The sequence below is a fragment of the Spongiibacter marinus genome (assembly GCF_016906995.1).
Classification (GTDB): Bacteria; Pseudomonadota; Gammaproteobacteria; order Pseudomonadales; family Spongiibacteraceae; genus Spongiibacter; species Spongiibacter marinus.
In genome coordinates this window covers 284,516-325,223 of sequence record NZ_JAFBBD010000005.1, presented here as the reverse complement: position 1 = coordinate 325,223, position 40,708 = coordinate 284,516, and the positions used below count along the sequence as shown (strand labels likewise).

The 40,708-nt window shown below is 57.4% G+C and carries 38 protein-coding genes (1 of these 38 only partly in view); 11 read left to right on the top strand and 27 right to left on the bottom strand.

Annotation, left to right across the window (positions count from 1 at the left end):
- Positions 1–125: 125 nt before the first annotated feature.
- Positions 126–1,103, top strand: coding sequence for an integron integrase (locus HNR64_RS09940; protein WP_204996326.1), 978 nt, complete (start codon positions 126–128; stop codon positions 1,101–1,103).
- A 1-nt stretch (position 1,104) separates the two neighbouring features.
- On the opposite strand, the gene lipA is transcribed toward HNR64_RS09940, so the two are convergent.
- The 19 genes from lipA to HNR64_RS09845 all read right to left on the bottom strand — a co-directional run bounded on the left by lipA (position 1,105) and on the right by HNR64_RS09845 (position 22,302).
- On the bottom strand, positions 1,105–2,088 hold the full coding sequence (lipA, locus tag HNR64_RS09935; RefSeq protein ID WP_204996325.1) for a lipoyl synthase: 984 nt from the start codon (positions 2,086–2,088) through the stop codon (positions 1,105–1,107).
- Between the two features lie 25 nt (positions 2,089–2,113).
- Positions 2,114–2,785 (bottom strand): lipoyl(octanoyl) transferase LipB, encoded by a 672-nt coding sequence (gene lipB, locus HNR64_RS09930; RefSeq protein ID WP_286839187.1) that lies wholly within the window; start codon positions 2,783–2,785, stop codon positions 2,114–2,116.
- Positions 2,785–3,054, bottom strand: coding sequence for an HP0495 family protein (locus HNR64_RS09925; RefSeq protein ID WP_027873959.1), 270 nt, complete (start codon positions 3,052–3,054; stop codon positions 2,785–2,787). The genes lipB and HNR64_RS09925 overlap by 1 nt, the downstream gene beginning before the upstream one ends.
- Before the next feature lie 10 nt (positions 3,055–3,064).
- The gene (locus HNR64_RS09920; protein ID WP_204996324.1) at positions 3,065–4,225 is read right to left on the bottom strand and encodes a D-alanyl-D-alanine carboxypeptidase family protein; all 1,161 of its coding nucleotides are present in this window, start codon (positions 4,223–4,225) and stop codon (positions 3,065–3,067) included.
- A 52-nt stretch (positions 4,226–4,277) separates the two neighbouring features.
- Positions 4,278–5,096 (bottom strand): septal ring lytic transglycosylase RlpA family protein, encoded by an 819-nt coding sequence (locus HNR64_RS17370; protein WP_275587336.1) that lies wholly within the window; start codon positions 5,094–5,096, stop codon positions 4,278–4,280.
- Entirely contained in the window at positions 5,093–6,106 is a 1,014-nt protein-coding gene (mltB, locus tag HNR64_RS09910) for a lytic murein transglycosylase B (RefSeq protein WP_420853746.1), read from the bottom strand. The genes HNR64_RS17370 and mltB overlap by 4 nt, the downstream gene beginning before the upstream one ends.
- A 54-nt stretch (positions 6,107–6,160) precedes the next feature.
- A complete protein-coding gene (rodA, locus tag HNR64_RS09905; RefSeq protein ID WP_027873963.1) occupies positions 6,161–7,306 on the bottom strand; it encodes a rod shape-determining protein RodA in 1,146 nt (381 codons plus the stop codon).
- Positions 7,303–9,168 carry a penicillin-binding protein 2 gene (gene mrdA / locus HNR64_RS09900; RefSeq protein WP_204996323.1) on the bottom strand — a complete coding sequence of 622 codons (1,866 nt, stop codon included), beginning with the start codon at positions 9,166–9,168 and terminating at the stop codon, positions 7,303–7,305. Before mrdA ends, rodA begins: the two co-directional genes overlap by 4 nt.
- 3 nt (positions 9,169–9,171) lie before the next feature.
- The gene (rlmH, locus tag HNR64_RS09895) at positions 9,172–9,639 is read right to left on the bottom strand and encodes a 23S rRNA (pseudouridine(1915)-N(3))-methyltransferase RlmH (protein ID WP_204996322.1); all 468 of its coding nucleotides are present in this window, start codon (positions 9,637–9,639) and stop codon (positions 9,172–9,174) included.
- Positions 9,629–9,991: a ribosome silencing factor gene (rsfS, locus tag HNR64_RS09890; RefSeq protein WP_204996321.1), complete on the bottom strand. Its 363-nt coding sequence runs from the start codon at positions 9,989–9,991 to the stop codon at positions 9,629–9,631. The genes rlmH and rsfS overlap by 11 nt, the downstream gene beginning before the upstream one ends.
- Entirely contained in the window at positions 9,991–10,665 is a 675-nt protein-coding gene (nadD, locus tag HNR64_RS09885) for a nicotinate-nucleotide adenylyltransferase (RefSeq protein ID WP_204996320.1), read from the bottom strand. The genes rsfS and nadD overlap by 1 nt, the downstream gene beginning before the upstream one ends.
- Positions 10,666–10,671: 6 nt before the next feature.
- Positions 10,672–11,991, bottom strand: a complete 1,320-nt coding sequence (locus HNR64_RS09880; RefSeq protein WP_204996319.1) for a glutamate-5-semialdehyde dehydrogenase — start codon at positions 11,989–11,991, stop codon at positions 10,672–10,674.
- 51 nt (positions 11,992–12,042) lie between these two features.
- Positions 12,043–12,645, bottom strand: a complete 603-nt coding sequence (locus HNR64_RS09875; RefSeq protein ID WP_204996318.1) for an LON peptidase substrate-binding domain-containing protein — start codon at positions 12,643–12,645, stop codon at positions 12,043–12,045.
- Positions 12,635–15,292 (bottom strand): MMPL family transporter, encoded by a 2,658-nt coding sequence (locus tag HNR64_RS09870; protein WP_204996317.1) that lies wholly within the window; start codon positions 15,290–15,292, stop codon positions 12,635–12,637. Before HNR64_RS09870 ends, HNR64_RS09875 begins: the two co-directional genes overlap by 11 nt.
- 58 nt (positions 15,293–15,350) lie before the next feature.
- Positions 15,351–15,950, bottom strand: coding sequence for a flavin prenyltransferase UbiX (locus HNR64_RS09865; RefSeq protein ID WP_204996316.1), 600 nt, complete (start codon positions 15,948–15,950; stop codon positions 15,351–15,353).
- 2 nt (positions 15,951–15,952) lie between these two features.
- Positions 15,953–17,323, bottom strand: a complete 1,371-nt coding sequence (mpl, locus tag HNR64_RS09860; protein ID WP_204996315.1) for a UDP-N-acetylmuramate:L-alanyl-gamma-D-glutamyl-meso-diaminopimelate ligase — start codon at positions 17,321–17,323, stop codon at positions 15,953–15,955.
- Between the two features lie 154 nt (positions 17,324–17,477).
- The gene (locus HNR64_RS09855; RefSeq protein WP_204996314.1) at positions 17,478–18,677 is read right to left on the bottom strand and encodes an alginate export family protein; all 1,200 of its coding nucleotides are present in this window, start codon (positions 18,675–18,677) and stop codon (positions 17,478–17,480) included.
- Positions 18,678–19,078: 401 nt separating this feature from the next.
- On the bottom strand, positions 19,079–20,773 hold the full coding sequence (locus tag HNR64_RS09850) for a bifunctional protein-serine/threonine kinase/phosphatase (protein ID WP_239547752.1): 1,695 nt from the start codon (positions 20,771–20,773) through the stop codon (positions 19,079–19,081).
- 56 nt (positions 20,774–20,829) lie between these two features.
- On the bottom strand, positions 20,830–22,302 hold the full coding sequence (locus HNR64_RS09845) for a NarK family nitrate/nitrite MFS transporter (RefSeq protein ID WP_204996312.1): 1,473 nt from the start codon (positions 22,300–22,302) through the stop codon (positions 20,830–20,832).
- Positions 22,303–22,714: 412 nt separating this feature from the next.
- On the opposite strand from HNR64_RS09845, the gene nirB reads away from it, so the two are divergent.
- The 5 genes from nirB (at position 22,715) to HNR64_RS09820 (ending at position 28,042) form a co-directional block, all read left to right on the top strand.
- Positions 22,715–25,264 carry a nitrite reductase large subunit NirB gene (gene nirB / locus HNR64_RS09840; RefSeq protein ID WP_204996311.1) on the top strand — a complete coding sequence of 850 codons (2,550 nt, stop codon included), beginning with the start codon at positions 22,715–22,717 and terminating at the stop codon, positions 25,262–25,264.
- Between the two features lie 68 nt (positions 25,265–25,332).
- Positions 25,333–25,650 carry a nitrite reductase small subunit NirD gene (nirD, locus tag HNR64_RS09835; RefSeq protein WP_204996310.1) on the top strand — a complete coding sequence of 106 codons (318 nt, stop codon included), beginning with the start codon at positions 25,333–25,335 and terminating at the stop codon, positions 25,648–25,650.
- A gap of 255 nt (positions 25,651–25,905) precedes the next feature.
- A complete protein-coding gene (gene ppa / locus HNR64_RS09830; RefSeq protein ID WP_027873978.1) occupies positions 25,906–26,433 on the top strand; it encodes an inorganic diphosphatase in 528 nt (175 codons plus the stop codon).
- A gap of 158 nt (positions 26,434–26,591) precedes the next feature.
- Positions 26,592–27,026, top strand: a complete 435-nt coding sequence (zntR, locus tag HNR64_RS09825) for a Zn(2+)-responsive transcriptional regulator (RefSeq protein WP_204996309.1) — start codon at positions 26,592–26,594, stop codon at positions 27,024–27,026.
- Entirely contained in the window at positions 27,023–28,042 is a 1,020-nt protein-coding gene (locus tag HNR64_RS09820) for an SO_0444 family Cu/Zn efflux transporter (protein WP_204996308.1), read from the top strand. Before zntR ends, HNR64_RS09820 begins: the two co-directional genes overlap by 4 nt.
- On the opposite strand, the gene HNR64_RS09815 is transcribed toward HNR64_RS09820, so the two are convergent.
- The 3 genes from HNR64_RS09815 to HNR64_RS09805 all read right to left on the bottom strand — a co-directional run bounded on the left by HNR64_RS09815 (position 28,039) and on the right by HNR64_RS09805 (position 30,261).
- Positions 28,039–28,518 carry a hypothetical protein gene (locus HNR64_RS09815; RefSeq protein WP_027873981.1) on the bottom strand — a complete coding sequence of 160 codons (480 nt, stop codon included), beginning with the start codon at positions 28,516–28,518 and terminating at the stop codon, positions 28,039–28,041. The genes HNR64_RS09820 and HNR64_RS09815 overlap by 4 nt on opposite strands.
- Positions 28,519–28,708: 190 nt before the next feature.
- Positions 28,709–29,467: a serine O-acetyltransferase gene (cysE, locus tag HNR64_RS09810; protein WP_204996345.1), complete on the bottom strand. Its 759-nt coding sequence runs from the start codon at positions 29,465–29,467 to the stop codon at positions 28,709–28,711.
- Between the two features lie 29 nt (positions 29,468–29,496).
- On the bottom strand, positions 29,497–30,261 hold the full coding sequence (locus HNR64_RS09805; protein ID WP_288363432.1) for a M15 family metallopeptidase: 765 nt from the start codon (positions 30,259–30,261) through the stop codon (positions 29,497–29,499).
- A gap of 64 nt (positions 30,262–30,325) precedes the next feature.
- On the opposite strand from HNR64_RS09805, the gene HNR64_RS09800 reads away from it, so the two are divergent.
- Positions 30,326–31,396 carry a patatin-like phospholipase family protein gene (locus HNR64_RS09800; protein WP_204996307.1) on the top strand — a complete coding sequence of 357 codons (1,071 nt, stop codon included), beginning with the start codon at positions 30,326–30,328 and terminating at the stop codon, positions 31,394–31,396.
- Positions 31,393–31,731 carry a Rieske (2Fe-2S) protein gene (locus tag HNR64_RS09795; protein WP_204996306.1) on the top strand — a complete coding sequence of 113 codons (339 nt, stop codon included), beginning with the start codon at positions 31,393–31,395 and terminating at the stop codon, positions 31,729–31,731. Before HNR64_RS09800 ends, HNR64_RS09795 begins: the two co-directional genes overlap by 4 nt.
- On the opposite strand, the gene sfsA is transcribed toward HNR64_RS09795, so the two are convergent.
- Entirely contained in the window at positions 31,728–32,426 is a 699-nt protein-coding gene (gene sfsA, locus HNR64_RS09790) for a DNA/RNA nuclease SfsA (protein WP_204996305.1), read from the bottom strand. The two genes, HNR64_RS09795 and sfsA, sit on opposite strands and share 4 nt — an antisense overlap.
- 114 nt (positions 32,427–32,540) lie before the next feature.
- Here sfsA and HNR64_RS09785 point away from each other — a divergent pair, with 114 nt between their 5' ends.
- Positions 32,541–35,198, top strand: coding sequence for an AsmA family protein (locus tag HNR64_RS09785; protein WP_204996304.1), 2,658 nt, complete (start codon positions 32,541–32,543; stop codon positions 35,196–35,198).
- Between the two features lie 22 nt (positions 35,199–35,220).
- On the opposite strand, the gene HNR64_RS09780 is transcribed toward HNR64_RS09785, so the two are convergent.
- The 3 genes from HNR64_RS09780 to HNR64_RS09770 all read right to left on the bottom strand — a co-directional run bounded on the left by HNR64_RS09780 (position 35,221) and on the right by HNR64_RS09770 (position 37,540).
- Positions 35,221–36,264 (bottom strand): class I SAM-dependent methyltransferase, encoded by a 1,044-nt coding sequence (locus HNR64_RS09780; RefSeq protein WP_204996303.1) that lies wholly within the window; start codon positions 36,262–36,264, stop codon positions 35,221–35,223.
- Positions 36,257–36,979: a 16S rRNA pseudouridine(516) synthase RsuA gene (gene rsuA / locus HNR64_RS09775; protein ID WP_288363435.1), complete on the bottom strand. Its 723-nt coding sequence runs from the start codon at positions 36,977–36,979 to the stop codon at positions 36,257–36,259. Before rsuA ends, HNR64_RS09780 begins: the two co-directional genes overlap by 8 nt.
- Positions 36,980–37,081: 102 nt before the next feature.
- The gene (locus HNR64_RS09770) at positions 37,082–37,540 is read right to left on the bottom strand and encodes a hypothetical protein (protein ID WP_204996302.1); all 459 of its coding nucleotides are present in this window, start codon (positions 37,538–37,540) and stop codon (positions 37,082–37,084) included.
- Between the two features lie 376 nt (positions 37,541–37,916).
- Here HNR64_RS09770 and HNR64_RS09765 point away from each other — a divergent pair, with 376 nt between their 5' ends.
- On the top strand, positions 37,917–38,231 hold the full coding sequence (locus HNR64_RS09765; RefSeq protein ID WP_204996301.1) for a hypothetical protein: 315 nt from the start codon (positions 37,917–37,919) through the stop codon (positions 38,229–38,231).
- Here HNR64_RS09765 and HNR64_RS09760 read toward each other — a convergent pair.
- Positions 38,228–39,814, bottom strand: a complete 1,587-nt coding sequence (locus HNR64_RS09760; RefSeq protein ID WP_204996300.1) for a peptide chain release factor 3 — start codon at positions 39,812–39,814, stop codon at positions 38,228–38,230. The genes HNR64_RS09765 and HNR64_RS09760 overlap by 4 nt on opposite strands.
- A 247-nt stretch (positions 39,815–40,061) precedes the next feature.
- Here HNR64_RS09760 and HNR64_RS09755 point away from each other — a divergent pair, with 247 nt between their 5' ends.
- Positions 40,062–40,708, top strand: partial view of a DEAD/DEAH box helicase gene (locus HNR64_RS09755; protein ID WP_204996299.1) — the 5' portion only. 664 nt of this gene lie beyond the right edge of the window; 647 of the gene's 1,311 nt are visible here — the first part of the coding sequence; the start codon lies at positions 40,062–40,064; the stop codon falls past the right edge of the window.

Below are 40,708 nucleotides of genomic sequence, written 5' to 3'. Positions count from 1 at the left end.
TTTTGGGGGTAGTCTTTGCCGGCAATCGGGGATAAAGTATGGATATCCATCCAGTAGTTATACGCTATGTGGAGCTAAATGGATACCCCTTATATACATACAGATTAAAGACAGGGATTGTCATTATGAGCGCTTCACCATTCCTTCGGTCATTGCGGGAGCACATGCTAGTGCGTCGCTACAGCCTACGTACGATAAAGTCGTATAGCTACTGGATCAAGTCTTTCATTATTTTTAATGGCAAGGTCCACCCGGCAGAGTTGGCTGGCGCAGAAGTGGAGGCTTTTCTTAATTATCTCGCCTGTGAACGTCGCGTTTCCGGGGCAACGCAAGCCATTGCGCTCAACGCCTTGGCGTTTCTCTATAACCAATACCTCGAACAACCCTTAGGGAGTATTGGCCAATTTCGACGCGCTCAGCCACAACGCAAACTGCCGGTGGTATTGACCAGAAAGGAGGTCGCCTGCCTGCTCAATACACTGGAGGGCACACCGAAACTGATGGTGTCTATGCTGTACGCTTCTGGCCTTCGCCGTATGGAGCTATTGCGCCTACGCGTTAAGGATATCGACTTCGATAATTTGCAACTGCAGATATGGCAGGGCAAAGGGGGCAAGCATCGTCTGGTGACGTTAGCGCCTGAACTCATACCCGCGCTACGCCGACAGATAATCGTTGTTGAGCGCTACTTAATAGCGGATATAGCCGACACGCGTTTTGCTGGCGTATGGATGCCAGATGCCTTGGCAAGAAAGTACCCCAACGCCAACAAGAGCCTTGCGTGGCAGTATCTCTTCCCCGCCAGCAGACTCAGCATCGACCCCTATGAAAAACTGATTCGGCGCCATCATTTCGACGAATCGGCCCTTAACAAATATATTCGCGCCGCCGCGTTGCGAGCCAAACTGCGTAAGAATGTGACGTCGCACACTCTGCGCCACTGTTTCGCCACCCATTTACTGCAGGCAGGCGCGGATATTCGCACGGTTCAGCAGCAACTAGGCCACAGCGATGTTAAGACAACGGAGATTTATACCCACGTACTCAAGCAGGGCGCGCACGGCGTGCGCAGCCCCCTGAGCGGTTTGCTTGCTGAGGGCTGAGTTACTTCAGCAGACTAAGATCGACTTGTTTGTCGGCGTGGTAAGAGGAGCGCACCATCGGGCCGCTGGCAACGCTTTTAAAGCCGAGTTCTTCGGCGATGCGGCCGAATTCGTCGAATTCTTCGGGGGTAACAAAGCGGTCTACGGGGAGGTGGTCACGGCTGGGTTGCAGGTACTGCCCGAGGGTGATCATGTCGATGTTGTGGGCGCGCATGTCTTTCATTACCTGAATCAGCTCGTCGGCGGTTTCACCGAGGCCAAGCATCAGGCCGGACTTGGTAAGCACGTCGGGGCGGCGCTCTTTGTATTTTTTGAGCAGGTCGAGCGACCATTGGTAGTCGGAACCCGGACGGATTTTTTTGTAGAGGCTGGGTACCGATTCCAGGTTGTGGTTGAACACGTCGGGGGCTTCTTGCTCGAGTATATCCAGCGCCACATCCATGCGGCCACGGAAGTCGGGTACGAGCACTTCAATGCGAATGCCTTCGCTGCGCTGACGGGTTTCACGAATGCAGTCGGCAAAGTGCTGGGCACCGCCGTCGCGCAGATCGTCGCGGTCCACCGAGGTGATAACCACGTACTTAAGCTGCATTTCAGCAATGGCTTCAGCCAGCTCGCGAGGCTCGTTTTCGTCCAGGGCATTGGGGCGGCCGTGGGCAACGTCGCAGAAGGGGCAGCGACGGGTACAGATTTCGCCCATGATCATAAAGGTGGCGGTGCCGCCACTGAAGCACTCGCCCAGGTTGGGGCAAGCGGCCTCTTCACATACCGAGGCGAGTTTGTGCTTACGCAGAATTTGCTTAATACGGCTGATTTCCGGGCTGGCGGGCAGCTTGGCGCGAATCCAGCTCGGTTTAACCGGCAGTTCGACCGAGGGAATGACCTTGACCGGAATACGGGCGACTTTTTCGGCGCCGCGCAATTTTTCGCCCTGCACCACTTTTTTGGCGGCGGGGCGTTTTTGGCCTTGGCTTGTCTCGCTCATTGCTATTACCTCTGCCGGGCTGTGACTACAGCTCGGGTAGTTGATTGTCGTCCAGCACGGGGCTACTGCTGTAGCCCAGACGCGTGGCTAGTTGACGCGACAGGCTGTCCATCAGCCTTGCCATGTCTCTGTTTTGCTGCGGTGCCTGGCGAAGAATGTCGGTAACTTCCATACCGACATGGCCGCAGGGGTTGATGCGCTGAAACACCGACAGGTCCATATCGACATTCAGGCTCAAGCCGTGAAAGCTACAACCGCGCCGTACGCGCAGGCCCAATTGGGCAATTTTAGCGCCGCTCTGCACATAAACGCCGGGGGCGTCGGCACGCGGGTGAGCGGCAATGGACAGCTCGGCAAGGGCGTCGACAATGCTCTGCTCAATGGCGGTAACCAGGTCGCGTACGCCAATGCCGAGTCGCCGCAGATCAATGAGTACGTAGCCCACCAACTGGCCGGGGCCGTGGTAGGTAACCTGGCCGCCGCGATCCACTTGCACCACGGGAATGTCGCCGGGCATTAAAATATGTTCGGCCTTGCCAGCCTGCCCCTGTGTAAATACCGCCTGGTGTTCTAAAAACCACAGTTCATCGGGACTGTCGGCATCGCGCTGATCGGTATAGGCCTGCATGGCCTGCCACACTGGCTGGTAGTCTTGCAGCCCGGCCAAGCGGCGCTGATAGAGGATTTTCTCGCTCACTACATTACCATTTTAACGACGCCGGTCGCCTTCAGGTCTACGTGGATGCGCTCAAGCTGGTCTTTGCCGGTGGCCACAATGGTCACGGTGAGCGACATAAAGCGCCCTTCGCGGCTCAGCCGCTCGGTAACACAGCCTTCGGCCAGTGGCGCGGCATGTTGTTCCATCACCGCCAGTACCTTGCCCCGCGCTTCCTCGTGATTGTCGGCAATCACCTTGATGGGATAGTCGCAGGGGAATTCAATTTTCGGTGGTTCTTGCTGCGTCATGCTTTTACCCTCACGACACCAGGCTCAGGAAGAACAGCACGATGCTGTCCCACAGGCGTTTGAAGATACTGCCCTCTTCCACCGACTCCAGTGCCACCAGCGGTACGCTCACTTCCAACTTGCCGTCCAGGCTCACTTGCAGCTCACCGTATTCACTGTCGGCAGCGATGGGCGCAGTAAGCACTTCGTTAACAATTAACTGCGCATCCAGGTCGTCGGCCTTGCCGCGGGGAATGGTCAGGTAGACATCGTCTTGCACGCCCAGCGCCACATCGGCACTGCCGCCCTTCCACACCTTGGCCTTGGTCAGCTCAGTGCCGGCAGAATACAGGTGGTGGGTTTCAAAATAACGGAAGCCGTAAGACAGCAGCTTTTGCGTTTCGCGCTCGCGAACCCGCTCACTGGAGGCGCCCATTACCACGGAGATCAGGCGCATGCCTTCGCGCTTGGCGGAGGTCACCAAGCAGTAACCCGCTTCATTGGTATGGCCGGTTTTTAGGCCGTCGACGCTGGGGTCCGTCCACAACAGGCCGTTGCGATTGTTCTGGCGGATGTTGTTGTAGACAAACTCTTTTTCGCTGTACAGCGCGTACTCATTGGGGAAGTCGATGATCGCCCGCGCCAGAATGGCCAGGTCACGCGCCGAAGTGTAGTGCTCGGGGTGGGGCAAGCCGTGGGAGTTCACAAAGTGGGTGTTTTCCAAACCCAGCATTTGCGCGTGTTGATTCATAATGCCTGCGAAGGCATCTTCGCTGCCGGCGAGGTATTCGGCCACAGCAACACTGGCGTCGTTACCCGAACTGATCACCACACCTTTATGCAGATCGCCAAGGGTGACTTGCTTGCCAACTTCTATCCACATCAGCGACGAGCCAGTGAAGATGGGGTTTTGCGCCCAGGCATTTTTGCTGATGGTAACCAGGTCGCTGTTGCTCACCTGGCCTTGCTCCAGCTCGTATGACAGCACATAGCTGGTCATCAGTTTGGTGAGGCTGGCGGGCGGCAGGCGCTCATCGGCATTGTGTTCAATCAATACCTCTCCGCTGTCGGCGTCCATTAGCAAGTAGCCAGACGCGGAGATAGCCGGTGGCGCTGGCACCAGGCTTTGCTGGGCGGCAGCGTGACTGGCAAAGACCAGGGCGGAGACAATCAACAACACTAAGCGTTTCAAAACAAAACCTTTTTCGATGAGTTTTCGTTAGCTAATTTATCGCGACGGCGCCCTATTGACGCTCGTCGACCAGTAACTGCGGTTCACCAGACCAGCGACTGCGCAACGCTTTGCGCGCCGCCTGTGCCGTTGCGTAGTCCGGTAGCGGGCCAATGCGCACGCGGTGAATCACCGGCTCCGACGATGCCTGGCTCGCGATGGATACCGGGTAGGCCAACCCGGCGCCGAGTGCATCTTTCAGGGCCTGGGCGGAGTCCAGTTGCGAGAAAGCGGCCACCTGCAAATAGTAATCGGCAGCGGCTTTTTCTGCGCCGTCGATATTATCCGTGTCAATCACCTCAATTTCCACTGCGGCCGTGCCTTTGCGCGCAAAGCCGAGCTTAACCGCGGCAGCATAGGAGAGGTCGATAATGCGGTCTGAATGGAATGGCCCGCGATCATTCACGCGAACAATTGTTGCGCGGCCATTTTCCAAATTTTTCACCCGCACATACACCGGAATGGGCAGTGTTTTATGCGCCGCCGACATTTGGTAGAGGCTGTAGGTCTCGCCATTGGCGGTGGCTTTGCCGTGAAACTTGGTGCCGTACCACGAGGCGATGCCGCGCTGTTTGAAGCCGCGGTGGTCATCCACCAAGTGGTAGGTTTTTCCCAGCACTTTGTAGGGGTTGCTGTTGCCGGCCATACGAATGATTTCCGGGCGCGGCGTGGCATCGGCGAGGCTATTTGGGTCGACGTCGTGCAGCGGGGCGCCGTCGTTCTCGGTGGGTGTTACCGGTGGTTCAACGGGCCCGCTTTGACGAATTGCCGGCTGGCTACAGGCCTGCAGCAGCAGTAACAACAACAGGCCATAAGATAAGCGTCGCGTCATTTCTGCGCGACTTCACTGCGGTAGGCCTCGGCCACTTTTTGGCTGAGCTGGTGCGCAGCCAATGCGTACATAGAGCTGTGGTTGTAGCGCGTAATCACGTAGAAGTTTTTCAGCCCTACCCAGTACTCGTCGCCCTTGGCACCGTCGAACTTCATTGCCGTGGCCTTCATGCTTTCGTCCAGCGCTTGGTTGCTGCTGATACCGCCCAGCTTCAATTCGGCAAGGGTTTTTACCGGCTTCAGGCCCGCATTAAACAGGGTTTCATCTACCGGCTCACTCAATACCGCTGGCGTGACCACGGTTTCACCTTTGCGCCAGCCGTGTTCGGCAAAGTAGTTGGCAACGCTGCCGATGGCATCAACGGGGTTGTTCACAATATCTGCCTGGCCGTCGTCGTCAAAGTCGACGGCGTAGGCGCGATAGCTGCTGGGAATAAACTGACCATAACCCATTGCACCGGCGTAGCTGCCTTTGAAGCTAAGCGGATCAAAGTCCTGCTCGCGTACCATTAACAGGTACTGCTCCAGCTGACCGAGGAAGAAGGTGCTGCGGCGGGGGAAGTCAAAACCCAGAGTCGCCAGCGCATCCACCACGCGGTAGCTGCCTTTATTGCGGCCGTAGCGGGTTTCCACACCGATAATGCCGACGATCATTTCAGCGGGAACACCAAATTCTTTTTCCGCCCGCGCCAGCGTGTCGGCGTGTTCCTGCCAGAATTTCACGCCCTGTTTGATGCGCGAGTCCTGAATAAAAATTTTGCGGTAGCGCGCCCAGGTCATTACCGACTCGGCCGGCCGCTCCATGGCGTCGATAATGGACTGTTTCTTTTCTGCCTGCTGCAGAATATTGACCACCCAGTCGCGGTCAAAGCTGTGTTTTTCGACCACTTTGTCGACAAATTCAGCGGCCTTGTCGTGCTGGCTGTAATCGGCCGACGCCAGCAGCGGCGTCGACATAGCCACGGCGGCAGCAAGGCAGCGCAGCGGCGAAGAAATCAATTTGCGTAAAATCACTGTGTATTCTCTCTTTTATTGAAGGCCCGTGAACAGCGGCCGATAGCGCGTTTACTGATGCACCAATCGCTCGTCGGCATAAATCCCCATCAAGATGCCAAAACCCACCAGCAATGTCACCAATGATGTACCGCCCTGACTGACCAGCGGCAGGGGCACACCCACCACTGGCAGCAGCCCGGAGACCATGCCCATATTTACAAATACGTAGACAAAGAAAGTTAGGATAATACTCCCGCCTAATAAGCGACCGAAGCAATGTTTTGCCTGGGTGGAGATCCAGATGCCGCGACCGATGATCAAGGCGTACAACAGCAACAGCAGCAACACCCCGCGCAGGCCGTATTCTTCGGCGAGTACCGCGATAATAAAGTCGGTGTGACTCTCCGGCAGGAAGTCCAGATGAGACTGGGTGCCCATCAGCCAGCCCTTGCCCTCGAAGCCGCCGGAACCGATGGCGGTTTTGGACTGAATAATATTCCAACCCGCGCCCAGTTTGTCGCTCTCTGGGTTTAGCAGCGTCAGGATTCGGCGGCGCTGGTAGTCGTGCAGCACAAACTCCCACATCGGCCACGCGGCGGCCAACAGCAGGCCAAAGGCGGAGAAGATAAAGGTCCAGCTAATGCCCCCCAAAAACAGCACGAACATGCCCGAGGCGGCGATCAGGATGGAGGTTCCCAGGTCGGGCTGGGTGGCAACCAGCACGGTGGGCACAAAAATAATCACCAAACTCGCCGCCGTATAGCGCCAGCTCGGCGGCAGTGGATGCGACGACAAGTACCAGGCCACGGTCATCGGCATAATCAGTTTTGCCAACTCCGAGGGCTGAAAGCGAAAGCCGCCAAGCGACAACCAGCGCTGCGCGCCCTTCGCGCCAACCCCCATAAAATGCACGGCAATCAGCAGTAAAATGCAGCCGATAAAGGCAAACGGCGCCCAGCGCTGCAACTGCTCCGGGTGAAGCTGGGCCACCAGCACCATCACTACAAAAGCAACGGAGAGGAAGCGCCCCTGCCGCAACACCACCGCAGCATTTTCATCGCTGGCGCTGTACAGCACCATTAAACCCACGCCGCTTAACAACAACAGCAGAAACAACATTACCGGGTCGATACGCAGGCGCTGGGACAGTGTGCGCTGGCTGTACATAGGGCCTGCACCACTGGGCAACTGGCGCAGAAAATCGGACTGGCTCATTGCTGCTCTCCGCTCGCCACATCCGGCGAGTTCAATAAATACGCGTCCATCACCGCGCGCGCAACCGGCCCGGCCACACCGCCGCCACTCTCGCCGTTTTCAATAATCACGGCGACGGCAATTTGCGGGTCTTCCGACGGGGCGTAGGCAACAAACAAGGCGTGGTCACGCTTGCGCTTTTCCAGGGATTCCGAGTCGTACTCTTCCCCAGCGGCAATACTAATCACCTGAGCGGTACCGGTTTTACCCGCCATGCGATATTGCAGACCTTTGCGCAGCGAGCGACCGGTGCCGCGCACGTCGTAAATCACTTCTTCCATGGAATGCTGGATCGCATCCCACTGACTTTCGGGGACATCTTCCATTTTGCCAAGCAGCGGCGCCTCAACCGGCTCGCCACCGACGGCGGCTAACAGCCGCGGTGCACGCAGTTCGCCGCGCGACGCCAGCACCGAGGTGGCCACGGCGATCTGCAGCGGCGTTGCCAACATAAAGCCCTGCCCAATGCCCACGTTGATGGTTTCGCCGGGGTACCAGTGGCTGCCGCGGGTGTCGCGCTTCCACTGCCGCGACGGCAACAGCCCACCGCGCTCGTTGGTGTTATCGATGCCAGTGACATCCCCCAAGCCAAAGCGCGTGCCAAAGTCATGCAGGCGATCAATACCCAGCTTGTAGGCCAGCTCGTAGAAGTACACATCGCAGCTTTCGGCAATGGCCTGACCCATATTCACCGAGGCGCCGTGACCGCCGCGCTTCCAGTCGCGGTAGCGCCGAGTGTCGTTGGGCAGACTGAAGAACCCGGGGTCAGCGTAGCGCGTGGCCGGCGTTACCACGCCGTAATACATGCCCGCCAGCGCCCACAGGGGTTTTACGGTAGAGGCCGGCGGGTACTGGCCCTGTAAGGCGCGGTTGTACAGCGGCAGGTCGTTGTCGTTTTGCAGGGCGCGGTAGTCTTTGCCGCTAATGCCGCCAACAAATAAATTGGCGTCGTAGCTCGGCGTGCTGAGCATGGCGATCACGCCCCCGGTTTTGGGGTCGATGGCCACCACGGCGCCGCGTCGTCCGGCCATGGCGTCGTAGGCAACTTTCTGCACCTGCGCATCAATATGCAGCTGAATATCGCCGCCCGGCAGCGGGTCGTGGCGCTCTAACACGCGCAGAATTCGGCCGTGGGCATTGCTCTCCACATTTTGGTAGCCGACCGTGCCGTGCAGCAGGTCTTCGTAGTATTTTTCCAGACCAATTTTGCCGATGTGGTGGGTGCCGCTGTAGTTAACAGGGTCGATGGTATCTTGCTCGCGCTCACTGATTCGGCCAACGTAGCCCAGCACATGGGCAAATAATTCACCCTGAGGATAGTGGCGCACCAGCTGGGCGTCGACATCGACACCGGGAATGCGGTGCCGGTTGACGGCAATAATGGCGATCTCTTTTTCACTGAGGCGGAACTTAAGCGGCACTTCCTCGTAGGGCCGACGCCGACGCAGGCGTTTTTTAAATTGCTCGATATCGTCGTCGCTGAGTTCGATAAGCTCGCCAATAATGGCCAGTGTTTCATCCAGCTGGTCAACGCGCTCGCGAATCACCGTAAGTGTATAGCTGGGAATATTCTCCGCGAGCAGTATGCCATTGCGGTCAAAGATCAGGCCGCGCTTGGGCGCTATCGGCATAAGCTGAATGCGGTTGCGGTCAGACTGTGTTTTGTAAATGTCGTAGTCGAGGATTTGCAGCTGGGTGTAGCGCGACACCAACACCCCGGTCATCACCATCAATAACACAATGCACACAAACATTCGGCGCCGGTAAACATAGCGCTCGCGGTAGGTGTTTTTTAGGGTCTGGCGTCGGGGTATGGTGGCCATGACTCAACGGTGATAGGGATGATTAGCTAGGATAGTCCAGGCGCGATAGAGCTGCTCGGCAAACATAACCCGCACCAGTGGGTGCGGCAAGGTCATTGCCGACATCGACCATTTCTCACTGGACACCGCCAGACAGGGCGCAGCCAGACCGTCGGGACCGCCGACCAGTATGCTGACGTTATCGCCCTCCATGCGCCACGCCGCCAAGGATTTTGACAGCGACTCGGTACTGACAGAGCGGCCTTTTACATCCAGGGCGATGATCTTGTCACCACGGGGAATGGCCGCCAGCATCGCCTCGCCCTCTTGAGCAATAGCGCGGCGAATATCGGTGTTTTTGCCACGCTTGGCCAGCGGCAACTCGCGAATATCCAACTGGATTTCCTGAGGCAGGCGCTTGCGGTATTCCGCCACACCGGCCTCAACCCAGTCGGGCATTTTGCCGCCGATACAGAGCAGGCTAACTCTCATCGCCGCCGTCGCTTGATTCGCCACCTGCCGCCGGTACTTGCCAGAGCCGCTCAAGGTCGTAGAACAGACGCGCTTCGGGAAGCATCACGTGTACAACCACATCGCCAAAATCAACCAGCACCCATTCGGCGGTCTGCTGACCTTCCATGCCCATTGGGGTAAAACCTGCTTTCTTGGCTTCTACCCAGACATTGTCTGCCAGCGACTTAACGTGGCGATTCGAGGTGCCACTGCACACCACCATGTAGTCGGTTACGCCGCTGATTCCGCGTACGTCCAGCGTCGTAATATCGCGCCCTTTTACTTCTTCCAGTGCGTCGATCACCAGCGTTTTCAATTGCTCAACGGCCATTAACTTTGTGTTCCTGTTTGCATGTTCTGATAAAGCCCCCAATGGGCGATACGCTCTGCCACAGCATCGGGCAGCAGGTAGCGAATAGAGCGCCCGGCAGCAACGCGGGCGCGAATATCGGTGGCGGAAATAGGTAATTGGATCAGGCGGCTGCTGAAAAAACCACCGGCAGCGCGCGTGCGCAATTGCTCAACGCTGGCGAGCCGGCGGGCGTCCATTGCGGCAGCAACTTCGCCATCGGCCTGCAGTGGATGTTCGGCGCGCTCGATCACCCAGACATTGGCGTAATCAAGCAGGCACTGCCAACGGTGCCAGCGGTGCAGCTTAGCGTAGGCATCGCTGCCCATCACCATCGTTAAACCAACACCGTCGCCCAGTTCAGCGCGCAGCTCTTGCAAGCTGTCAACGGTGTAGGACGCGCCATCGCGGCTGAGCTCGCGGTCGTCAACAATAAACCCCGGTTCATTGGCGGCGGCCAATTGCACCATTTCCAATCGCTGCTGGGCCGTGCCACTGGGGCGACCGCGCAGCGGCGGTTGGTGGCTGGGCATCAGCCTGAGTTCGTCGGCCTGCAGCAGCTCGCGCAGCTCAATCGCTGAGCGCAAGTGGCCGTGGTGAATGGGGTCAAAGGTGCCACCAAATACCAAACAATGCTTGCGCAGAGGTGCCGTCAAGAGTGTTTAGCTCCGCACATGGCCGTCGCCGAACACCACCCATTTTTGCGATGTCAGTCCTTCCAGACCGACCGGGCCACGGGCGTGAATTTTGTCGGTGGAAATACCAATCTCGGCGCCCAAGCCGTATTCGAAGCCGTCGGCAAAACGCGTGGAGGCATTGATCATCACCGAGCTGGAATCGACTTCGCGCAGGAAGCGACGCGCCAGGGTGTAGTTCTCAGTAACAATGGATTCGGTGTGGCCCGAGCTGTACTGGGCGATATGGTCCATCGCCTCATCGATACCGGCCACCACCTTCACCGACAAGATCGGCGCCAGATATTCTGTCGCCCAGTCTTCTTCGCTGGCCTCAACGGCACCCATCAATACCTGGCGGGTGCGCGGGCAGCCGCGCAGCTCGACACCAGCGGCTTGTAAATCTTCGGCGATGCCGGGCAGTAATTCTTCGGCGCGGCTCTCGGCAACCAGCAGTGTTTCCATGGTATTGCAGGTGCCAAACCGCTGGGCCTTGGCATTCAGGGCAATGGCGCGCGCTTTGTCGGCATCGGCAGCATCGTCGATATAAACATGACAGATGCCATCGAGATGTTTGATAACGGTTACCTGAGCATCGCGCGAAATACGCTCGATTAAGCCTTTGCCGCCACGGGGAACGATCACATCCACGTATTCGGGCATGGTAATCAGCTCGCCTACGGCGGCGCGGTCAGTGGTTTCCAGCACTTGCACCGCCGTTTCAGGTAGCCCGGCCACCGCCAGGCCCTGACGAATACACGCCGCCAAAGCCTGATTGGAATGAATGGCTTCGGAGCCGCCACGCAGAATTGCCGCATTGCCCGACTTCAAGCACAGGCTTGCTGCCTCAGCGGTAACATTGGGGCGCGACTCATAAATAATGCCGACCACACCGAGGGGCACGCGCATTTTACCCACTTGGATACCACTGGGGCGGTAGTTCATGTCGCTGATGGCACCAACGGGGTCGGGCAGCGCCGCCACCTGTTGAAGGCCTTCGATCACGCCGTCGATACGCGCCGGCGTGAGTGCCAAGCGGTCCAATAATGCGGCATCCAGGCCCGCCGCTTCACCGGCCTGTAGATCTTTTTTGTTAGCGTCAGCAATGGTTTGCCGGGCAGCATCTACCGCCTCGGCAATGGCCAGCAACGCGCGGTTTTTTGCCCCGCTATCGGCCGCGGCCAACACCCGCGAAGCCGCGCGCGCTCGCTGTCCGAGTTGCTGCATATACTGTTTGACTTCCATCGACGCGAATCCCCTTGAATACTGCGCGAACTGCCCGCCCGTGCTGGGGCGGAAAAAACGCACAGTATACCGGAATGCGGCGGCACTCACTATCGGTGGCGATGCACAGGCTGGCTATTGTGAAAGGCTCTCGAGCAGGTCGTGCAGGGCGTCTAGCCGGTGCAGCGGTTCGTCTATCTCCAGCAGCGGATACACATCCTCTGGACTGAGCGGCAATAACTGAGCGAGGCGGTTGACCAGCTCACCGGTGCCGCTGACCTCGGCACTGAAACCCATGCGCTGCACATGGGGGTGCTCCAACAACTGCGCCAACAAGGCTGACAACTCTTCAGCCTCTTCTGGCAAAGGAATATCCGCCTGTTCGCTGAGCCATTCAACGCGGCCGCGATTCAGCCCGGCGTCGTCGCGGTAGCTGTGCAGCAGGTGAAAACGCGGGCCGCCCTCAACCACCACCGACAACAAACCGTCTTCGGTTTGATCCCAGTCCACTACCCGGGCCTGGCAGCCCACGGCGGCGATACGCGGCTCATCGCCCTTACCGTCCACCTCACTGCCGGCGTGCAGGTGAACAATACCGAAGTGGCCGTCGTCGCGCAGGGTATTGCGCAGCAAATCCAAATAGCGGCGCTCGAAGATACGCAGCGCCATGCGGCCACCGGGAAATAACACACCACCCAGCGGAAACAGTGGGTAGTGGTCTTGTTGCTCAGCGTGCATTGCCTTCCGGCCCCAGTGGCTGAATCATCAGGATCAATTTCGGCAACAGCAACATCGCGCCCATGAGCGCAGCGATCATTGCCAGACCGGTGAGCAAGCCGAAGTAGATGCTCGGGGTAAAGTTCGACAGCGCCAGAATGGAGAAGCCAAAGACGATAATCACCGAGGTGTAGTACATCGCCTTGCCGATACTGCCGTGGCAGCGATACATGGTTTGCAGATAGTTGCGGTCGCGGGGGAATTCATCCCGGAAGCGGTGCACATAGTGAATGGTGTCGTCGACGCCAATACCCACTGTGATCGCCGCAATGGTAATGGTCATCATATCCAGCGGAATGCCGGCCAGCCCCATCCCACCAAGCACCGCACCGGCGGCCAGCAGGTTGGGTGTCAGCGCGATCATCGCCAGACTAAAGGAGCGGAACAGCACCATAAACATTGCCAGGATGGCTACGAACACCGCCGCCAAGGTCAAAATTTGCGAGGTAAACAGGCTCTGCAACATATTGTTGTAGAGCACCAGTAAGCCCGTCAGGCGCACCTGCTCTTCCTCAAAACCCAGCTCGTCGATCAGGTGTCTGCGCACTTCCTTAAGAAAGGCATCGCGCTCCAGGCTGCGGCTGGTTTCCTTCACCCGCAGGCTAATCCGCGCCTGATCAACCTCGGCAGACAAGTAGGGGTCGAGCAGAATGCTGCTGATCGACGTCGGCAGTGAGCGCTGAGCGAGCGCCAATTGCAGGTCGTCGACATTCCCCATAATCATCTGCATCAGCTCGTAGAAGGTGGCCAGGGACAGCACTTTGCCTGTCTCGGGCAAGCTGTCCAGATAGTTGTGCACCTCTTGAATACGGCGCATGCCCGCCACCGTAAACCACTCGCTCTGGGGACTGGCAGCACTGCCGCCAAAATCGTCGCCGGCACTGAAATCGTCAAAGCCCGCATCGAAGTCGCCAGCGAAATCATCGGCAAAGTCGCCGCCCTGCTCCGCGGCAAAGTTGTCGTCAGCCTCGTCGAATTCGGCGTCACCAAACAGGGCATCGAATTCCTCGCCCGCTTGCTCGGCGGCGGCATTATCGACAGGGGCATCATTGGCGGCAGGCGCACCGTCGGCAACCGTCGGCGCGGACGACTCACTCGGGCGATTGAGAATAATATCCAGCCCGATGGTGCCGCCCAGCTCGGCATCGATGGTTTCCATGCCCTGATAAATTTCGGTGTCTTCGTGGAAGTAGTCGATGAAGCGGTTTTCCACTTTAAGCTGTGAAATACCCCAGGCACTCACCGCCAGCAAGGCTACCGACACCACCACAATGGTGCCGCCAAAACGCTCGGTAGCAACGGCAAAATAGCGGGTAAAAGCGCCCTCGCCACCGGCGCCGTTTTTCTCTTCGCGGACGGGCAAAAGCATCAGTACACAGGGCAGAATCAGGAAGCTGAGTATCAGCGCCGCCATCACCCCCATGGTCATCATCCAACCGAAATCAATGACCGGACGAATACCGCTGACCACCAGTGACGCAAAGGCCACCAGCGTGGTGAGGGCGGTGTAGATACAGGGCCGCGCCATCAGACGAACGGTGTCGCTCACTCGCTGGAGCTGGCTGCTTTGCGGCGACAGCGCCGAAATTTCCCGGTAGCGCACCACCAAGTGGATGGTAATAGCCAGCGTAATAATCAGCAGCAGCGCGACAAAGTTGGCGGAAATAACCGTGAGTCGCCAGTCCATAAAGGCCAGCAGCCCCAGCATGAAGGTGACCGTGGCCACGCAGTTCAGCAGCGGAATCAGCACCCAGCGCGGACTGCCGAAAATCACCACCAGCAAGACCACAATGAACACCAATATCCCGGTACCGAACACTTTCAGATCGCTTTTTACAAAGTCGATCATATCCACGGTGATCATTGGCACACCGCCGAGGAACAATTTGGCACCGTCGCGGTAGTTGTCGAGCACACTTCGCGCCTGCGCAACCAGCGCTTCCTGACGGCCGTGAATCTCGGTGACGTAGTCATCAAAGGCCTGCTCGGCCGCCTCGAGCTTGGCCTGCTCGTCCAGGGTCAGGGGGCGCTGCGCCGCGTCGGCGCGCAGCACATCGCGGGCGTCCAGCAGCTCATAGAATTTTTGGTCGCGCTCCAGGTTCACCTGCAGCGCGGTGGTCGTACCATCGGGGCTGGTCAGCAGCGAACGATAAATAGGGCTGTTGGCAAATTCCTCGCGCGCCATGTCGACATTGGCAGTACCGTCGCCCAGGGTGGGAATCTCACCCGCGGTGACATCACCCAGGCTCACTGGCGGGCTCTGCAACAAGGGCACATCGAGAATAGAATTAATGCTCGACACCCGCGGCAGCTTCGCCAGGTCATCGCGCAGCTTGGCGATGGTTTTCAGCTGCTGGGGCGCGAACAGGTCGCCCTCGGGTTGGTAGGTGACCAGCAGGAAGTCCTCGGTCTGGTAGCGCTTGCTGATTTCGCGGAAATACTCCAGCGAGGTATCCCCTTCCAGCACCAAGGCCTCGGAGGAAGCATCGAGCTTCATCGCGGGTATATGACTCCCCAGGAATCCGGTCACCGCTATCAACAGCAGCAACACCCAGGTAGCATTGCGGAGAATCAGTGTCTGGTATGCGTTGGCAAGCCGCCCAGTCATGGTGTTTCCTTATTGTCATTCGGGCGCAGGGTCTCTGCGTCCGGGCCGGTAAAGGCCGTTATTCACCCCAGCGCGGCAGCAGCGTTTGCGCTACGTCGAGGTGGTCCAATATTCTCGCGACGACAAAATCGACGATCTCATCCACGCTTGTCGGGCGCCGATAAAAGCCTGGCGACGCCGGCATAATGGTCGCGCCCATTTGGCTGAGGCTGAGCATATGCTGCAGATGAATGCTCGACAAGGGCATCTCTCGCGTCACCAAAATTAACTGACGCCGCTCTTTGAGCACAACATCGGCCGCGCGTTCAATTAAATTATTACTGGCGCCACAGGCAATGGCTGACAAGGTGCCGGTACTTGCCGGGCAGACCACCATACGGGTTGGCGCGCCACTGCCCGAGGCCACGGCGGCCATCCAGTCTTCCGGCCCGTGCACTTGCAACTGATCGGGCGGGCAACCAAAGCGCTCCACCAGATGTTTATGCAGGGCCTGGGGTTTGGCTGGCAGGGGCTCCTCGGTTTCTGTTGCCACGACTAACAGCGCCGCCTTGGAGATCATAAAGTGAACCGGGCAGCCCGCGGCCAGCAGGCATTCGAGCAGGCGCAAACCGTATTGCGCGCCCGATGCGCCGGTCATTGCCAAGGTTACCGCTTTCATAATTAGGCCCTGTTATTAAGCGCCGTCATCAGGCGCTGATGAATACCACCGAAGCCGCCGTTACTCATGATGACCACGTGGTCACCGCTGCGCAGCATGGCGACAAGCTGCTGGAGACAGGCATCGAGGTCGCGACTTAACTCGGCGGGCACAGGACTGTTGGCGATCACGCCGTCAAGCGACCAATCCAGTCCGGGTGGCTGATACCAAATAACGCGATCTGCCGAGGCCGTCGAGGCTGCCAGGCGGTCTTTGTAGATGCCCATACGCATGGTATTCGAGCGCGGTTCTATCAGGGCAATAATTCGCCCGTTTTTCTGCACACGACCGCGCAGGCCTTGCAAGGTGGTTTCAATGGCGGTGGGGTGGTGGGCAAAGTCATCGTAGACCGACACCCCGTCTATGCAGCCGAGCAGCTCCATTCTGCGCTTCACGCCCTGAAACTGACTGAGCGCATCGATACTGTCAGCCGGCAGGACACCGACATGCCGCGCCGCCGCGATGGCAGCCAATGCGTTGGCCACATTGTGCTCGCCGGTGTGCTGCCAGCACACTTGCCCCTGATCCTGCCCTTGATGCAGCACGCGAAACTGCGAGTAGTCCTCACTGCATTCACCGCGCTGCCACTCGGCAGTATCGCCGCTAACGCTCAGCTGCTCGCGCTCACTCCAGCAACCCATTGCCAGGGTTTCTTCAATAGCGGGCACGCTCGCCGGGGTGATAATGCGGCCGCTGCCGGGTACGGTGCGCACCACGTGGTGAAACTGACGCTGAATGGCGTGCAGGTCATCAAAAATATCGGCGTGATCGAATTCCAGGTTGTTGATGATCAAGGTGCGCGGACGGTAGTGGATAAACTTGGAGCGCTTATCAAAGAAAGCGCTGTCGTACTCATCGGCTTCGATCACAAAGAAATCCGACTTGCCGATGCGCGCAGACAGTCCGAAGTCGGCGGGCACACCGCCGATCAAAAAGCCCGGCTCATAGCCGCAACTCTCTAATATCCACGCCAACATACTGCTGGTGGTGGTTTTGCCGTGTGTGCCGGAACAAGCCAGCACCCAGCGCCCCTGCAACACATGTTCGCTTAGCCACTGCGGCCCCGAGGTATAGGGCAAACCTCTTTCTAAAACATATTCCACGGCCGGGTTGCCCCGCGACATGGCATTGCCCACCACCACAAGGTCCGGCGCGGGGTCGAGGTGCGCCGGGTCGTAGCCTTCCATCAGCGCAATACCCTGGGCTTCGAGCTGGGTGCTCATCGGCGGATACACATTGGCATCAGAGCCGGTAACGCGGTGCCCCTGCTCGCGCGCAAGAATGGCCAACCCGCCCATAAAGGTTCCGCAGATACCAAGGATATGAATATGCATTGCTCGTGCTTCGACCGTCGAATTTAGCTGGGCATGGTATCACTGCACCCGAGTAAGCTCTACGGCTGGCTTGCGCCTACCATTAATACGCTCAAGCAATAAAAAACCGGCCAGAGGCCGGCTATGACATTGCGCAAAAGCGAGCGCAACAGGGTTAAAACGCCGCGCCCAACCAAAACCATAACTTATCGGTATCGGCTGCCAGCTCATCGGCTGAGTAGGCGGCGTACTTCACTCCTACCGAATAGTGTTTGGCAAATTTTCGGCTGTACACCGCGTTAACTTCACTGCCGTAGGCATCGGCACCCGCGGCGTCTTCGTCCGCGCGGTAGTCGTGATAAATCAGCGCCCACTTCCCACCGGCAAGACTGCCGCCCAGCGAGGCGTAACGGTCAACTAAACCCCCGGCCGGTGTTTTGAGAAAAATATCGGCCCAGCCGTTGAATTTATGCAGCGTCGCCAGGGGCGTGGCAAAACCGTAGCTGCCGTCGTCACTGCCCAGTACTTCGTAGCCAACTTTCGCGGTTAAACCAGCGGCGGCGACCCCGGCTTCAAGCAGCATATACTCCGCATCGGCATCGAGCAGCGGCGTGTCCGCCCGCTGGCGAGCGAACTCAGCGTGGTATAGCAGCTTTGCCTCAGCCAGGGGCTTCGCCCCCTTCACGCTCACACCAGTGGTATCGAGACGATCTTCGCCCGCCTCATTCAGTTCCAACAAATAGGAATAGGCCGTCACCGTGCCCACCGCACTGTTGAAACGCAGGTTTAACAGGTGATCTTTGGCCTGTTTATCCGCCTGTTCGGCAAAGATGCCATTGCGCTGCCCGAGGTAGGCGTAGCTCAGCGACAATGCATCGTTGGCTTGATAGTTGAGTGAGATGCCATCAAAGGTCTGGCGATCCTGACGCCAACCCACGTGCCCGACAAATCGATGGCCATCGTAGGTGATGACCTGTCGCCCTAATTTGGCCGTTAGCCCACCGTGTTGGTAGCGCAGAAAGGCCTGATCCAGCTCGGTGGTTTCCGGGTCGGCAATCACCGAGTACTGCCCGGCTTTATACCCGGCTGGCGGCGCACTGAACTCGCCCTCTCCCGCGACGATGCGGCTATCCTCAAACTCCAGTTGCGCGGAAAAACCCTGATAGGCGGCGGTCTGATATCCCAGCCGGCTACGCAGGGTAAGGGCACTGGCATCACCCAGGGCATTGTCCTGGCTCACCGTTTCATAACGCAGCCTAAAGTCACCGTACACCTTGCCGTTTGCCAACGCGTCGGCAAGGGAATCGGCAAATGAGGTGACTGGCAAGGTTGCCGCCACGGCTCCTAGCAGTACGGCGTTTGCAATAACTCTCATGCAGTTCTCTCCTACACTATTTTTTATCGGCCGACACAAGGCCGGCAGCAACACGACCATCAGGCCGAATTGAGAACGCCGTTTATCTCTAACACCTATTATTGTGGGCATTCGGTTTGGGCGACGTCGCCCATCGCAGGGATATTTAGCAAGCGGTATGCCAGCCGCGAAGAGATCAAAACAATTAATTTATTTCTATAATTTTCAATACGTTAGCGAAAAACAATTCGCTCAAAAAACCTCAAAAGCCAGAGCCGCCCCAAAACACGACGACGCACCTTTAGCGGCGCCTCATAACAAGACGACTGCGCCCAAAAATATTGCATGTAGAAGTGTGCAATCGGCAGTTTTGGCGCACCACAATACTGCATGCCGCCACGCTGCCCAGGAAAAGCCCTCCGCTATCGGCTCAAGCTCCATAGCAGCGCCACGAGCAAGACAGCGCTGACGCCCTGCCAAAACCGCAGGGGGTTGCGGTGAACCAAGGGCTGAAATTCCCTGGCCTGATAGCTGGGGTTGGGGTGATGAAGATCGTGCATAAACTCTGCGATGTCGTGATACCGCAGGTCGGGGTTAATACTCAACGCACGCTTTAGCGCGCGATCCATCCAATACGGAATATGCGGGTTGTAATCACTGGCAGAGACGTACTGCAGGCGCGAGTAATCACCGGCGCTGCGGCACTGCTCCAGCTTGCCCTCATAGGGCAGGGTTCCACTGAGCATTTCAAAGGCCACGACGGCCAGGGAAAACTGGTCAGCCCGCGCACTCGGCGGTTTGCGCAATACGTGCTCCGGCGCTGAATACTGCGCGGTACCCAAAATATGATCACGCTCTAACGGCACCGCGATCTCAGCTAAGCCAGCCACATGACAGCTGCCAAAGTCGATAATGCGCACCCTGCCGTCACCGTCCATCATTACATTGTCGGGCTTAATATCCTGGTGGAGGGTATCGTGCCGATGCATCGCCTGCAGGCCCTTGGCCAACTGACTAAGCACCGCCACTGCCTCGCTCACTGCCGATCGGTCGCGCACGGCCATCCACTGCGCCAGCGACTGACCGGGAATATATTCGGCAAGGTAGTACAAGCAGCTTGGCCGCTGGGGCGGCTCAACCACCGACACGACAGCCGGATGCTCCAGTCGCTTGGCGATCCAACTCTCCAGCACAAAGCGCTCGATGTAGGCCGGATCATCCAAGTACAGCAATGACGGCGTTTTCATTACTAACTGGCGCTGGTTGCGAGTGTCCACAACCCGATACAACTGGCTGCGCGGGCTGGCGTGAAGCTCTTCTTCAATACGCAAACCGTCGACCACCGCACCCGGCGGCAGCGGCGGCGGGAATGGCAAGGCGCTCAGCTGCTGATAAACATCGTCGGCATCGGCCAGCGGCAGCGCCTCTACACGCAGCAGCTGACAACTGAGATTATCCTTGCTGCCCGCGGCCAATGCATCGTCAATCAACTGCTCGCAGGCGGGCTCCAGCGCACCGGACGCCCCGGTAAGGCGCTGGCGAATCTGCTCGTCAGGCAGCACGTCGTGAATACCGTCGGTAGAAAGTAAAAACAGGTCCCCACAGCAGATATCGACTGAGCGATAGTCGACATCGAGATTGACATCCAGCCCCATTGCGCGGGTCAAATACGCGTGCTCAGGAGAGATACGCCGAGCGTGGTCGCGCGTCAGCTGTTCCAGCACGCCGTCGCGAAGCCGGTATATGCGGCTATCGCCCACATGGAACAAGTGGGCGAGCTGGGACTTAAATACCGCCACACTCAGGGTAGACACATAGCCCTTTTCCGCCTGCGCATAGCCTTGACCCTGAGCAAACAGCCAGCGATTCAATGCGTTTAATACCTGTTGCGCGGAGCGCTTCACCGACCATGACTCGGGCGTTGAAAAGTAGTCATTCAGAAAGCCGGTAATGCAACTTTCCGCTGCCTCTTTGCCCGCCTCGGCCGCCGACACACCATCGGCAATAGCCGCGACGGCGCCCTTGGTCGTCAGCAGCGACCCCTCGGGCACTCGCGCGCCGAGACTGTCCTCATTAAACGGCTTAAGCCCAGCGCTACTGCGCTGGGCTATGCTCAATTTCAGTCCACCATCCAGGTGCAAAACACCACTCCTTTTCGAGTTGAGATTGCAGACTAGCTCACTTCAATCAGCGCCACACTGCCATCGTCGTTGTATTCGGCAATGTGTCCCTGTGGCTCTTCCATAAATTGCACCGCAACAAACACAAAGGCAGCGCAAGCGGCGATCACCATAAAGAAGCTGGAAGCATCGACAAAGCTGAGGACGGTCAGGAAGATAACCGCACCCACATTACCGTAAGCGCCGGTCATACCCGCAATCTGCCCGGTCATACTACGCTTGACCAACGGCACGATGGCAAACACTGCGCCTTCGCCCGCCTGTACGAAGAAGGAGCAACACATGGTCGCCAATACCGCCAGCAGCAGCGGCCACGTTGACGTGATCTGACTGAGTAGCATATAGCCCACCGCCAAGCCGCAGATCAAAATGCTCAGCGAGCGACGACGGCCAAAACGGTCAGACAGGTAGCCACCACTGGGGCGGGCGACCAGATTCATGAATGCAAAGCCGGAGGCCAACATGCCCGCTTTAACGGCGGTCAGCTCAAAGGTTTCCATAAAGAACAGCGGCAACATCGACACCACCGCGAGCTCAGAGCCAAAGGTAACCAGGTAGGCAACATTCAGAATAGCCACTTGCTTGAAGGGGTATTTCTGCATTGCGGGGATTTCTACGTTGATCAATACATCGTGGTTAACGCGCAGAATCTGGCTCACCTGCACAATGAACAGCACCACCAGCACACCGTAAAGCGCCATTGCTGCCACGCCATTTAACATACCCAGATTCGATGGTGACAGCTTCCAAGTCAGTACTGCCAAGGCCAGGTACATGGGGATACACATGGCAATGTAAAACACCAAATCGCGCTTGCTGGTTACCACCAAGCCGCCACTTTTCTTTGGCTTGAAGTAGGTAGAACCCTTGGGCGTGTTGCGCGCACGTGAGTAAAAGAACACGCCGTAGATCATTGCCATCACACCTGTGCTGGCAATGGCGTAGCGCCAGCCATCGTCGCCACCGAACATCAGCGCCAGGGTTGGCAGGGTCATCGCGGCTGCCGCCGAACCAAAGTTACCCCAGCCACCGTAAACGCCCTCGGCCAAGCCGACCTGGCGCGCGGGAAACCACTCACCTACAAGGCGAATACCAATCACAAAGCCCGCGCCAATAAAACCCATTAAAAAACGCAGCAGCGCGATGGCTTCATAGCTGTCGGCAAACGCAAACGCGATACACATGGCACCGCCACTAACGAGGAGTGCCGAGTAGATAATGCGCGGACCGTAGCGATCCACCAGCATACCAACCACCACCCGGGCGGGAATCGTCAGCGCCACATTGAGAATCATCAGGGCTTTCACTTGCTGCCCTGTAAGATCGAAGGCCTCTTTAATAGAGGCCAGCATCGGTGCGTGGCTAAACCACACGACAAAAGTCAGGAAGAAGGCAAACCAGCTCAGATGCAGCAAGCGGATTTTATCCTGCTTGAGATCGAGCAAATTTAATGTAGAGGACGACATAGTAGCTCCATTCAGCCAACGAGGAATTTGCTTGCTGCTGAGCAAACGCCGTGCCAAACATCAACACCAGCCCACTAAGCAATTGATATTGTTAGCAATAAATATGACTTAGCGACGACTTAACGCGACCAGGCAAGTGCCAGCCACCACCGCCAACCGCCTGCGGCCTGAATTTTCGCCCCCCGATGAAGCAGCGCGCCCCAGAAACAATCAGCCGCGCCACACCACAAAGCACCAAAATGCGCCCTAAGTTCGACCACAAAAATACAAAAACCATATAAATCAAACACATAATACACACAAAATTCACTGGCACGTCTTTTGCTTAATGCCTGTTACACGCCCCAGGGCACATTAATAATGCAGCACTCCCCGGTGCTGCCAATGGTAGAAAGAAGCAAAGGACGTCACTATGAGCCATAAACAGCGCTTGCTTGTTGTGGGCAACGGCCCCGTTGGACATCAATTCCTAGAGTCAATCGTCGAAAGTGGCTGCGCGACGGATTACCAGATCACCGTAATCGGCGAAGAGCCCCGCCCCGCCTACGACCGCGTACACCTGACGGCCTGGTTTGAAACGCGACAAGCCGACGCGCTAAACATGGTTGCCGATGGCTTCTACGCGACAAACAATATCGACGTTAGATGCGGTGAAAAAGTTGTCGCCATTGATCGCAATGCAAAAACCGCAACAACGGATTCAGGGCGCCACTACGACTATGACCAGCTGGTGCTGGCAACCGGCTCCTACCCCTTTGTTCCCCCTGTTCCCGGCCACGAGCGCGAAAACTGCTTTGTTTACCGCACCATCGAAGACCTTGAAGCGATCACCGCGGCGGCAAAAAATGCCTCTGTGGGCGCCGTGGTGGGCGGCGGCCTACTCGGCCTGGAGGCCGCTAAAGCCATTAAAGACCTGGGCCTGAAAACCCATGTCATTGAATTCGCGCCACGCTTGATGGCGGTGCAAGTGGACGACGGTGGCGGCGCACTGCTGCGACGTAAGATCGAAGACCTTGGCGTTGAAGTGCACACCCAGAAAAACACGCAAAACATCGGCGACGGCGAGCACTGCGTGCACAAGCTGTCCTTCGCTGACGGCGCAGAACTGGAAACCGACATTCTGGTTTTCTCTGCAGGTATTCGCCCGCAAGATGCGCTGGCTCGCCAGTGCGAACTGGAGATCGGCGAACGCGGCGGCATCGCCATTAACAATTACTGCCAGACCTCTGACCCCGCCATCTATGCCATTGGCGAATGCGCGCTGTGGAACCAACGCATCTTTGGCCTGATTGCGCCGGGCAATGAAATGGCCCGCGTCGCCGCTGCGCATATCCTTGGCAACGGTGACGACAAGCAGTTCACCGGCGCAGACATGAGTACCAAGCTCAAGCTAATGGGCGTCGACGTTGCCTCGATTGGAGACGCCCACGGCAACACCCCCGGTGCCAAGTCCTATACCTTTATCGATGAACAAGCCGAGATTTATAAAAAGATAGTGGTTAGCGAAAGCGGCAAGCACTTGCTCGGCGCGGTATTGGTGGGCGATGCCGACGACTACGGCAATTTGCTGCAATTTGCGCTCAATGGCATCGAGCTTCCCGAACACCCGGAAGCGATGATTCTCCCCAATATTGACGGCAGTGCGAGCGTTGGCCTGGGGGTTGACGCCCTCCCCGACAGCGCGCAAATTTGCAGCTGTAACAACGTCAGCAAGGGCGATATCTGCGCGGCGGTGCAGGGCGGCGCACTGACCGTTGGCGATGTAAAAAGCTGCACCAAGGCCGCCAGCACCTGCGGCGGCTGTACCGCCCTGGTGGGCCAGGTGGTCAACGCTGAGCTCACCAAACTTGGTGTTGAAGTGAATACCGACCTCTGTGAACACTTCCCTTACACTCGCCAGGAGCTGTTCCACTTAATACGCGTAGGCGGCATAAAATCCTTTGACGAGTTATTGGAGAAGCACGGCTCCGGCAAAGGCTGCGCCATCTGTAAACCGACGGCAGCATCCATCTTCGCCTCCTGCTGGAACGAGTACATTCTGGAAAATCAGCACGCCGGCCTGCAAGACACCAATGACCGCTTCCTGGCGAATATGCAGAACAACGGCACCTTCTCTGTTGTGCCGCGCATGGCAGGCGGTGAGGTCACTCCGGACGGCTTGATCACCGTGGGTAGCATCGCCAAAAAGTACAAGCTTTACACCAAAATCACCGGCGGCCAGCGGGTGGATTTATTCGGCGCCACCCTCGACCAACTACCGGTGATATGGAAGGAGCTGATCGATGCCGGTTTTGAAAGTGGCCACGCCTACGGCAAGTCGCTGCGCACGGTGAAGTCATGCGTGGGCTCCAGCTGGTGTCGCTACGGCGTGCAAGACAGCGTTGGCCAGGCCATCGACCTGGAGAACCGCTACAAAGGCCTGCGCTCACCCCACAAGATAAAAATGGCGGTGTCTGGCTGTACCCGCGAGTGCGCCGAAGCGCAGAGTAAGGACGTTGGCGTGATCGCCACGGAAAAAGGCTGGAACCTCTACGTGTGCGGCAACGGTGGCATGAAACCCCGCCACGCCGACCTCTTTGCCTCCGACATCGATACCGAAACCCTGGTGAAGTACGTCGACCGCCTATTGATGTTCTACGTGCGCACCGCCGACCGCCTGCAACGCACCTCTGTGTGGATGGAAAACCTTGAGGGCGGTTTGGACTATCTGCGTCAGGTCATCATCGACGACTCACTGGGTATCTGCGACGAACTGGAGCGCGACATGCAAAGCGTGGTCGACAGCTACCAATGCGAGTGGAAGACCACCATCGAAGACGAGCAAAAACTCAAACAATTCCGCTCCTTCGTGAATGCCGATGACGGCGACAAAGACATTGTTTTCGTGGAAGAGCGCGGTCAAATCAGGCCCGCCAACGAAGAAGAAAAACAACTCAACAACAACTTAATTGCTGTTGCCTGAAGGTCTCACTGACAGGAGCCACACAGAGCAACACAGCGAGAAACCTCGCACAAGTATGGAGATTAGCTATGAGCTGGACCACCGTCTGCACACTCGACGACATTTTACCCAATGCTGGCGCCGCCGCCTTAGTCGGCGACACGCAGCTTGCCGTCTTTCGCGTCGATGACCGCATCTTCGCACTGGACAACCACTGCCCGTTCAGCCGCGCCAATGTGCTGGCGCGGGGAATTGTTGGTAGCGTCGGCGACACGCTAGTGGTTGCCTCACCACTGTACAAACAGCATTTCAGTCTGGAGGCGGGACACTGCCTTGAAGACGACAGTATCTCTGTGCGTCGCTTCCCCGCGCGCAACGAGAACGGCCTGGTGCAGGTCCAACTATAAAACGCACCTTCCAAGGATTAGTCTCCCCCTTGCCGGCTGCAACTCCCCGTGCAGCCGGCCCTTTCACCACTCCCTTTCCCCGCCGCAATTCGCTTACGCGCCCTGGCAACCGTTAGCCCGTGGCCTCAAAGTCAGGCCGAAGCGGGCGAAAAGCCGGCCAGCAAGGCTGTGAATCAAATTAGTGTTAACCCGCCCTAGCGGGTATAATCAGCGCGATTTTTTCACCTTGCACACAGCTGATAACGGAAACGACTCATGAGCTATAACTCGATCCCAGCCGGCAAAGAACTGCCGCACGATATTTTCGTCGCCATCGAAATCCCTGCAAACAGCAGCCCTATCAAGTACGAGATTGAAAAAGAGTACGATGCGCTGATGGTTGACCGTTTCATGGCCACCCCAATGTTCTACCCAGCCAACTACGGCTACATCCCCAACACCCTGTCTGAAGACGGTGACCCACTGGACGTACTGGTTGTGACGCCTTACCCCGTTGTTCCCGGCTCAGTGATTCGTGCCCGCCCCATCGGCATTCTGAACATGAGCGACGAAGCGGGTAAAGACGCCAAACTGCTGGCCGTTCCCCACGACAAACTGAGCGTGCTCTACAAAGACGTAAAAGAGCCCTCTGACCTGCCCGAGCTGCTTATCCAGCAGATCGAACACTTCTTCGAGAACTACAAAGACCTCGAAAAAGGCAAGTGGGTGAAGGTTGACGGTTGGGCAGGCAGCAAAGAAGCCCTGGCCGAAGTTGAAAAAGCCGCTGCTGCTTACAAAGGCTAAGTAGCCACGCTAAAAAAAGCCCGGCCTCTGAAAAGACGCCGGGCTTTTTTGTGCCCACCTTATCGCCATTTTTAACAAACCTACTGCCAAGCCTTGACCCTGTAGTAACCTACAAGCTCTATTCTGATCTCAGTAGCAACGGAATCAGGGGAATCACCATGGCTCAACTAAGGATTGGAGAACTCGCTAAAAAGCTCGATTGCACAGTGGAAACGCTGCGCTTTTACGAGCGCGAGGGCTTACTGGCCGCCACCGGGCGCAGCGCCAATGGCTATCGTTTTTACAACACCGCCTCTATTAAGCAGCTAGAGTTTATCCTGCGCGCCAAGAGCATGGGCTTCAGTCTCGACGATATTCGCGAATTACTGGCCATTCGCGTCGACCCGGAAGCCAAGTCCTGTGGTGAAGTAAAGGGCATTGCCCAAGAGAAACTCGCTCAGGTCGAACGAAAACTGAGGGAGCTGAAAAGCATCCGTGACGCCCTGAGCAAGGTAGTCGAGGCCTGCTGCGGCGGCGATGTTCCCGCCAATCACTGCAGCATCCTGCAAGCGCTCGATGACGAACTCAGTGCCCAACAGGAGCATCACGCATGAATTTCCTCAACAACCTCTACTTACTCAGTTTGGACGCCGCCCCCCTACTCGTTATGGGTTTGGTACTTGCCGGCTTGATGAAAGCCTGGATTCCCAATGCCCTGCTGGAACGGCAGCTGGGCAAACCCGGTATTGGCTCGGTGATCAAAGCGGCGCTATTTGGCGCCCCCATGCCCCTGTGCTCGTGCGGCGTTCTGCCGGTGGCAATGGGGCTGCGACGCGCCGGCGCGTCGAAGGGCGCAACAGTATCGTTTTTGATTTCCACGCCTGAGACCGGCGTCGACTCCATTGCCCTGAGTTACGGCCTACTGGGGCCGGTGATGACCATTGCGCGACCCATTGTGGCCATCGCCAATGCCATTGCCGCGGGCTTGTTAACCGGCTGGAACGATGGCAAACCCGCATCACAAGCCGAGGCCGCAACAACGTCTTGTTGCTCAAAGCGCTCTGCCGCGCCGACGAAAACCAGCTGGAGAGAGGGCCTTCACTACACCTTCGGGCGACTGCTTGAGGACATGCTGCCCTGGCTGTTGGTGGGCATGCTGTTTGCGGCGGCGGTGCAGACCTTTGTGCCAGCGGCCTGGCTGGCCGAATGGGGCCGGGGCCCCCTTGCCATGGTCGTAATGGTGTTGGTAGGTATTCCCATGTATATCTGTGCCAGCGCGTCCACGCCCATCGCCGCAGGACTGCTAATGGCGGGCGTATCACCTGGCGCGGTGCTGGTCTTTATGCTCGCGGGCCCGGCCAGCAATATCGCGGCGGTGGGAATGGTGCACAAGGAACTGGGACGCCGCGCGCTCGTTGCCTATCTGGGTACGGTAAGCACCATTAGTATCGCTGCGGGTCTGTTGCTAGACCAATTGGTGAGTCTGTTTAACTGGGAGATTAGCGGCGGGCAGGCACACCAGCACAGCATGCTGCCCGAGTGGTTGGCAGTGGCCGCGCTGGTCGTGCTGGCAGTAGCGGCCATTAAACCGCTGCGCCAACAGACCTTCGGCCGCTTGCTTAACGCTTAAGACGCCACCTTGGGCTTGGCGCTTAACAGGCGCTGATAGAGTTTAGAGTTTTTGTGAATCGTTTTATGTTTCGCATAGGCTTCCACCGCGCGATGCCAAGCCTCATCACTGCCGTGAGCATTGAGTGAAAAACTCGTGCACACGGTCTTTTTCTCGACCTTTGACGCCACACCCACCTGAAAGATCGGCGTCAAATTGCCACTCTTCTCGGTCTTCAACAGATAGCTGATACCGCGCACGCTGCCGTCTGGCTTGAAGCAGCGTTCTTCCTTGGTTTCCTCCAGAAAGCGCTTTTGCTGCGCTTCTAATTCTTGATCGCGTTCCATCGCTTGCTTCTCTATGGCCTTTTGCGCCCGTCCCTCTAGGCGCTTACCGTCTTTCTTCAGGGAGAAATACTCCTGATAGAGCTCACCCGCCACTGTCCGGCGGACCCGGTAGCCATAAAAAGCTTTGTTATCCAGCAACTTAACGCTCACACGCACCCCTTATCTATGCTTCTTTTTTGTTTTCTTATGTCATCGTCACTGCCGCCGCGGCGGCAATGTCACTATTGGCAGACATTGTAATCTAAACATTCTGACGAAATTATCAAGCTGCTGCGACAAAAACCGTGAAACAGACGCACAAAAATCGCGCCCGGGCCTGCGGCTCAGAGGAGCATGGGCGCTAGCTGTCGCCGTTAATGTTCTGATCCATATTCAGGGCGGGGATTTCTCGCGACAGGCGCCCGACCGGCTTCGCGGGTACGCCCGCCACGGTGGTATGGGCGGCAACAGGGTTGAGCACCACACTACCCGCGGCGATCTTTGCGCCTTCACCAACGGTGATATTACCCAGCACCTTGGCACCGGCGGCGATCAACACACCGTCTTCAATGTGTGGGTGCCGTGGGCCGCGACCACTGCCGCAGCCGCCGAGGGTCACGGAGTGCAGCATGGAAACATTATTGCCCACCACTGCGGTTTCACCAATCACGACGCCGGTGGCGTGATCGACCATAATACCGCGGCCAATGCGCGCGGCCGGGTGAATATCAACATCGAATACGGTGGCGATGCGATTTTGCAAAAACAGCGATAAGGACTCGCGCCCCTGCTGCCACAGCCAATGGGCGATACGGTGGGCCTGAATCGCCTGAAAGCCTTTAAAGTACAGAAAGGGCATACCGTAGTGATCACAGGCGGGGTCGCGGTCGTAGTGGGCGCAAATATCAGCCACGGCTGCGGCGAGCACCTCCGGGTCAGCGGCATACGCCTCGCTTGCGACATCGCGTATCAGCATCGCGGGCACCGAATCGCAGCCCAGGCGCGAGGCAATATGAAAACTCAATGCGGCAGAAAAGCTACCGTGATTGAGAATACTGGCGTGATAAAAGCTGGCCAGTACGGGTTCATTGCGACCAAAGGCCTTGGCCTCCTCCTGCATAGCGGCCCACAGCTGCGCGACGCTTAAATTCAATATTCTTCTCCTACTGCCAACAGCGGTGCATGCGCTGAAGGGTACGCCTCTTTAGGCACAGCAACATAGCGACGATATAACTCGTCTAAGTGCGTCAGTATCGGCTCTTTAAGTTCGATATCCGCCTCGGCGAGTACCTGGCGCAATCGCCCTGGCGTGAGGGCGGATTCGCAGCGTGCCGACAGCGGCGCATAGCTTAAATGCCAACGCTCCGGAGCGATACCCCCGCGGTCTTCAGCATAGGGTCGGAAGAAACCGTAACTGGCACCGTTGGCAAGTTGGTGGTCCAGCCAGTCGTGCAACGGAGCAAAGGGGCCGCCGTCGTTCACCTCCTGCGGGCTGAGCTGTACCGAATAATCACTGGCCACCGCCGCGGCGTCATACACGTCGATGTCGCTGCCCCAATGGTGACGGGAGGCGCCGGGCAGGGCTGACCAACGCAAGATAGCGTCGAGCAACTGCTCACAGCTTAATTCGTTAAAACACAGGGCCTGGCCGTCGCTATCGAGCAGCGGGCGGCGACCACTGGCCTTCGCATTCCAGATCGCCAACTGTCGGTCAAAGCCGCGGAACCCGCTGACAATTTTCAACTCAAAGCCTGCGCGCGCGGCATCTGATCGCAGCGCTTCGAAGGGCGCAACAATCGCGGGATGAACGGGACAGCCCAGCACATCCACCATCAGCGATTCGTCTTGCCCACACAGGAGCGCTTCTGTCATTCGGTAATCGTCCATGTCGTCGCGGGTTCTGATAGTGTCCACCTTTCAAGTCATGGCATCATAGTAACGCCATCAACTCAGTGGCGAAACCAGGAGCAAAAATACTGTGGAAGCTCACACCGCCGACCACAAAAAAATCGCGTTAGCACTGGGCAGCGGCTCTGCCCGAGGCATGGCACATATTGGCGTTATTCAACGCCTGGGAGAACTGGGCATCAAGCCCGATATTATTGTCGGCACTTCCATTGGCTCGGTGATTGCCGCCTGCTATCTCACTGAACACCTGGACGATTTTTCAGCCTGGATTCAAACACTGAGCAGCGCCCAGGTTTTTCACTACATGAGTGTTAGCCTGACAGCCACAGGCGGTGTGGCTCACGCGACACGACTGATCGACTACTTCATCAGTGAATACGGCAACCCCAATATCGAAGACTTATCGCTGCCCTTTGCCGCCGTCGCAACAGACCTCCAGCGCGGCCGAGAAGTGTGGCTGCAGCGCGGCCCGCTGTGGGAGGCCGTACGTGCATCAATGGCGGTGCCCGGTGTATTAACGCCGGTGGCTCACCGCGACTCCTGGCTTGTGGACGGCGGCTTGGTAAACCCCGTTCCGGTGTCGGTGTGCCGCGCCCTCGGTGCCGACATCACCATTGGCGTTGACCTGAACAGCGACTTGGTTGGCCGCCGCAAAATTGAGCGAGACGCTCGCGCGCCCGACAACGAGCAGCAGCGCAAAGAGGAGATCGCCGAAGAGGAGGAGGCCGAGGAGGATCACCCCGCTATCGGCTCGGGTAATGACGGAGAGGGCGACGAAGAATCGCAACTCGCCGCCGCGTTCAGCCGCTTTGCCAGCAGCGTAAAAGAAGCGGCCAGCAACTGGCGCAGCCCCAGCGAGAAAAAGCCAGAAGCGCCCGGCACCCTCAATGTGATGATGAGCTCGATCAATATTATGCAGGACCGCATTACCCGCTCTCGCCTGGCCGGCGAACCGGCGGATATTATGCTGTGGCCGCGCCTGGGACACATCGGCTTGCTGGACTTTGGCGATGCTGCCGAGGCCATTGCCGAGGGCCGCGACGCCGTGGATCGCATGCTGCCCGCGATACGCCACGCCTTTAATAGCGAAGGTGATGACCGACTTGTCCAGACCGCCCCCGCCGGAGACCAGGAACTGTGACCGTACTTTGCCGCCTTGACGAGATCCCCGAGCCCGGCTCCAAAGGCCTGAACTATCAAGGTCACTCACTGTTTGCGGTCCGCAGTAATGGCGGGGTTTACCTGTACCGCAATCGCTGCCCCCACCTCGGCATTGAGCTGCACTGGCAGGAAGACCAATTCCTCGACGTGGAAGAAACGCTGATCCAATGCGCGACCCACGGCGCGCTGTTTATTATCGAGTCTGGTGAATGCGTCTCCGGTCCCTGCTTGGGTCAATCGTTGCAGGCACTGCGCTGCCGGGTAGAAAATGGCGAGCTATTACTCGACGAATTACTCGCCGAGCAGGCGCCCTAAGCCGTCACTGGCAGCGATGATTGCAGGCGCATCCCCTGCTCATCAATCTGCGCGCGATATGCCAGCAGTTGCACGCCTTCGCGCTGGGCTTCAGCCAATTCGCGCGCATAGGCAGGGTCGATATCCGCCGCAGCTGCCACCGCGTTAATTCCCTCATGCAAAACCGCAAAAAGCAGCGCCGCTTGCCCGCCCGCCGCTACGTGTTCACGCAAGCCGCGAATGTGGCGACGCGCACGCGTGCTCACCGCATCGGGAAAACGGCCACCCCCGTCCTCGCTTAATAGGGTTACCGATTTAACCTCCACATTACAGGGGCCATTTGCCGTCTCCAGGACAAAGTCGATGCGACTGCCGTCGGGCAAGCGCTGCTCAGCCTGATAGCCTGAACACCCAGCAAGCTCAGTTATCACTTGCTCATCCAAGGCCTCGGCCACCAGCTTATTGGCCAAGGCCGAGTGGATACACACCTTGTTCCCGTCTACCTCTACCATCTGCCAGGTGTAGGCATACTTACGCTTGGGGTTGTCGCTGTAACTCAACCACACGCGACTACCGGGCGTATCGCAACCGGTCATGGCACCGGTATTGGGGCAGTGTACGGTCAACTCGGTGCCACACTCCAAGCGCACATCGGCGAGAAATCGCTTATAGCGACGAAGCAGTACAGCGGGAGTCAGTGGAGACGGCCATTGCATAAACGGGCACCCTTTTCATTTTGTTTTCTCAGCGACGTGATCAACGTTGCACATCTACCCTGAAGCTCTCACACTACCCACTAAGATTGTTAATCAGGGGCAGCCCAGCGCACAATGTTAAAAAAATTGTTGCTTAGCGTCAGTGTTTTACTGCTACTCATCATCATTGGCATCACCGCCATTGTTATTCAGCCACAACTTCTGCAGGGCGCAATCTCGACAGGCGGCCAGCGTTTTGCCGGCCTCGATATCACCTTCGAGTCGCTCAGTTCCCACCGCAGCCCCCTCCGGCTGGAGCTGAAGGGACTGGAGCTTCGCAACCCCGACTGGCCCGAGCCAACGCTGTTACGCCTAGACACCTTGTCGCTGAAACTTATCGCCTCCCCCTTTAACGACGGCGCCTTCTGGTCGCTGCACAGTGAAGGGCTCACCGTTAATCTGGAGCACAACCGCGAGGGCGAACTCAACTGGCTGACCAGCAAACTGCGTGGCAACGGCGAAACCCCTCCGCCAGATGCTGAGCCTTCTTCCCCTGCCCCCGTGCAATTACCGGGCGATTTTAATTTTCAGGAAATTGTCCTGCTCGACAGTCATATTCATATTCTGCGCGCCGACGGCGAGCGCTATCACATCGACCTGCCCGAGGTGAGAGGTGAGCGCAGTGAAACGGCTAACGGTCACCTCTCATTGGAGCTGGCCTATGCCCAGCACCATTTTTTGGTGAGCGGGGATATCGTGTTGTTTGATCCCGGTGCCGGTGTGCTGGACTATCAACTCGCCATCGAACATGAAGACGCCCAACTGAAAAGCCAGGGCCGTCTATCACTAAGCCCCGACCTATCCGGCAGCCGCATAGATCTATCCCTCGCCTTGCAGCGCCTGGAGGCACTGGCAACCATGGCAGGTTTGGAGCATGCACCAGCGCTACCCGAAAGCCGCCTGGCCACAACCTTAGTCATCGACAATGGCTACCAGCTCAGCGACACCACTCTGGCCCTTGGCGACAACACCCTGTCTGGCACACTGACCATCGCCACTGATTTTTCGCAGGTCGACGCCACGCTGAGCAGCCCCGCATTGAATGTCGATGCACTGCAGGAAATTTTCGCGCCCGCCCCGCAGGAGTCAACACAGACCGATACGACAGCAGAACCAGCTGAGACCGCGATGGACTGGCAGTGGTTGAGCAAACCAGAAGTGAAAGCGACACTCGCGATTGAGCGACTGCTCGCCAGCGGCTGGCAACTGGATGCACTGAAGGTCACCGCCACAACGGGCGAGCAGCTGTCCGCGGACTTTAGTATTGCCACGGTAAGTGAGGCGGCCAGCCAACGCCAGCTAAACGAGGTAACGGGGGAATTGCGCCTGACGCCATTGGCACCGCAGAGCGAAGGCGCTGATGCCCGCTTAAAACTGGCACTAAGCGAGCGCGGCGTAAACATCGATATAGAAGGTGACGTTAACCTCAACGGCAAGGCTGGCAACGCGCTAAAGGTCCGCGCGCAAGCGCCACAAAGCGCACACCTTTGGGCACTGGCACAGCTGCCCTGGCAAGAAGCCGGCGCGCTGGAACTAACCGGGGAGTTCGCCAGTGAGGCGCAAGGCTACACGGTAAACAGTTCCGCCTCACTGGGTGAGCAACAGGCAGATATAACGCTGGAATACAAAACGCCTGAGGCCTTGGAGTACGGCCACCTAGACGGCCAATTAACCCTTAAAAACCTCTCGATGGCCTTCACTTCGCCCGCTAATGAAAGCGCTTCTACGCAAACCAGCACGCCGCGTCCGCGCGGCAAAAAATTGCTGAGTAAAGACCCCATCGCCTTTGATGCTCTGCATAAATTCGAAGGCCAGCTAAACATTGATCTTCAAGATGTCGATACCGGCTATACCTACATTAAGCGAGCCTCTCTCGCGCCCAGCGTGAAGAAAGGTGTGCTGACTCTCAGCGACAGTCGCATTCTTACCAACGGCGGTGACGCCCAGCTTTCCGCGCGGTTGGACGCCAACGGCGAGCGCCCGCAACTGCGCAGTGAAATCCGTGTTGACGGTAGCGACTACGGCAAGCTCGGCTTGGAAAAAGCGGCGGGCATCCGCGGTGGTACTGGCGATATACGCCTTAATCTGCGCGCCAGCGGAAACAGCCCTGCCGACCTGGCCGCCTCCCTCAACGGCCAGGTCGATATCAAAATTACCGACCTGGAGGCCAAGGGCAATGCGCTGAACCTGATCGGTAGCGACGTGCTCACCGAAACGTTTAACAAGCTCAATCCCTTTCGGGAAAAACGCAGCACCACACAGATCGAGTGCTTGGCCGTGCACTTTAAAGGCAATGACGGCAAATTCATTAGCAACGACGGCATCGCTCTGGAAACCGAAGCCAGTAAGATTATCGGTACAGGTCATATCGATTTTGCTAACGAAGAGTTGCGGTTCGGTATTTCGCCCATCGCTCGCAAGGGCGTTGGCATTAATGTTGGCGCCGCCGCCGGGTTGGTGCGACTGGGAGGCAGCTTCAGCAAACCGCGCGTGGAGGCCGACCCCGGCGGTATGTTTACCTCGGGTCTCTCTACTGGTGCAGCCATTTACACAGGCGGTCTGTCGCTGGTCGCGCAGGGTTTAATGAAGCGCGCGCTGTATTCGGGGAGTGCCTGTGATGGCGCCTTGGAAGAAATTCCCAGCGCTGACGAACTACCTCCGGAGTTACTGCAACCTGCTGACAATCCCGCCGCACCGGCCAGCACAGAACAAGTGACTCAGCCCAAAACCTAAGAGAGCCCGAGCCCTGGGCGGGTTAGTCAGCCATTTTCTTTAAGCGGTACACCCGAAAGCCATCCTGTTCGCAGAGCAGCTCATGTTCAGCGAACAACGCGGCGGCATAGCGCGGCAGGGGAATAAACTGGTTGACCACAAACAGCGCTTCGCCATTACGCTTGAGCAAGCGCGCGGCGGCCTTTAGGAATCGCTCAATCAGGCCGCCTTCAATAGCAAAGCCCTGATGAAACGGCGGGTTACACAGCACTAAATCCACCGGCCCACTGAGGCCATCGGCACAATCGGCCAGTTGGATGTCTGCAGTCAGACCGTGCACTTTCGCATTTTTCTCGCTGGCGAGTAGCGCTGTGGCATTGTTGTCGGTCATCAACCATTGGCAGTCAGGAAGTTGTTGGGCGGCCATAATACTGAGATAGCCATAGCCGCAACCAAGGTCAGCCAGCCGTTTGGGGGCACGCGCCATTGACGCCAACACGTCGGATAGTTGCTCAATTAGCAGAGCGCTGCCGCGATCGATTTTCTGCCAGCCGTAGATACCCGGCTTGCTGTACATAGCGGGCGACTCGTGGATCAGCCGCAGTTGCCGGTAGTCTTTATCTGGCAACCTCGCATCGCTGTCACCCTGTTTGGTCAGGGTGGCAACATAGGCACCGGCGTAGCACTTTTCGATGTGGCGCGAGGCATCGAATACCTTGGCAGCTTTGTCAGCGTAGCCTTTCACACCATCATTCTTGTAGCCGCTAAGCAGCAGGCGTCCCCCAACCGGGAGCGCTGACATCGCGGCGTTGATTAACATGTTGACCAGCGGCCTTTCTTTCGACACGCGGTACACAATAGTCTGCGGCGGTGCCTCAAGCGTTGCGGGCACGTCAAAGTCGCCCAACGACACGGAAAATCCCTCGGCAGAGAGCGCCTGAGCGGTATCGCAGCGATTACTAAATACGTGGCAGTCACTCCGCGCGGCCGGCAGCTCTCCCGAGACCTGTTCGTCGGCAAACCACCAAACCGGGCCCGCGAGTTCGGGCAGGCGGTCATAGAGCTGTTGCAGCGGCCCATCATTCATGTGGTGTCATCACGCTTGCGCGCTCCTCAGCGGTTAGCGGGCGGTACTCGCCCTCTTCCAGGGTTTCATCGAGCTCAATACCCCCAATCGCCTCGCGATGCAGCTCGATAACGGCATTTCCCAGCGCGCCAAACATACGCTTAACCTGGTGGTAACGCCCCTCGCAAATACGCAGGCGCGCTTCGCAGCTGGCGAGAATTTCCAGCTCGGCAGGTAAGGTACGCTGCTTGTCGTCTTTCAGGAAAATACCTTTCGCGAACTTTGCTATCGCCGCCTCGGCTATGGGCTCGGCCGTGCGCAGCCAGTATCGCTTCCAACACCGCTGCTTGGGCGAAGTAACGGCGTGAGACCAATTGCCATCGTCAGTCAGCAACACCAGACCGGTGGTATCGATATCCAAGCGGCCGGCAACGTGCAGCTTCTCGGGATTATCTTCATCGAGCAAATCCAGCACCGTTAAATGCCTGCGATCGCGGGCTGCGCAAACATAGTCCTGCGGTTTATTGAGCATAAAATAACGTGGCTGAGCACTGCGCAGTGGCTGCCCGCGCAGACGGATATCGGCATCCTCGGCGACCGCTGCTCGCGGATCGGTCAATAGCGAGCCGTCGAGACTGACCTCACCGGCTTTAATTAGGCGCTTGGCATCACTGCGAGAATAGTCAGTCACCGTTGCTAAAAAGCGATCTAGGCGGATGGTTTTACTGGAAGACACCCAATATATCCTGTTCAGGCACAAAAAAGGGGCTTGCGCCCCTTTCGTATTTTACATGCTTAAACGCGATATGCAGCGTCTAGTTTAGACGCCCGCCGCTACTTACTCGGCGCCCGCCTCTACATTGGCGTTCACACGAATATTACCTAAGCCCTTAATCGCTTTCTTGGCATCATCCGCTTTCGCCTTTGCATCGGCTTTTGCTTCAGCTCGGGCTTCAGCACGCGCCTGGGCTTCTTGCTCAGCTTTGGCATCACGCTCGGCGCGCTTGGCTTCCATCTTAGCTTTCTTTGCTTCCATTTCTGCGCGCTTTGCCTCGCGCTTGGCTTCCATTTCCGCACGCTTCTCGTCAGCTTTCGCCTTCATTTCAGCGCTTTTTTCTTTGCCGTACTGATTCGCTTCTTCTGCTGAAGCGCTGGCATTTACTTCGGCATTTGCCTCAACACTCGCTTCGCTAGAGCCGCCAAACAAGCGCCCAAAGAAACCGCGATCGTCGTCAGCCAAAGCCACAGTGCTGCTAAACATCACGGTGGCAGCAATAACACAGTGTTTAATCGACATAATGTATCCCCAGATATTGGTATTTGATTTTTCGTATTGTTACGCACCACGACCCTAGGGTCGTTTTCAGCGCTCACCCAAGTCGATGGGTGATCTAGCACTTTCACAGTCTAGATTTGGCGGCAAAGAACTCAAGCGCCCTGAGCAGCAATATTCACCGCAACTAAATCCAAGCTGTATTGTCCGGCAGCGCAAAACGCCACCGCAAACGCAGCTTACAACACCTAGCTGAATGGAATATGAACACTGACTCACAGAAAACAAACCGGGCGATGCGAGTATTGCGCGGCAAGTGCAATTGCCAAATTTTGGGAATACCCCTATCTTACTAGGGTGATTGCAAATGAAGACAAGAACACCAAGGAAGGAGTTCTCGATGCAACTAGCCAGACCTTACCTATTAGCGCTTGGCGTTAACCTTTCACTCTTGGCCTGCTCGGGCGGTAATTCAGCCGATACTAATGACGAGCCACTTACCGGCAAGCGATTCTTCGACTCTGCCGCCAGCAAATTTATTTCAGCCTCCCCCGGTATGACTCGCCGCCAAGCCAATTGCATTGTTTCAGCGATGACAGAGAGCGGAGAGATTGGCCTGGGAGAAATCAACGCCATGCGCAGCACCGAGAACGGCTTAAGCGGCCGCCAGTCGCTGATGGCGGCCTACCAAAAGGCCGCCGACGCCTGTCGCTAGTGTTCCCTGGTCGAGCGGAAGCGGACTTTCGGGTGGCGCTCTTCGGTCAATGACAGGTTTACCCTTGTCGGGGCAAGGTAGGTGAGGTGGCCACCACCATCAATGGCGAGGTTCTCGGCGCATTTGCGCTTGAACTCGTCAAAGGCTTTGGGATCGTCGCAATCTACCCAGCGAGCGGTATACACGTTGATCGGCTCGTAGATCGCCTCAACTTTATATTCGTCCTTGAGTCGGTAGGCGACCACATCAAACTGCAGCACCCCAACTGCCCCGACGATCAAGTCACTGTTGCGCTGAGGCATGAACACCTGGGTAGAGCCTTCCTCAGACAATTGTTGAAGGCCCTTTTGCAGCTGCTTGGACTTCATCGGATCACGCAGCCGGATGCGGCGAAACAGCTCAGGCGCAAAGTGGGGAATGCCGGTAAATTTCAGCTCTTCACCGCCGGTAAACGTATCGCCGATCTGAATAGTGCCGTGGTTGTGCAGGCCGATGATATCGCCAGAAACCGCCTCCTGCACCAGGGAGCGGTCGCCGGCAAGAAAGCTCACCGCATCGGCGATTTTTACGTCTTTACCGAGGCGCACATGGCGCATCTTCATACCTTTACTGTATGTGCCTGAGCAGATGCGCATAAAGGCAATGCGGTCGCGGTGTTTCGGGTCCATATTGGCCTGAATTTTAAAAACAAAGCCACTAAAGTCCTTTTCACCGGCATCGACTTCGCGCTGGTCGGTCTTGCGATTCAATGGCTCAGGCGCCCACTCCACAAATCCATCCAGCATTTCCCGCACACCAAAATTCGACAGCGCGGTACCGAAATACACCGGCGTCAACTTACCCGCCAGATAGGCGTCGTGGTCAAACTCGTGGCTGGCGCCGCGCACCAGCTCGATTTCGTCGAGGTAATCCTCATACTCATCGCCCAACAGTTCTCGGGCGGCGTCGCTCTCAAGCCCGTCGATACGAATATCTTCAGCAATAACACTGCCCTTGCCAGGCTGAAAAACATGGATGGTATCGGTGTAGAGGTTGTATACCCCCTTGAACTCACTTCCCATGCCGATGGGCCAGTTGATTGGCGCAGCCTCGATCCCCAGTACGCTTTCGATTTCATCGAGCAGCTCTATTGGGTCGCGAATATCGCGGTCCATCTTGTTAACAAAGCTGAGGATGGGCGTGTCTCGCAGGCGACACACGTTCATCAACTTAATGGTGCGGTCCTCGACTCCCTTGGCACCATCGATCACCATCAGCGCCGAATCCACCGCCGTCAACGTGCGGTAGGTATCCTCTGAGAAATCCTCGTGTCCCGGGGTATCCAGCAGATTGACGATGCGGTCCCGATAAGGGAATTGCATCACTGATGAAGTTACGGAAATGCCGCGCTCCTTTTCCAAGCTCATCCAGTCAGAGGTGGCCGATTTGTCGTTCTTTTTACCTTTAACCGTACCGGCGACCTGGATCAGTTGGCCGAGCAGAATCAACTTCTCAGTGATGGTGGTTTTACCGGCATCGGGGTGGGAAATAATCGCAAAGGTGCGACGCTTGGCGATTTGCTGATCTAGCGACTGCTCTGACATGGGCTATCTTCTGCTGTGTGAAAAGAACCGGCACGCTCACCGGAAAAAGATCGGCGATTCTACGCCATCGCCGCACCATTTTCAGCAATTGCCCGGCCAAACTGTTCAAATATTAGGCATTTATCTGGTGCTGCCCCGCGTTATCGCGTAAGCTAGCCCGCCGCCAAAATCGGCGGTTTTGAATACAGGAAGCCCTCGCGATTGGCATCGGCCACTCGCCCTTGCGCCTTCCACATTGAGACGATCTATGCAGTTTACTTCCCTGGGCCTGTCGGCCCCGATTCTAGAAGCCGTTGCCGATAGCGGTTACAGCACACCTTCACCTATTCAAGCGAAAGCGATTCCCGCCGTACTCGACGGCCGCGATGTCATGGCTGCCGCGCAAACCGGCACCGGCAAAACCGCTGGTTTTACCCTGCCGATATTGGAAATACTCTCGAAAGGAAAGCGCGCGTCCTCCAACCAGGCGCGCACATTGATTCTAACGCCGACTCGCGAACTCGCCGCCCAGATCGGCGACAATGTTCACAAGTACGGTAAGAACCTGCCGCTGCGTTCAACGGTGGTTTTTGGTGGCGTAAAAATCAACCCGCAGATGATGAAGCTGCGCAAAGGCGTTGATATTTTGGTGGCGACCCCTGGCCGCCTGCTCGACTTGTACCAACAAAATGCTGTTCGCTTTGACGAACTGGAAGTACTGGTGCTGGATGAAGCCGACCGCATGTTGGACATGGGCTTTATTCACGACATTCGCAAAATTCTGGCACTGCTGCCCGCCAAGCGACAGAACTTGATGTTTTCTGCGACTTTCTCTGATGATATTCGCAAGCTTGCCAAGGGCATTGTTAACAATCCGGTCGAAGTGTCGGTAACGCCGCCAAACAGCACCGCCGA

Bases quoted from the DNA above. Each gene is read 5' to 3' on its own strand.
- HNR64_RS09940 (WP_204996326.1), top strand. From the start codon at position 126: ATGAGCGCTTCACCATTCCTTCGGTCATTGCGGGAGCACATGCTAGTG.
- lipA (WP_204996325.1), bottom strand. From the start codon at position 2,088: ATGAGCGAGACAAGCCAAGGCCAAAAACGCCCCGCCGCCAAAAAAGTG.
- HNR64_RS09925 (WP_027873959.1), bottom strand. From the start codon at position 3,054: ATGACGCAGCAAGAACCACCGAAAATTGAATTCCCCTGCGACTATCCC.
- HNR64_RS17370 (WP_275587336.1), bottom strand. From the start codon at position 5,096: ATGACGCGACGCTTATCTTATGGCCTGTTGTTGTTACTGCTGCTGCAG.
- rodA (WP_027873963.1), bottom strand. From the start codon at position 7,306: ATGAGCCAGTCCGATTTTCTGCGCCAGTTGCCCAGTGGTGCAGGCCCT.
- mrdA (WP_204996323.1), bottom strand. From the start codon at position 9,168: ATGGCCACCATACCCCGACGCCAGACCCTAAAAAACACCTACCGCGAG.
- rlmH (WP_204996322.1), bottom strand. From the start codon at position 9,639: ATGAGAGTTAGCCTGCTCTGTATCGGCGGCAAAATGCCCGACTGGGTT.
- rsfS (WP_204996321.1), bottom strand. From the start codon at position 9,991: ATGGCCGTTGAGCAATTGAAAACGCTGGTGATCGACGCACTGGAAGAA.
- HNR64_RS09875 (WP_204996318.1), bottom strand. From the start codon at position 12,645: ATGCACGCTGAGCAACAAGACCACTACCCACTGTTTCCGCTGGGTGGT.
- HNR64_RS09870 (WP_204996317.1), bottom strand. From the start codon at position 15,292: ATGACTGGGCGGCTTGCCAACGCATACCAGACACTGATTCTCCGCAAT.
- HNR64_RS09865 (WP_204996316.1), bottom strand. From the start codon at position 15,950: ATGAAAGCGGTAACCTTGGCAATGACCGGCGCATCGGGCGCGCAATAC.
- mpl (WP_204996315.1), bottom strand. From the start codon at position 17,323: ATGCATATTCATATCCTTGGTATCTGCGGAACCTTTATGGGCGGGTTG.
- HNR64_RS09855 (WP_204996314.1), bottom strand. From the start codon at position 18,677: ATGAGAGTTATTGCAAACGCCGTACTGCTAGGAGCCGTGGCGGCAACC.
- HNR64_RS09845 (WP_204996312.1), bottom strand. From the start codon at position 22,302: ATGTCGTCCTCTACATTAAATTTGCTCGATCTCAAGCAGGATAAAATC.
- nirB (WP_204996311.1), top strand. From the start codon at position 22,715: ATGAGCCATAAACAGCGCTTGCTTGTTGTGGGCAACGGCCCCGTTGGA.
- nirD (WP_204996310.1), top strand. From the start codon at position 25,333: ATGAGCTGGACCACCGTCTGCACACTCGACGACATTTTACCCAATGCT.
- ppa (WP_027873978.1), top strand. From the start codon at position 25,906: ATGAGCTATAACTCGATCCCAGCCGGCAAAGAACTGCCGCACGATATT.
- zntR (WP_204996309.1), top strand. From the start codon at position 26,592: ATGGCTCAACTAAGGATTGGAGAACTCGCTAAAAAGCTCGATTGCACA.
- HNR64_RS09820 (WP_204996308.1), top strand. From the start codon at position 27,023: ATGAATTTCCTCAACAACCTCTACTTACTCAGTTTGGACGCCGCCCCC.
- cysE (WP_204996345.1), bottom strand. From the start codon at position 29,467: ATGCAGGAGGAGGCCAAGGCCTTTGGTCGCAATGAACCCGTACTGGCC.
- sfsA (WP_204996305.1), bottom strand. From the start codon at position 32,426: ATGCAATGGCCGTCTCCACTGACTCCCGCTGTACTGCTTCGTCGCTAT.
- HNR64_RS09785 (WP_204996304.1), top strand. From the start codon at position 32,541: ATGTTAAAAAAATTGTTGCTTAGCGTCAGTGTTTTACTGCTACTCATC.
- HNR64_RS09780 (WP_204996303.1), bottom strand. From the start codon at position 36,264: ATGAATGATGGGCCGCTGCAACAGCTCTATGACCGCCTGCCCGAACTC.
- HNR64_RS09770 (WP_204996302.1), bottom strand. From the start codon at position 37,540: ATGTCGATTAAACACTGTGTTATTGCTGCCACCGTGATGTTTAGCAGC.
- HNR64_RS09765 (WP_204996301.1), top strand. From the start codon at position 37,917: ATGCAACTAGCCAGACCTTACCTATTAGCGCTTGGCGTTAACCTTTCA.
- HNR64_RS09760 (WP_204996300.1), bottom strand. From the start codon at position 39,814: ATGTCAGAGCAGTCGCTAGATCAGCAAATCGCCAAGCGTCGCACCTTT.